The organism is Nocardiopsis sp. JB363 (assembly GCF_900143625.1).
Classification (GTDB): domain Bacteria; phylum Actinomycetota; class Actinomycetes; order Streptosporangiales; family Streptosporangiaceae; genus Nocardiopsis.
In genome coordinates this window covers 1-52,664 of record NZ_FRFF01000100.1, presented here as the reverse complement: position 1 = coordinate 52,664, position 52,664 = coordinate 1, and the positions used below count along the sequence as shown (strand labels likewise).

The 52,664-nt window shown below is 68.1% G+C and carries 32 protein-coding genes; 17 read left to right on the top strand and 15 right to left on the bottom strand.

Annotated features, from left to right (window positions below):
• The first annotated feature begins 20 nt into the window (after positions 1-20).
• Complete coding sequence (locus BQ8420_RS14740; RefSeq protein WP_087099452.1) at positions 21-1,286, top strand: ABC transporter permease subunit; 1,266 nt, start codon at positions 21-23, stop codon at positions 1,284-1,286.
• Positions 1,283-2,191, top strand: coding sequence for a carbohydrate ABC transporter permease (locus tag BQ8420_RS14735; protein WP_087099439.1), 909 nt, complete (start codon positions 1,283-1,285; stop codon positions 2,189-2,191). The genes BQ8420_RS14740 and BQ8420_RS14735 overlap by 4 nt, the downstream gene beginning before the upstream one ends.
• Positions 2,192-2,204: 13 nt before the next feature.
• Here the strand turns inward: BQ8420_RS14735 and BQ8420_RS14730 are convergent, their stop codons facing one another.
• A complete protein-coding gene (locus tag BQ8420_RS14730) occupies positions 2,205-2,753 on the bottom strand; it encodes a restriction endonuclease (RefSeq protein ID WP_087099450.1) in 549 nt (182 codons plus the stop codon).
• A 258-nt stretch (positions 2,754-3,011) separates the two neighbouring features.
• Here BQ8420_RS14730 and BQ8420_RS14725 point away from each other — a divergent pair, with 258 nt between their 5' ends.
• From BQ8420_RS14725 to BQ8420_RS14705, 6 genes are all read left to right on the top strand, one after another.
• Positions 3,012-4,532, top strand: a complete 1,521-nt coding sequence (locus BQ8420_RS14725) for a TIGR02677 family protein (protein WP_087099448.1) — start codon at positions 3,012-3,014, stop codon at positions 4,530-4,532.
• Positions 4,532-5,947, top strand: coding sequence for a DUF2398 family protein (locus BQ8420_RS14720; protein ID WP_087099437.1), 1,416 nt, complete (start codon positions 4,532-4,534; stop codon positions 5,945-5,947). The genes BQ8420_RS14725 and BQ8420_RS14720 overlap by 1 nt, the downstream gene beginning before the upstream one ends.
• A complete protein-coding gene (locus BQ8420_RS14715) occupies positions 5,944-10,206 on the top strand; it encodes a TIGR02680 family protein (RefSeq protein WP_087099435.1) in 4,263 nt (1,420 codons plus the stop codon). Before BQ8420_RS14720 ends, BQ8420_RS14715 begins: the two co-directional genes overlap by 4 nt.
• Positions 10,207-10,317: 111 nt before the next feature.
• Positions 10,318-11,307 (top strand): bile acid:sodium symporter family protein, encoded by a 990-nt coding sequence (locus BQ8420_RS14710; protein WP_087099433.1) that lies wholly within the window; start codon positions 10,318-10,320, stop codon positions 11,305-11,307.
• A gap of 80 nt (positions 11,308-11,387) precedes the next feature.
• Positions 11,388-11,552 carry a hypothetical protein gene (locus BQ8420_RS32315; RefSeq protein WP_200815942.1) on the top strand — a complete coding sequence of 55 codons (165 nt, stop codon included), beginning with the start codon at positions 11,388-11,390 and terminating at the stop codon, positions 11,550-11,552.
• 118 nt (positions 11,553-11,670) lie between these two features.
• Entirely contained in the window at positions 11,671-11,874 is a 204-nt protein-coding gene (locus BQ8420_RS14705) for a hypothetical protein (protein ID WP_087099431.1), read from the top strand.
• A 379-nt stretch (positions 11,875-12,253) separates the two neighbouring features.
• Here the strand turns inward: BQ8420_RS14705 and BQ8420_RS14700 are convergent, their stop codons facing one another.
• Positions 12,254-12,889, bottom strand: a complete 636-nt coding sequence (locus BQ8420_RS14700; protein WP_087099429.1) for a restriction endonuclease — start codon at positions 12,887-12,889, stop codon at positions 12,254-12,256.
• A 148-nt stretch (positions 12,890-13,037) separates the two neighbouring features.
• Here BQ8420_RS14700 and BQ8420_RS14695 point away from each other — a divergent pair, with 148 nt between their 5' ends.
• Entirely contained in the window at positions 13,038-13,667 is a 630-nt protein-coding gene (locus BQ8420_RS14695) for a class I SAM-dependent methyltransferase (RefSeq protein ID WP_087099427.1), read from the top strand.
• Between the two features lie 74 nt (positions 13,668-13,741).
• Positions 13,742-14,371: a hypothetical protein gene (locus tag BQ8420_RS14690; protein ID WP_235006216.1), complete on the top strand. Its 630-nt coding sequence runs from the start codon at positions 13,742-13,744 to the stop codon at positions 14,369-14,371.
• Here the strand turns inward: BQ8420_RS14690 and BQ8420_RS14685 are convergent.
• The 4 genes from BQ8420_RS14685 to BQ8420_RS14670 all read right to left on the bottom strand — a co-directional run bounded on the left by BQ8420_RS14685 (position 14,339) and on the right by BQ8420_RS14670 (position 22,196).
• Positions 14,339-15,283 (bottom strand): hypothetical protein, encoded by a 945-nt coding sequence (locus tag BQ8420_RS14685; RefSeq protein ID WP_087099422.1) that lies wholly within the window; start codon positions 15,281-15,283, stop codon positions 14,339-14,341. The genes BQ8420_RS14690 and BQ8420_RS14685 overlap by 33 nt on opposite strands.
• Before the next feature lie 447 nt (positions 15,284-15,730).
• Complete coding sequence (locus BQ8420_RS14680; protein ID WP_087099446.1) at positions 15,731-16,975, bottom strand: DNA sulfur modification protein DndB; 1,245 nt, start codon at positions 16,973-16,975, stop codon at positions 15,731-15,733.
• 800 nt (positions 16,976-17,775) lie between these two features.
• Positions 17,776-20,037, bottom strand: a complete 2,262-nt coding sequence (locus tag BQ8420_RS14675; protein WP_087099420.1) for a DUF262 domain-containing protein — start codon at positions 20,035-20,037, stop codon at positions 17,776-17,778.
• A gap of 47 nt (positions 20,038-20,084) precedes the next feature.
• Positions 20,085-22,196 carry a UvrD-helicase domain-containing protein gene (locus BQ8420_RS14670; protein ID WP_087099418.1) on the bottom strand — a complete coding sequence of 704 codons (2,112 nt, stop codon included), beginning with the start codon at positions 22,194-22,196 and terminating at the stop codon, positions 20,085-20,087.
• Between the two features lie 189 nt (positions 22,197-22,385).
• Here BQ8420_RS14670 and BQ8420_RS14665 point away from each other — a divergent pair, with 189 nt between their 5' ends.
• Positions 22,386-23,771: a hypothetical protein gene (locus BQ8420_RS14665; RefSeq protein WP_087099416.1), complete on the top strand. Its 1,386-nt coding sequence runs from the start codon at positions 22,386-22,388 to the stop codon at positions 23,769-23,771.
• Positions 23,768-29,608 (top strand): hypothetical protein, encoded by a 5,841-nt coding sequence (locus BQ8420_RS14660; protein WP_087099414.1) that lies wholly within the window; start codon positions 23,768-23,770, stop codon positions 29,606-29,608. Before BQ8420_RS14665 ends, BQ8420_RS14660 begins: the two co-directional genes overlap by 4 nt.
• 58 nt (positions 29,609-29,666) lie before the next feature.
• Here the strand turns inward: BQ8420_RS14660 and BQ8420_RS14655 are convergent, their stop codons facing one another.
• Genes BQ8420_RS14655 through drmD form a run of 7 tightly spaced genes read right to left on the bottom strand, consistent with a single transcriptional unit; the run spans position 29,667 to position 46,976 of the window.
• Positions 29,667-31,256: a serine/threonine-protein kinase gene (locus BQ8420_RS14655; protein WP_087099412.1), complete on the bottom strand. Its 1,590-nt coding sequence runs from the start codon at positions 31,254-31,256 to the stop codon at positions 29,667-29,669.
• A complete protein-coding gene (locus BQ8420_RS14650; protein WP_200815940.1) occupies positions 31,253-33,118 on the bottom strand; it encodes a class I SAM-dependent DNA methyltransferase in 1,866 nt (621 codons plus the stop codon). Before BQ8420_RS14650 ends, BQ8420_RS14655 begins: the two co-directional genes overlap by 4 nt.
• Positions 33,118-33,894: a DISARM system phospholipase D-like protein DrmC gene (gene drmC, locus BQ8420_RS14645; RefSeq protein WP_087099411.1), complete on the bottom strand. Its 777-nt coding sequence runs from the start codon at positions 33,892-33,894 to the stop codon at positions 33,118-33,120. Before drmC ends, BQ8420_RS14650 begins: the two co-directional genes overlap by 1 nt.
• Positions 33,891-35,810, bottom strand: a complete 1,920-nt coding sequence (gene drmB / locus BQ8420_RS14640; protein ID WP_087099409.1) for a DUF1998 domain-containing protein — start codon at positions 35,808-35,810, stop codon at positions 33,891-33,893. The genes drmC and drmB overlap by 4 nt, the downstream gene beginning before the upstream one ends.
• On the bottom strand, positions 35,810-39,724 hold the full coding sequence (gene drmA / locus BQ8420_RS14635) for a DISARM system helicase DrmA (RefSeq protein WP_087099407.1): 3,915 nt from the start codon (positions 39,722-39,724) through the stop codon (positions 35,810-35,812). The genes drmB and drmA overlap by 1 nt, the downstream gene beginning before the upstream one ends.
• Complete coding sequence (locus BQ8420_RS14630; RefSeq protein ID WP_200815939.1) at positions 39,724-43,782, bottom strand: Eco57I restriction-modification methylase domain-containing protein; 4,059 nt, start codon at positions 43,780-43,782, stop codon at positions 39,724-39,726. The genes drmA and BQ8420_RS14630 overlap by 1 nt, the downstream gene beginning before the upstream one ends.
• A gap of 35 nt (positions 43,783-43,817) precedes the next feature.
• Positions 43,818-46,976, bottom strand: a complete 3,159-nt coding sequence (drmD, locus tag BQ8420_RS14625; protein ID WP_087099403.1) for a DISARM system SNF2-like helicase DrmD — start codon at positions 46,974-46,976, stop codon at positions 43,818-43,820.
• An 817-nt stretch (positions 46,977-47,793) separates the two neighbouring features.
• Between drmD and BQ8420_RS14620 the strand changes: the two genes are divergently transcribed.
• Both BQ8420_RS14620 and BQ8420_RS31420 read left to right on the top strand, forming a co-directional pair.
• Positions 47,794-48,309 (top strand): TIR domain-containing protein, encoded by a 516-nt coding sequence (locus BQ8420_RS14620; protein WP_087099401.1) that lies wholly within the window; start codon positions 47,794-47,796, stop codon positions 48,307-48,309.
• A gap of 65 nt (positions 48,310-48,374) precedes the next feature.
• The gene (locus tag BQ8420_RS31420) at positions 48,375-49,169 is read left to right on the top strand and encodes a macro domain-containing protein (RefSeq protein ID WP_143847293.1); all 795 of its coding nucleotides are present in this window, start codon (positions 48,375-48,377) and stop codon (positions 49,167-49,169) included.
• Between the two features lie 339 nt (positions 49,170-49,508).
• On the opposite strand, the gene BQ8420_RS14615 is transcribed toward BQ8420_RS31420, so the two are convergent.
• Positions 49,509-49,721 carry a DUF397 domain-containing protein gene (locus BQ8420_RS14615; RefSeq protein WP_087099399.1) on the bottom strand — a complete coding sequence of 71 codons (213 nt, stop codon included), beginning with the start codon at positions 49,719-49,721 and terminating at the stop codon, positions 49,509-49,511.
• Entirely contained in the window at positions 49,721-50,620 is a 900-nt protein-coding gene (locus BQ8420_RS14610; RefSeq protein WP_087099397.1) for a helix-turn-helix transcriptional regulator, read from the bottom strand. The genes BQ8420_RS14615 and BQ8420_RS14610 overlap by 1 nt, the downstream gene beginning before the upstream one ends.
• A 210-nt stretch (positions 50,621-50,830) precedes the next feature.
• On the opposite strand from BQ8420_RS14610, the gene BQ8420_RS14605 reads away from it, so the two are divergent.
• The 3 genes from BQ8420_RS14605 to BQ8420_RS14595 form a co-directional block, all read left to right on the top strand.
• Positions 50,831-51,658, top strand: coding sequence for a Scr1 family TA system antitoxin-like transcriptional regulator (locus BQ8420_RS14605; protein WP_235006214.1), 828 nt, complete (start codon positions 50,831-50,833; stop codon positions 51,656-51,658).
• Positions 51,659-51,781: 123 nt separating this feature from the next.
• A complete protein-coding gene (locus tag BQ8420_RS14600; protein ID WP_087099395.1) occupies positions 51,782-52,354 on the top strand; it encodes an ATP-binding protein in 573 nt (190 codons plus the stop codon).
• Positions 52,351-52,664 (top strand): hypothetical protein (locus BQ8420_RS14595; protein WP_143847291.1); only part of this gene is annotated, 314 nt, incomplete at its 3' end. The genes BQ8420_RS14600 and BQ8420_RS14595, both read left to right, overlap by 4 nt.

The following is a 52,664-nucleotide window of genomic DNA, read 5'->3' as shown; positions in this document are numbered from 1 at the left end:
GTCCCTCCCGGTTACGCCGCCTGTGCGGCCCGGCCACCCTGTTCCTGCTGCCCGCGCTGCTGTTCCTCGCCGCGTTCCTGGTCTACCCGGCCGCCTACTCGGTGGTGCGCAGCCTCTTCGACGCCTCGGGAACGGGCTTCGTCGGACTCGACAACTACGCCCACATGTTCACCGACGACCGCACGCTCACCGCGCTCCGCAACACCGGGATCTGGGTGCTGGTCGCCCCCGCCCTGGTCACCGGTCTGGGGCTGGTCCTCGCCGTCCTCACCGAACGCGTGCGCTGGGCGACCGCCTTCCGCATCCTGCTGTTCATGCCCATGGCGATCTCCCTGTTCGCCTCCGGCGTCATCTTCCGACTCGTCTACGACGAGAACCCCGACCGGGGCGCGGTGAACGCGGCGATGGTGACCGTGCACGACGCCTTCACCTCCCCCTCGGAGTACCCCGGCGCCGAACCTCGCGACGCCGCCCTGGAACCCGACGCGGCGCTCGGCGGTTTCACCGGCGCCGACACCCACGAACCCGGTCAGGTCGTGGAACTGCCCATGGTGGGGGTGCGCCCCGGCGACCTGCCCGAACCGGCCTCCCCGGCCTCGACCCCCGAACCCACCGACACCGGTCTCCAAGGCGTGGTCTGGCTGGACGTGGCCCTGGACGGCGCATCGGGCGTCCTCGACGACGGCGAGAAAGGCATGCCCCGCATGAGGGTGGAAGCCCTCCAGGGCGGACGGGTCGTCGCCTCCACCACCACCGGCGACGACGGCCGCTTCATCCTGACCGAACTGCGTCCCGGCGAGTACACGATCCACCTGGCCGCCGACAACTTCACCGAGCCCTTCCGCGGTCTGACCTGGCTCGGTCCCACCCTGGTCACACCGGTGATCATCTCCTCCTGGGTGTGGATCATGTCCGGGTTCGCGATCACCTTCATCGCCGCCGGGCTCGCCGCGCTCCCACGCGACGCCCTCGAAGCGGCCCGGGTCGACGGGGCCACCGAATGGCAGGTGTTCCGCAAGGTCACCATGCCCCTCCTCGGGCCCCTGCTGCTCGTGGTGTTCGTGACACTGGTGATCAACGTGCTCAAGATCTTCGACCTGGTGTTCGTCATCGCGCCCGGGTCGGTGCAGTCCGACGCCGGCGTCATCGCCCTGCGCATGTGGCAGGTCTCCTTCGGCGCGGGCGGTGACCGGGGACTGGGCAGCGCCCTCGTGGTCCTGCTCCTGCTCCTGGTACTGCCGATCATGTACTTCAACATCCGACGGTTCCGACGGGAGCGCCCATGACCACCCCGGCCAAGAAGTCGCCCTCGGTCGTCGAGGTCTCCGTCACCGGTGCCCCACGCCGCGGCCCGGCCGCCCGTTTGGTGGCCCGGTCGGGATCGGGTGTCGCGCAGTTCCTCCTGGTCACCGTGGCCCTGTTCTGGATGGTCCCGCTCGTGGGCCTGCTCCTGGTGTCACTGCGCTCGGGGGCCGACAACACCAACAGCGGCTGGTGGACGGCCCTGCTCAAACCCACCGAGCTGACCCTGGCCAACTATCGGAGCCTGGTCGAGGACGACGTCGTCCTCCGCTCGTTCCTCAACACCGTCTACATCTCGGTGCCGTCCACGCTCCTGGTCGTGGGGATCGGGGCGCTGGCCGCCTACGCCCTGGTCTGGATGGACTTCCCCGGACGCGACTGGATCATGGTCGCCGTGGTCGGCCTGCTGGTCCTGCCCGTCCAGGCCGCCCTCATCCCCATCTCCCAGCTGTACGGGGCCCTGGGCGTCTTCGGTTCCATCACCGGCGCCGTCCTGTTCCACGTGGCCTTCGGACTGCCCTTCGCGGTGTTCCTCCTGCGCAACTTCTTCGTGGGCATCCCACGGGACCTGCTCGAAGCGGCCCGCATGGATGGGGCCCGCGAGTGGCGGATCTTCCGCAAGGTGGTCCTGCCGGTGGCCCGGCCCGCCCTGGCCTCCCTCGCGGTCTTCCAGTTCCTGTGGGTGTGGAACGACATGCTCGTCGCCCTGGTCCTGACCAGCCCGGACTCGGCGCCGTTGACCGTGGCGCTGCGCTCCCATCTGCGCCAGTTCGGCACCAATGTCGACGTGCTGGCCTCCGGCGCGTTCCTGTCCATGCTGGTGCCGCTGCTGGTGTTCTTCGCCTTCCAGCGCTACTTCGTCCAAGGGGCGTTCGCCGCCACCAAGTGACCCCGGGTCGGCCTCATCCCGGTGGCAGGTCCGGGGCGCGCTCACCGGCCATCCACAGACCCAGCCCGTGCCGGTCCACCAGGACCATCCCGTCACCGGCCTCGCGCACGGCCTCCCTGGTGAACCCGTTGGAGGCGACGAACATCCCCAGGTAGCCGCGGTGCCCTCCGGTCAGCGCGCCGAGGAAGGCTCGAACCTCGTTGGGTGGAACCGGCTTGCGCCAGCGCTTGCACTGCACGGCCAACGCTCTTCCGTCGGGGGTCTGCGCGCGCAGGTCCACCCCACCGTCGGAGGCCCCACCGACCACCGTCACCCGCGTGTACCCGTGGGTGCGCAGCAGCCGCGCCACGTACTGCTCGAACTCGATCCCGGACATCGTGTCGATCCCCGCGATGCCGGTACGCGAGACGATCCACCGCTCCCGGGCCCGCCGCAGCCGCGTCCATGCCCACCAGCCCGCCGCGGCCACCACGAGCACCGTCACCAGGGCGATGAGCAGCCACACGAGTGGGCGATCGGCGTTGTCGCGCAGCCACCCCAGGCCCAGCAGGAGCAGCACCAGGGTCAGGGGAAGCGCACCCCGGAGCCATCGGACCCACCGTCGCCCTCGCCGCCCGCGCCGACTTCGCCGTACAGTCACGTTCTTCCCAGGGGGTGGGGGACATAGCGGGCCACATCATCGCATGAGGCACCGACATTCCCCCGGCGCTCCCCGAGGGAGCGGGAACGGACCGTCCCCGCTCACTGCCACAATGGCCCAGGCGTGGTGTTCGCACACGGGGGTGCGGACAAGAGCCACGAGAACACGGGGGTGGAAGCTGTGGTCGAACGCGCGGCGCTGGATCTGGACGCGCTCGCCGTCAGCGACCGCTTCCGCCTGTTCAACTTCACCCGGCGCGACGACCACGTCACCTACCTGTGGATCCTGCGCGCCGTGGACCGGCGCCGCGAGGTCCACCAAGTCCAGGTCGGCGCGCACGAGGTCGAGTCGACCCTGCGCGAACTCGCCGCGCACCACCCCGACGCACCGGTCGTGGCCGCCCCCGAACTGCGCAGGCGGCTCGACGAACTCGCCACCGACGGCGTCGTGCACCGCTTCGACGACGCCTCCCGCGCCGGCACCCTGGCCAGCTACCGCAACCGCCAGTCCGTCTACCAGTTCAGCGAGCTCGGCTACCGCGCCTACCGGGCCGTCGAAGGGGTCCTGGGCGCCCGGGTGGAGGACGTCAACCTGTCCCGCCTGGTCTTCTCCGACGTGCTGGAGGACCTCGGCGCCCTCGCCGAGGCCAACCGCACCGGCCGGGTCGAGGACGTCTACCGCCGCCTGGCCCGTCTGGACTCGGTCATGGAGGACATGGGACGCCGCTCCGCCCAGTTCCACGTCACCCTGGGAGAGATCCTGCGCTCCACGGAGGCCTCACCCGAGGTCTTCCTGCGCCACAAGAACGCCCTGCTCGTCCACATGTCCGACTTCATGGCCGAACTGGACCGCTACCTGCCCCGCCTGGACCAGGCCGTCCACGAGGTCGAGGCCACCGGCCTGACCACCCTGCTCTCCCGCGCGGTCGACGCCGACGAACGCCTCTTCATGGACCGCTCCGAACGCCTGGAGGACTGGGGTCGGCGCTGGCGGGCCCTGCGCGCCTGGTTCGCCACCGAGGACGGGGCGCCCACCCGGTCCGCCGAACTCGGGCAGGCCACCCGCTCGGCCGTCTCCGGCGTGGTCGCGCTCCTGCGCCAGATCACCGAGGCCCAACGCGGCGGCGTCAACCGTTCCACCCAGCTGCGCCACCTGGCCGCCTGGGTGTTCGACACCCCCGACGACGGCGCCGCCCACGCGCTCATGGGCGCCGCGTTCAACACCCGCTCCGCCCGCCACCTGGGCGTGGCCCACGAGGACGGCGACGAGTTCTCGCCCTCCGACTCCTGGCACGACGCCGCCGGGGTGGAGGTCTCGGTGACCCTGTTCCGCAACGACCGCTCGCCCACCCCGGGAGTGCCCAAACCGGTCCGCCGGGACCGGGGCGCCCGCACCGAACTGCGCCGCCGCCAACGCGAGGACCGCGAGACCGAACGCGCCTCCGCCCAACGCTTGGTCGACGACGGCGCGCACGACCGCGTCCTGGACGACAGTGACACCCGGGTCCTGCTGCGCCTGGTCACCAAGGCCCTGGAATCCAGGTCGGTGGTCGCCGGACGCATGAGCTCGGCCACCGGGGACGACGCGGGAACACTGGTGCGGCTCGTGCCCAGCGACCGGGGCGCCACCGTGCGCACCGTCCAAGGCGACCTGCACCTGCCCGGGTTCCGCCTCGAACTCGCCGCCAGGAAGGGGAAGTGATGGCCAAGGCCACCCGCCCGCGCGTTCCGGATGTGGACCTGGGCACCTACCAACAGGCCGTGCGACGCGTCCTGACCTGCGACGTCATCACCGCCGCCCGACCACGTCCCGGCGTGCTCGACCAGGTCCTCTTCTGGGCCGACCAGATGGCCGAGGACCTGCGCGTACTGTTCGGCTACCGGCTCATCGCCACCACCGACCACGTGCGGCTGGTGCGTGAACTCGACCTGCTCGACCCCACCCAGCGCCAGGTCTTCGCGCGCAAGGGGCGCCCCTTCGACCGGCGACGTCTGGCCTACCTGTGCCTGGTCCTGGCCTCCTTCCAACGCTCCCAGGTCGAGATCAGCCTCGGTGACCTGGTCCGCCGCTTCACCCCCTCGGCCAACGACATCCAGGGCCTGGGCTACGACCCCACCGACTCCACCCACAAGGCCGCGCTGGTCGACGTGGCCCACTGGCTACTGGAACGCGGCGCCCTGCACCTGTCCGACGGTTCGGTCGAGGCCTGGGCGCGCGGTGGCGAACACGCCGACGCCCTGTTCGACATCGACCACGAGACCTGCGAGATCCTCTTCCGCCCCAGTCGGCCGGTCCAACACCTGCACAGCGCCGCCGGTCTCCTCAACGACCCCCTCGGACCGGACGCCGCCCCCGAACGCGTGGCCCAACGCGCCCGCCGCCTGCTGGTGGAGTACCCGGTGGTCTACTACACCGACGTCGAACCCGAGGTCGCCGCCGTCCTGCGCGCCAAGGGTCCGGTCGAGGAGGTGGCGCGCCTGACCGGCCTCAAACCGGAACGGCGGGCCGAGGGCGTGCTGCTGGCCGACTCCGCCGGGACCTTCACCGACCGTGCCTTTCCCGGCAGGGGAGGGGCGGTGACCCGCGCGGCCGGGCTGCTCCTGGCCCAGGTCGCCAACCACTTCGAGGAGTCCTGGGCCGCCCTGACCCACCTGCCGGCCCACGGCCCCGTGCACGAGCAGACCGACCTGGTCGGTCGGGTCGACGCCGGGCTGCCCCGGGACGCGGTCGTGGCCGAACTCGCCTGGGACCGCTCCGAGGACCCGCCACGACCGAACGAACCGGCCCCCGCGCCCCTGGTGGAACGCGAACGCCTGGAGGAGATGGTCGCCGACCTGTTCGAGGAGTTCGGCGCCGCCTCCTTCACCGTCGCCTGGCAGCGCGACCCCCACGGTCTGCTGGACGCCGCGCTGGACCTGCTGTCCGACCTGTCACTGGTGCGGCCGGTCCCGGGCGGGGTCCTGGTCACCCCCGCCGCGCTGCGCTACCGCAACATCCGAGGGGCGCTGCCCGAACGCCCCGACACCGGCCTGCTCCCCTTCGGCCCCCTCGACCCGGCTACCGATACCGACACCGACACCACGTCCGATCCAGGAACCGAGGACACCGCACCATGATCCGCAGGAGCGACCGTTTCCGACCCAACCGGGCGGGGATCGTCAACATCTGGGACTACCTCGATGAGGAGTTCGCCTTCGCCGACGGGCGTCTGGTGCTGCGCGGACACAACGGTTCGGGCAAGACCAAGGCGCTGGAGGTCCTATTCCCCTTCATCCTGGACGGCTACACCGACGCCCGCCGGCTCGACCCCTTCAGCGGCCAGAACCGCACCATGAAGTCCAACCTGCTCTACCGGGGCGACGAGTCCGCCTACGGCTACGTGTGGATGGAGTTCGCCCGCGAACGCGACGAGACCGAACGGGACGAGGAGGGCGGGGACCCCGAGACCGTCACCCTCATCATCGGTCTGCGCGCCCACCGCCATCGCGACGGCGTCACCCCCTCCTTCTTCGTCACCGACCTGCGCCTGGGGGTGGACTTCGGGCTGCTGTCCACCGACGACCGACCCCTCACCGAACGCCAGCTCAAGACCGCTCTGGGCGAGGACGCCCACCACAACAGCGCCGCCGACTACCGCCGGGCCGTGGACGCCCGCCTGTTCGGGCTGGGCGATCGCTACGTCCAACTCCTGGACCTGTTGCTGGCCCTGCGCCGCCCCCTGTTGGCCAAGGACCTGGACCCCGAGAAGGTCTCGCACACCCTCACCGGTGGCCTGAGCCCTCTCGATGAGACCCTCGTCGACCAGGCGGCCCGCGACTTCGCCAACCTCTCCGCCGTCCAGAGCCGCTTCGCCGCCGCCAACGCCTCCCACGAGGCCGCCAGTACCTTCAGCGAGGTCTACTCCGACTACCTGGCCCTCAACGCACGCCACCGCCTGCTGCGGGTCGAGGCCGCCACCGAACAGGCCGACGCCCACGCCCGCACCGTCGCCGACGCCGCCGAGGAACTCCGGCGGGCCTCCACCGACCGGGACCGGGCCCGCGCCCGAACCGAGGAACTGGGCAAGCGCGCCGCCGAGTTGACCGCCGAACGCGACACCCTGCGACAGCACGACACCCTCCGCGACCAGCAGGCCCTCCAGGTCAGGAGGTCCGGCCAAGAGGAACGCGCCCGCCGGATCAGCACTCAGGAGAGCCGGGTGCGCGGCCAAGAGGAGGAGATCACCCGCCTGGGCGGTGAGGCGACCCGCGTCGCCGACCGGGTCGACCGCGAGCTCGCCCGCGCCGAGGAACTGCGCGCCGAACTCGTCGGGGCCGCCGAACGCTCCGGCCTCGTCCACGACGCCGAAGGCGAGGTCGACACCGGCGACGACCTGCCCGAGACCGCCAAGGCCCGGGCGAGCGCCCGTCTCGACGACGTCCGCGCCGTCCGTGAACGCCTCCGCGACCAGGAACGCGCCGAGGAGGGTCGACGCCGCGCCGAGACCGCCGCCTCCCGTTCCGAGCAGACCCTCGGCGAACACGAGAGCGCCTGCGAGGCCGCCGAACGCGACCTCGCCGAGCGACGCCGAGCGGTCGCCGTCGACCTGGACGCCTGGTCCCGGCGCTGGGACGTCACCGGGACGGAGGACTCCGAGGTCCCCGAGGCCCTGCGCGCCGCCCTGGACACCTACGGCGAACCCGGCACCCCCACTCTCGCCCAGGTCTTCGACGAACAGGTGCACGAACACCGGTTGGAGGCGGCCGCCCGGGTGCACACCCTGGAGGCCGAACGCGAGCGCCTGGGTCGCGAACTCTTCGAGGCCCGGCGCGAACGCGACCACGTCGCCGCCGAACGCGACGACGCCCCACCCGCGGACCCGCTGCGTCCCGCGCCCCGTACCGACCGGCCCGGCGCAGCGCTGTGGCGGCTGGTCCGCTTCCGCGATGACCTGCCCGCCGAACAGGGCGCCGCCATCGAGGGCGCCCTGCACGCCGCCGGACTGCTCACCGCCTGGGTCCACCCCGACCTCGCGCTCACCCGGCAGGCGTTGGACACGGCCGAGGCCGACGCCCACCTGCTGCCCACCGACGCCGGGGCCAAGGGTCGCGCACCATCCGGCCCGACCCTGGCCGACGTCCTGGTCCCCGAGACCCAGGAACACGTGCCCACCGACGTCATCGCCGCCGTCCTGGCCGACATCCCCCTCACCACCGGCGACGACGCCCCGGGCGCACCGGACGCCCCGGCCCCGGACGTGATGGTCGGCGTGGACATCCGCGCCCGCTTCCGCCTGGGCCCACTGGTCGGCGCCCACCCCAAGCCCGTCGCCGAGTTCATCGGGGCCACCAACCGCGCCCAGCGACGCGGTGAACGCCTCGCCGTCTGCGACACCCGCATCGGCGAACTCACCCGCGAATGCGCCGAACTCGACGACCGGCTCCTCCGGGCCGGCGAACGACTCCAGGACTTCGCCCACGCCCGCGTCGACCTGCCCGAGGCCACCGCCGTCGCCAAGGCCGTGCGCGCCCTCGAACACCACTCCACCCTCCTGGCCTCGGCCCGTGGCGCCCGCTCCGAGGCCCGCCGCGAACTCGACGCCGCCATCGCCCAGGTGGAGGCCGAACGCCGCAAGGTCCGGGCCCTGGCCTCCGAACGCGCCATGCCCACCCGCGCCGAGGACGTCGCCGCCGTCGCCGCCGCACTCGACGCCTTCGCCGAGACCGCCCGAGCCCTGCACGACGCACGCGCCGACATCGCCGAGTACACCCGCGACCTCGACGAACGCCGCGACACCGTCGCCCGGCTCACCGAAGCCCTGAGCGGTGACCGCGCCGAACTCGACCGAGGCCGGGCCGACCACGAACGCGAGACGGCCGAGCTGGCCACGCTGGAGGCCGCCATCGACGCCCCGGCCCGCGAACTCCTCGACCGCCTCGAACACACCGAGTCCGAACTGCGCGAGGTCGGCGAACGACACCGTGACGCCGAGAAGGAGGCCTCGGACGCGCACGACCTGGCCGTGCGCTCCGAAACACTGCGCGACAGCGGCGGCCGGTCGCTGACCGAAGCCCTGGGCACACTCTTCGAACACACCGCCGCCCTCTCCGCGCTCACCCGCCCCGCCGTGCGCGCGGTCCTGGACGTGGACACCTCCGGCACCTGGCCCGCCCCCGACCAGTGGCCCACACCCGAGCAGGCTGCAGAACGCCTGCTCACCGGCGAGGTCGACTCGGTTCGCGACACCCTGCCCGGCGACGCCGCCGCGCTGATGGAAGCCTTCACCGAACGCGTCGGCGCCGCCAAGGTCACCGACGGCGAGCTCAAGAGCGCCGGAACCCGCATGTCCCAGGCCCTGCGCACCTTCCAGGAGGCGCTCGGCGGCGACGCCGAGGGCTACCGGGTCGACCACGAGGTCGGGGCCAGCGGCCTGGTCACCGTCCACGTCAACGACGAGAACGGACGCACCCCCGTCTCCGCCTTCACCCGGGCCGTGGCCGCCCGAGTCCAGGAACAGGGCGCGCTCCTGCGCGAGGAGGAGCAGGGGGTCCTGGAGGACGAACTGCTCGGCGGCATCGCCCAACAGATCCACGAACGCGTCCGCACCGCCAAACAGCTGGTGCGCGCCATGGACCGCGACACCCGCGCCCGCCCCATGTCCTCCGGCACCCGGGTGGGCATCCGTTGGTCCCGCTCCGACGGGCTCGGCGACCACCAGCGCAAGGCCGCCGACCTGGTCGGCCGCGATGGTGACGGCCTCGGCCCCCGTGGCCTGGGGGAGTTGCGCGGGGTCCTGCGCCAGATGATCCGCGACTACCACGCCGCCCACCCCCGGGCCGGCCACAAACAGGTGCTGTCCGCGGTGCTGGACTACCGCACCTGGTACCGGTTCGAGCTGCGCCTGGCCGTGCCCGGCAAGGACGAGGTCACCCTCACCAAGAACAAGCACGAACAGATGTCCGGCGGCGAGAAGTCCGCCGCCATCCACCTGCCCCTGTTCGCCGCCGCCAACGCCCTGTACACCTCGGCCGCCCCCACCTGCCCGCGCGTGGTCGCCCTGGACGAGGCCTTCGCCGGCATCGACGACCGGTACAAGCCCGAACTCATGGGCCTGACCGTCACCTTCGACCTGGACATGTTCATGACCGGCCACGACCTGTGGGTGCACTACGACAGCGTCCCCATGGCCGCGCACTACGACATGCACCACGACAAGGCGAGCGGCACCGTCTCGGCTCTGTTCATGCTCTGGGACGGCGATCAGACCCTGGACGCCGACGCGGGGTTCACCGGCAACGAGGAACTCGCCGCCGAACTGCTCGGCATCACCCCGACCCGATACGTTCCCCGGTCCACCGCCGGGACCCTCCTGGCCGAGGTGGAGGCCGCCACATGAGGCCGGGCACGCTCCGACCGACCCTGGTGCCCCCACACCCATCACCAGGGGAGTAACCTGCTGCCGGTCGGAAGGAAGCCCTGCCGGACACCACCTGGGAAGAAGTACACGATGAAGGTCATCAAGCAGGTCGCCGACTTCGTCGGCAAGTGGTTCGCGGTCCTGGTCCTCCTGGGAGCCGTGGTGGGTCTGGCCGCCCCGGCCCAGGCCTCCCTCATCGCGCCGCACGTGTCCCTGCTGCTCGGCGTCATCATGTTCGGCATGGGCCTGACGATGCGCCCGGCCGACTTCGCCATCGTCGCCAAACACCCCCGGGCCGTCGTGCTCGGCGTGGCCGCCCAGTTCACGGTCATGCCGCTGCTGGGATGGGGCATCGCCCACCTGCTGAACCTTCCGCCACTGCTGGTGGTCGGCATGATCCTGGTCGGAGCGTCCCCCGGCGGGACCGCCTCCAACGTCATCGTCTACCTGGCCCGGGGCAACGTCGCCCTGTCGGTGGCGATGACGTCGATCTCCACCATGCTCGCGCCGTTCGTCACCCCGCTCCTGGTCCTGGGCCTGGCCGGATCCACCCTGGACGTGTCGATCGCCGACATGTTCGTCTCGATCCTCCAGGTCGTCCTGCTCCCGGTGGTGGGCGGACTGCTACTGCGCACCTTCGCCGACCGCGCCGTGTCCAAGGTCCTGCCCCTCATGCCGCTGGTGTCGGTCACCGGCATCGTGCTGGTCGTCGCGGGCATCGTGGCCGCCAACGCCGACGCCGTCCTGAGCACCGGACTCCTCCTGGGCCTGGCGGTCATCCTGCACAACACCCTGGGTCTGGGACTGGGCTACCTCGTGGGCGTGGTCGGTAAGCTGCCCGACACCTCCCGCCGCGCCCTGAGCATCGAGGTCGGCATGCAGAACTCCGGGCTCGCCGCGACCCTGGGCACCACCCACTTCGAGCCGCTCGCCGCCCTGCCGGGCGCCCTGTTCTCGGTCTGGCACAACCTGTCCGGCGCGCTGGTGGCCACCTACTGGGCGCGCAAGGCCCCCAAGGACGCGGAGACCCCCGAGAACGCAGAGAACGCCGAGGACCGGGCCGACCCCGAACACACCTGACCTCGGGGCTTGCCCGATCTCGGGTACCCATGCCAGGCTCTGGCTCCGACATCCCCCGACCCGGAACGGAAAAACCACAGGTGGGCAAGAAGAAGAGCAAGCGCAGGCCCGGCAAGGGCCGCACCGACATCCACCGCGGACCCACCCGTGACCCGGGCGCCACGGGAAACGTGGGCTGCTACTTCATCTTCGCCGCGATGCTGGTCATCGGCCTGATCGTGGTGGTCATGGAGATCTTCGCCTGAAGCAGGGGCCCTACCCCCGCGCCTCCCACGACACACGCCCGACCCCTGACCTCAACCGGACACGGGGCGATCACCCGAAGCAGCCGTGCGCTCACCTTCGCCCTGCCAGTCTGGGCGCATGTTCGAGCGATTCCGTCTGGTCGCCCCGTGCTCCGGGCTCCTGCTGTTCACGTTGCTGTCCACCCCCGTCGCGTTGGTCGAACGCACGGTCACCTGGGCGACCCTCCCGGCCCCGCCACAGCTCACCGTCCCGGTGACCTGCCCGGGCGTCCACCCTCGTATCCCTCGCCCACGCAAGCCCCCGTACTGCCGCCACCACTGAACCCGGGAGCCGTCATGAAACCCAGAAGACCCATGCCCACCTGACCTCGGAGCCAGGAGTCAGGTGGGCCCGGACAGCCCGCTGACCCCCGTCAGTGACTGACGGGGGTGCCAACTCGGGAGTCTGCCGGAGACACTCGGGGCTCTACGGACCGGATCGGCCCCGCCGCGATCGGGGCCAGTGGGGCCCCCGAACCCCGGGAGCCCCACACGTCCCGTCCCCCATTGGCTCACCAGGAAGGGGCGGGAACTCCCCCGAGAATCGCAAGCAACCCACGAGACCGGTATCCCAAGGGTTTAGGACAGGAAACTTCCAAAAACCCAGAACCCACGCCTGAACTGCGAAAACATGTCCCGGGCCCGCGTCTCGACGCGGGCCCTCACCCGCCCGACAACGGCTCCGGTACCTCCACGCCGCTCATCCACCGCGCCAGGGCGTCCCGATCCACCAAGACCATGTGGCCCTCGCCCTGCGCCGCGGCGGCCCGGGTGAACCCGGACGAGGACACGAAGATCCCCGCATAGCCCTCGTAGCCGCTGTGCAGCACGCCGATGAACGCGCGCACGTCGTTGGGCGGCACCGGATGGTTCCACCGCTTGCACTGCACCACGACCTCCCGCCCGTCCGGAGCACGTCCCAGGACGTCCGCACCGCCGTCGTCGGCGCCGCCCACCACGGTCACCGCCGTGTAGTCGTTCACCCGCATCAGCATGGCGACGTGTTCCTCGAACTCCACGCCCGTCATCAGGTCGACCTCGGACAGGTCGACCTTTGCGAGCGCCCCCTGTTCCCGGGCTCGGAGCCACCGCCGGCGTGCCCACCACACCAGGAACGCGCCCACCAACGCGCCCGCCGGCCACAACACCGGTTGCTCCGCGCTCTGGACCACCCACGTGCCCACCATCAGCGCCACGATCAGGGCCAGGATCACCGCGTACCGGTGGCGCCAGACCAGTCGCCACTCCCGGGTACCGCGGTGCGCCTTCGTCTCGTCGTCTGGGGAGATGTCCGTCATGGAGGGCACCTTCCCGCTGTTCGGTGAACGTCACGGTCCACCCACGACCGTCGCTGTGGCCCTCACCACCCCTCACCCCGAAAACCCTTGCCCTATATGGTCGCAATAAGGCTTGATGTCCTTTTCATTAGACGAGGGAGGCCGATCCATGAGCGACCACCGCCGGATCCTGGACCGTGTGTACGCCCTGAAGAGCCCCGAAGAGGCCGAGAGCGCCTACGACGAGTGGGCCGCCACCTACGAGCACGACACCACCGAGGGCATGGGTTACGCCGCGCCCACCCACGCCGCCCAGCGCCTGAGCGCCCTGCTCGCCGACCGACCCGAGGCCGAGATCCTCGACGCCGGCTGCGGCACCGGCCTGGTCGGCGCCGCCCTGTCCGGTCACGGATTCGAGGTCATCGACGGCTTCGACCTGTCCACCGCCATGCTCGACGAGGCCCGTGCCAAGGGCCTCTACCGCGACCTCGCCAAGGCCGACCTGACCCGGCGCCTGCCCGCCGAGGACGAGGCCTACGACGCGGTCATCTGCGTGGGCACCCTCACCGAAGGACACGTGGGCCCCGAGGCCTTCGACGAACTCGTGCGCGTGGCCCGCCCGGGCGCGCCCATCGTCGTCACCGTCCTGGACCGCATCTGGGAACCCTCCGGCTACAAGGCCAAGGTCCAGGCCCTCGAAAAGGCCGGCCTGGTGCACCTGGAGGAGTCCACCCCGAAGAGCGTCTACCACGTCAAGGAGAACATCACCTGCAACCTGGTGGTCCTCCGCACCCGCTGACCCCCACGCCCCGCCACTCACAGATGGAGGGGTTCCACTCCCGTGTTCGGCGACTCTCTGCCAACATGCGTGGAGTGGAACCCCGACTCCGAACCATGCGGGCTCTCGTCGACGCCAAGGACGCGCGAGCCGTGGACACCCTGGTACGAGGTAGAGCGGTCACCGCGGTGTACCGCCCCGTGCAAGCGCAGCGTCGCCTCCGCGAGGGTGGCCGAACGCTCGGCTCACGCCTGGGCGTCTATCAGCTGCTCCAGACACTGCCCTTGGGCGAGTGGGTCCCACTGGAAGGGCTGACCGAGCGGGAGCGGTGCATCCTTCCGGCGCTACCCACGTGGACCAGGAGACGCCGAAGCGGACGAGTGCTGCGATTGGCGGACGCGCCGGTGCGCTTGGAAGCGCTTCTCACCCGGGCGGACACCTGGGTCGAAGCACTCGATGGGGCCTGCGCTCTCAGCCGTGTCGCACCACGCATGGCGGTGTGCCCACCTTTGCTCAAGGACCGGGACCGGGCGTGTTGGGAGGCGGACTTCTACGGAGTGGGGCTCGCCGAATGCCACGGCGAGGACGTGCGGGTCTTGGTGAACGCCCCCACCGACGTCCCCGAAACCGTGGCGGCGCTCCACTGGCGCCTGGCCGAACACGTCCATCGGGTCGTGGTCGAACACGAAACCTCATCCGACCCCGTCACCCCAGTACCGCAGTGACGGAGGGGCCTTGAACACGTTCTCCCTGGGCGAGATCGCTCGGTTGTGCCACTCGTATTCGTTGTAGGCCCGCTTGCACATGCCCCGCCACCGTGCCTTCATACGGTCGGAAGAGGCTTCCGAACGTAACTCACGCCACCAACGCGACCAGATCGCCATGTTGTGCGCGTGGGCGTCCCGAGTGTCGGCCGAGTCCTGGAAGTGGGTGGGAAACCTTCCCTCCTCGCCACGGCCACGGGTCTCTCCCCATTCGGCGCAGGGATCACAGAGGCAATATCGGGAATCCCGCAGATGCTCCGCGAGGGTGGAACCACGGAAGTAATCCATCAGCTCGGGCAGGATGAGGTTGGGACTGGGGTCCGAGCCCGGTGGCCCGCCCCGCCGTCCCGGCGGGGTCGTGTGGCGCACCGAGGCGGTGTCACCGATGGAGGCGAACGCGGCACCGTGCACCATCGCGTCCAACGCGGCCAGGTCGGTCCTGAGCAGCGCCGTCCCAGGACAGGCATCGATGACCCCTCGCAACGCCTGAGCCCGGCACCTGGACTTCACCGGGTTCCCTTCCGCCCCGAGGATCAGCGCCGTGGGAACGCGGCGCACTCGTCGAAGACAGGAGACGAGGTGCTCTCTCCGGTCGGTGAGCCACCCGGCGTCTACCGGCACCGCGAAGACCACGTTCGACAGGTCCACCGTGTTCACCTGCCGGACGGCCTCCTGCAGGGCTCGGGTGCCTTCTGCGTCACACCTCAGATAGCGAGTGGGCGTCAGAACCAGATCGCCGGGTCCGGACACCAGGGTCTCCAAGGTCGCCCCGAGGCCCGTCCGCCACGTGTCCAGGTACTGCTGTGATTCGAGGGCGAACGGTTCTTTGGCGGTGGCGTAGGAACTCTCATAGGCCGAGGGATCCAGAACCACGGGAGGCCTATCGCCGCTGGCCGAAACGAATTCCTGTGCGTTTTCGCGTGCGCGCTTTCCGGAGAACACGACGCCACCGCCATCGGCTCGAATTCTCGCCCATGGAGCACGTTTGACGTCCCTGACATGAAGCAGGATTCTGCCGCGCACCGAAGCGAGCGGATCGTAGGGGGCGTGTTCGGCGGACGGGGACGGCCCTGGGGATAGGGACACCGCTGCACCTCGTGGGTTCGCGCCAGCGTTCGCGTGCCTTTTTCCCTTCCGGTGCTCGGAGAAAACACCTCATGTCCGCTAACGGTCACGATCCCTCTTGTGTGTCGTGGTTCTTGTGACTGTTGCGGCCCATGAACGACAAGGGGAGAAAGGGAACATCGACTTCCCGAAAGTCGAGGGTCGTCGAAGTCGGTCCACCGACTCCGACGACCCTCCCCCATGAGTTGGTCTGCGTTACGCCTGACCCCGGATCTTCTTGCCGGGGATGGTGTGGGGGTAGAGGATCGCGTCGGCGACCCGGCCACCGGAGTCCTTCACCCCACCGGCGAAACTGATGCCGTCGTCAACGCCTACCGCCCTGCCTGAGATGCCGCCCCAGTAGGAAGCCCTCCGCTCCCACTTGATCCCGACGAGGAGATCGCGGAAGGTCTCGGGAGTGACCTTGTCGCCGTCGGCCCATGGCATGGCCTGATGGCCGGCGATGCCCAGACCCGCGAGTACGGCCGGGGTGGAGACCGCGGATCGAGAGGCGAAGTGCGGGAACAGGTCGTTGATCGTCGATCCCACCAGTTCGACGACGGTGTCACGAGCCTCGTCCGGCTTCACGCCTTCGGGGAGATCACTCTCGTCTACACTGCTGGACGTCAACTGGATACCGCCGCGTCCGAAGAGCACGGTGACCACCAAGGCACGAAGCCCGGACAGGGTGATGACCTCGGGATCGTTCTTGCCGAGCTGACGCTTACGGGCCTGCACCAGCTTGGAGAACTCCACGAGTTCTCCCTGGTGCTCGACGATGAGTTCCTTGGCCACGCTGTGGGCGAGCTGGGTGCCGAAGTCCCGCTGATCCATGCTCATGGCGAGGTTCTTGGCGACGGGAACGCCCTGCACGTTGCGGTCGTAGAAGATCTGACGTGCGTCCTCCACCGACAGGCCCCAGTACAGCTCGAAGGGTACGAGGAACCCGCGGAGCTTCGCGTACGTGAGCCCGTAGGCCTCGGGGTCGTCGTAGAGCTCGTGCAGCGCGGTCACCTGGGTCTCCCCATCGATCGCGATGACGGGGGTGCCGCTGATGATGGTGATGTTCTGGATGCCGGTACCTTCGACGAGCTCACGCCCCTCGGGAATGACGGCGTCACCCTCGTCGTCGGACGGGATCCACAGGGTGACCGGGGGTGTGGACCAGCCGTTGCCGTACTCGCCCTTGATCCCGGCGGCGATGTACTCCGCGTATTCGGGAACGTTCTTGCCCTTGTTGGTGGACTTGATCATGCGCTGGACGAGGGCACGGACCTCCGCGTGCCGGCGAGTGGCCCCGCTCTGATACTTCAGGGCTCGGGGGTCTTCGCCGAGCTTGGGTGAGTGGGCCATCTGAAGCAGCGTGGCCAGACCGATGGTGCCCACCACCGCTGTCTGGCGAAAGGGCATGACGGGCAGAGTGATTCCCTCGGCCCTGGCGGTCGGCATGAACATGGACATGGGGGTCCCCTTTCTGGGGGTCGAGTCTGAGGACGAGTCGCCCTCGGTGATCGTCATCGACCGCACTCGACACCGGTTCCCGCAGCCTCGATGAAAGTGGGTTCGGCAAGGGCTCTTCGGTGTCGTTTCGTGCCGTGGTCGAAAAGGGAGAAAGCTCAGGGCTCGGGCCGAGGCCTTCCCAAGGTTCCGCTCGGCTGCGCCCCGTCGCCTCTACCGATACCGACTCCGGAATTCAAGGGTGTCGGGGGGTGGGTTCGCCCTGAGAGGAGCGGAAACGGTGTCGATCCGGGCCCGGAGATGAGACTGGGGCACGCCGGGCGTGGATATGGCCTGGACTCCATGGATGCGTCGTCGGATGGAGCGAAGATACCGATGTCATCAACATAGGCGCCAGGTGAAAACATTGTCAACCTGAAAAAATTTGTGTGTACTGTTCACGGCTAGGGGAGGTTTCGATGGCGGAGAATACGAGTATCACCGCAGCCGACATCATGTATCGCGCAGGTTGGTCGGACCACGGTCAGGAACCGTCACAGACACCAAGGGAACTTTCCGGACCCTGCGGGGGCAGCGGAAACCGGGCACTGTTCGACCTGGCCCAGGGCGAACGGTGGCTCGCGGACAGTGACCGCATGCTCGCACGTGTGCCTCGCGAATAATTTCGGGAGCGGATCCGGGTGATACCCGCCTATGTGGCTTGGTCACCGGATACCCCGGTACGGAGCGATGTTCATGGAGCCGGCTGACCGGATCGCCACGCCCCGGGGGGACCTCAGCGGGTAGGTGACCCTCCCGTTGTCTCAGGCGTCCAGGAAGGGGTGCCCGAACTGCTCCAGGCGGGTCCGGGCCCGCCCCAGCTCCTCCTCGGTGAACAACGGCGCGAACTCCGGACGCAACACCACCGCCTCCACCGTCAGGTCCAACCGGCCCCGCTCCCACAGGTTCGCGAACCCGTCCGAGACCGCGGGGGCGTTGAGCAGCTTGCGTGCCGTGCCCAGTGGTCCCAGCTCGGAGATCATGCCCAGGAAGAACGAGGCGGTGTAGTCGGCCTCCGCCTTGGCCCGCTCGTACACGCTCAGCATCGCCCGACCGAAGTCGGCAGTCTCGGGTGCCTCACTCGACACCTCCTCCGGTTCCTCGTGTTCCGGCGCCCCCGCGGCCACCTGTCCCAACCGGTCGACGAACCCCAGCAGCGAGTCCACCGACGTGAACACCTCATAGCCCAACTCCTGAAGCCGAGGCAGGTCGGCCTGGTCGGGGTCCAGCTCCAGGACCACGGGCTTGCCCAGGCCGTGTTGGAGCCCGTCCGGCCAGAACGCCTCCGCCTCCGCGATCACCCGACCCCGTTCCGGGTCGTTGATCTCGGCGTCCAGTTCAGGTTTGGCGTATCCCAGACGCAGCAGCTCGTCCACCATCTCCTGGACCTGCACCGAACGCGCGTCGTCGGGTTCACCGGACAGGACCGTCACCGGACGGAGCGTCTCCTCCACGGCGCTCTCGGCGCCCGAGGCCAGCCCGTTGAGGAAGTTCTCGGCGGCCTCGGCGAGCAGCTCCCGACGGGCGGCGAGGAAGTCCGGGTAGTTCTCCACCTTCCACAGGTCCGGGTCGGTGGGGATCCACTGGGAGGCGAGCGTCCCCGGGTGGCGTTCCTCCACCTCGGGGAAGTACTCCTGCGGGGTGCGGTCGGAGACCTCCAGGTTGCTCTGCTGGGTCAGGAAGCAGAAGTTCGCGATCGCGTTCACCCGCCGGCTCTCGTACCTGTTGCGCAGCGCCTTCTTGGGGAAGATGTGGTGCACCTGGAGGGAGGACAGGCGCCCCAGGGACTCGGCCTTCAGTTCCAGTCCGCTGCCGAAGTCCCGGGCTCCGTGCACTCGGGTGAGCATGTACAGCAGGGGGTAGAACCGGGCCCCCTTGGTGGCGCCCTCGAAGTCGTGGGGCCGGATCTCCAGACTGCCGCCCCGCCAACGGGTCAGGCGCTGGATCGCGCCCTCCACACCGGATTCGGTGACGGCGTCGTAGTCCAGCTGTAGGAACGTCTCGGTGGACCCGGCGTAGCGGCCCCACAGGGCGCTGTGCACGTACCAGTACAGGACGCGGTCCCGGTGTCGGGCGTCGTCGAAACGGCCCCCGTTCAGGTCCAACAACCGGGAGACCACCGGAAGCGCGTACCGTCCCATCAACACCCGGTCGTGGTCCAGACCCAGGCGTCCCGAGACGGCGTCCAGGAACGTGCCCACGTGGTCCACCGACGCTTCCAGGGATCGCTGGAAGGCGGGAGCGTCGACCTTGTCCAACGCGGTGAACAGGGCCCGGCCGGTGGCGACGGCGGTGGCGTTGCGCAGCAGCCAGTCCAGGCTGAAGGAGAAACCGGAGCCCTCCCAACGCTCCAACGCCGTCCGCATGGACGAACGCGCCTGCGGCCACTGGGCGCACAGCTTGGCCAGTGCCAGGTCGCCCTTGGACAGCTTCGTGCCGCCGGAGTTGACCCGGTTGAAGATGTCCACGACCTCGTCGACGGTGCGGTCCGCCCCGGTGATCTCCTCTTGGGGGAAGTTCTTGTCGACGATCTGGTGGAGCCGGTTGAGCCGGGTCAGGTACAGGTTGGCCCGGGCCGGGTCGTCGGCGAACCGGGTCAGGTAGGGGACCGGGCCCTGGCGGAACAGTTCGGTGACGTCCACCCAGTGCGGGTTGTCGCTCATCTTCAACGGGCGGTGGAACTCGAACACCTCGGTGTCCACGTTGAACTGCAACCCGGTGAACGCCTTCTCGTCCCCCTCGAAGAACGCCGGCGCCCGGCCGCGGATCACCCCGTACAGGGAGGAGATGCGTTGCTGGCCGTCCAGAAGCAGCAGGTGGGTGCCGCTGCCCGCGTTGCCGCCGCGCACCGCCATCTCCTCGGCGGTGGTCTCCCACAGCAGCAGACTGCCCACCGGGTGGCCCAGGTACATCGACCGCATCAGGCCGCGCACCTGGTCTCGGTTCCACACGTATCCGCGCTGGAACTCCGGCAACAGGACCGTTCCGGCGTCGATCTGGTCGAGGATCATGGACAGTTTCGCCATGGGTCCGTCCTTCTGCTCGGGGGATCTTCGTCGGGGGAGAGGAGGGGTCAGCGGCCTTGGAGCGCTTCGATGAACGGACTGGGCCGGCCGTGCCAGCTCACGCTGAGTTGTTCACGTGCACGTGTACAGGCCACGAAGAGCAGACTGCGTTCACGGAGCAGGTCGCGAGCGTGCGCGCCGGGGTCCTCCTCCTCGGGGGTCACGCTCCGCGGGGCCGGTAGCTGAGCCTCTCCGGCGGCGACCACGGCCAGGCAACGGAACTCCAGCCCCTTCATCCGGTGCATGGTGCCCACCAGGACCGCCCCGCCCGGCCCCTCACCTTCCTCCAACAGGTGGGATCGCAGCCCGGACTCCTCGATGGCCAGGGCCGCCTCACGGGCCAGACGCCGGGAGCGGGCCGCCACCCCGATCTCCTCGGGAAGGACCCCGGAATCGGTCCAGCCACGCACGGTCGAGGCCATATGGGCGAGTTCGGCGCCCCAGGTGGCCAGCCCCTTCATCTCGGGCGGCAGTCCGTGCATCTCCGAACGGCAGCCGGTGACGTGGTCGGAGCCGCCCTCCAGGTCGTCGAAGCTTTGACCATGGACCAGCCCCAGACTCCAGCCGAGGATCTCGGCGGTGGTCCGGTAGTTGATCCGCAGTTTCGAGGACCGGCCGCGCACGTCCACGCCCACGTCGGAGAGCACCACCTGCGGGCCGTAGACGCGTTGGTGGGCGTCGGCGGTCACGAACAGGTCGTCGGATCCCTCGGCCACCGCGGCGCGCAGCAGCCGCCACTGTCCCGGGTACAGGTCCTGGGCCTCGTCCACCACCACGTGGCGATAGGGCTTGTCGGCGTCCGGCAGTCGCGCCAGCAGGCGTGCGGCCTCCTCGCACACCGTCTCGTGGGTCCACAGACCACGCTCGGTGATTTCGCGCTGGAACGCCCACATCACCTGCCAGACCACCGCCTTGCGCGCGGGGGACAGACCGCGACCCCGCCCCGTGCGCTTGGCCGCCAGGTAGGCGTCGGCCGACTCCACCCGACGCGCCAGCACCACCTGCCGCCACTCCTGGGACAGGAACGTGGGGGACAGATCCGAAGCTCCGAGTTCCTTGGCCAGACGCTCCCACAGTTCCTGTTCCCGGTTGCCCGTCAGCAGGTTCGGCCGGCCGTGGGGCTCACGGAACACACGGTGGGCGAATCGGTCGATGTTCTCGACCCGGACCCGGCCGGCGGACAGCGGGTCGCCCGCGTGTTCGGCGAGCAGGGTCAGGTTCTGTTCCAGGGACTGCGCCAGCGTCGAGGTGAACGTGGTCAGTAGCACCGCCCCCCGACCACGTCCGGCCAGCCGGTGGGCGCGGTGCAGGGCGACCACGGTCTTTCCGGTGCCGGGGCCGCCGCTGACCCGGGCGGAACCGCGGTATACGGCTTCCACCACCTGTCGCTGGGCCGGATGCAGGTAGATGCGCCACAGGTCGAAGGGGTGGGCGAGCACCGCCATGAGCTCGTCGGGCCCCTCCACGAGCAGGACCCGGTCGGAGCTGCGACGCACCGCGCTGTCCAGGTCCTCGGGGTCGATCTCCTCGGTGATCTGGGAACCCAGTTCGTCCCATACCTCCTCGGGGCTCATCCCGGAGGCCAGTCCGCACAGCACGGTCCACTGCACCGGGGGCATCAGCCCTTGGGCGGCGTCGAGCTGTTCGGTGTCGGTGAGCGCCCGCGCGAAGGTCCGGGTCTGCTCGTCCACGCCCAGGCGTGTGAGGTCGGCGTCGCCCACGTGTTCGAACAGTCGGGCGGGTGCCTTCTGCGCCATCTGTTCGAGGAACGGGAGGCTGGTGCTCATCGCCTCCACGTCGCGGATCTCGATACCGCCGGTGGCCAGGTTGACCGACGCGGTGCGGCGCTTGGCCCATGCGTAGGCCTCGTCGTGGGGCAGCACCCGCAGCAGTGTGTAGGTGTCACCTCGGGTGGGGGCGAGCACGATGCCGCGCCAGAACTGGTCGATGCGGATGCTCCGGAACCGGTCGTCCCGCGCCTTGGCGATCTTCTCCAGGTGCACGCCGGTGTGGGTGGCCTGTTCGAACTTGGCGAAGACCTCGGTGACGCGGTTCTGCACGGGCTTGTGGAGCTTGGCGAATTCCTGCAGGAAGTCCCTGTGGACGGCGAGCTGGGCCACGGCGCTCGATTTTCGTTCTCGGGGGAAGACCGGTCGGTCGTGTGCGGCCAACCTACCCGGGCGGCCGGTTCTTCGCATGCCCTCGACGAAAATCAGGTCACCAGTCACATGAGCCACTCTGTGAACTTTGTGGGTTGACTATGTTCACAGGCATTGAGACAGTGTTTTAACCGGAACAGGGTTCTCTAGATGGGGAGTGAGATGGACTCCACGGACGCGCCGGCGCCCTGGCGCCCCTACGAGGACGACCCCCTCTTCACCCCACAGCTGCTCCAAGGACCGGAGGCGATGCCGGACGAGAACCGGCTCCTGGGCTACCTCGACGCGCTCGTCGCCCGTCGGGGCACCGTGCACACCACCGTCGCCTTCAACGCCGTGTACTTCGGTTACGACCTCGACTTCGGTGGATACGCGGGAGGACCGGTCGACTTCGACGCCTTCCCCCACCTGTCGACGCAGGAGACCGCGGACCCCCTCCCCGTGGGCGCGATGGTCTCGATCGAGACGGGGAACGATCCCCTGTACGCGGAGATCGTCCACCGGGAGAGCCGCATCGACCCCCGACCTGCCCAGGACATCGACTCCGGATACGCCGAACGCCTGGTGTTCGACGTGGACGCCTTCAGCCCCGGAACCGTCGTCAGTGACGCCCGATTCGACCGACTGCGGGCGCACCGCCGCTGGATCGACCCCCTGGGCCATCTGCACCACCGGGTCCGCGGCACCGCACACGCGCACCGACGCATCGGTGAACACGAGCGTTTCGTCCGCTACCTCCTCGGCCCCGGACGTTCCCAACTCATGGCCGGACCGTTGCCGCTCCTGCTTCGAGACGAGGCCGGACCGCCACAGATGGCCGCGGCGTTGCGCGCGGCACTGAACACCATCGACCGGGCCCTGTCCCTCCTTCCCTCGCTTGGCCGCCGGAATGGCTACGCCTTCCACCGCCGAGGGCTCGCCCACCGCATGGAACGTGACGGTCCCCTCGGCGGACCCGACCTGGACTGGTTGGTGCGCAGCGTGGTCCGCCCCGCGCCCGACCGCGCCGGCCGCCCACGCGAACGCGTCACCGAGGTGGGGGCCTTCCTGCGAGCCCTGTCCGGAAGCGAACACGAACTCACCGGCACGGGCTACCTCGACGCCATCGTCCACGCCAACACCCTCGTCGATGACCACGTGAACGAACACGGCGATGGGGGAGCGCTGCCCAACGGCATGCGGATCCACCTGGCCGACCCCCACCACGAGGGCGGTCGGTGGATCGCCTGCCCCCACGCGGACCGCTCCGACACACCCGCCACCACCGAACCCGAGGAGCGACGCCCCGAACCCCTGACCCCCTGGGAGTACCTCGTCGAATACGAGGTCGCCCCCTTCCTGCGTCGATTGCCCCGAGGTCAACGCGCCGGCGTCGGCGCCCGCGTCGAGTACCACCGACTCCTGTCCCGGTTCGGGATCAGGGGCGACCTACCCGACGGCTTCACCCTCGTCCGTGGTCACAGCAGGACCCGAGGAGGGGCCACCGGCCGTGACCGGCGCCCCCTCGTCACCGAAGAGAAGCGGAGCACCCCGTGACCAAGCCCCACCCTCCCCAACGTCCGCACTGCTTCAACGAGCGTTTCCGACCCGTTCGCAAGGAACTCGGCCACACCGCGCCCGAGAGCGCGTTCCCCGCCCTGGACCGGTTCGCCGACGCGCTCAACGCGCTGCCCGGAGCACGGACCGGGGCCCTGGCCCACCTGACCGAACAGGACGTCTGGAACCTGCTCACCCCCGCCCCCACCCGGGTGCGCGGCCAGGCCCTGCGCTTCCTCGGACTACGTCTGACCCCGCGCACCATCTCCCGGGCCCTGTGCCGTGATGTCCTCAACCGCCTGGGCAACGCCGGCTCGGGCGATGCCGGTCATTTCACCGGGATGCTCGCACTACCGGTGGTCGACGCCCTCCTGCACGCGATCGCCGATCCGCAGAGCCCTCCGCCCCACTGGTCGCCCACCCTGCTCGCCGCGATCATGTGGAACTCCCTGTCCGCCGGAGCGGAGGGCGCGCGGGTCCTCACCTGGGCCGCCGAACAGCACTGGTGGCCCGGCATCGAGGCCGAGGAGGAGACCCTGACCGAGGTGCTCGTCGCGGCCGGCGCCGTCACCGAGGCAACGCCCGAATTCGTTCACCGGACCCACCGGGTTCCGGAACCACCGAACACCGAGCCAGCGGAGGACCCCACCGCCATGACAACCGAACCCTGGGCCGTCGAATCCGAACCCACGCTCCCGGAGAAACCAGGCGTCACGTCCGAGGAGATCCGACGGGGCAGGGCCGAACTGGACCTGCGCCGCACCCGGGCCCAACGGGCGATCACCGCCCTGAACGAGTCCCTCACCGAGGGCGCCCGGTTGGACGAGACCGAACTCGCGGCCCTGCCGGCCTACGACACCGATCTCCGTACCTGGGCCCATCGCCTGGCACTGGACCCCGCTGCCACTCGGCTCGCGGACCTCGACGCCGCCCTGGAACGGAGCGAGGAACACGAGCGGGCCGACGCTCGGATCCTCTTGTTGCTGGACCTGGCCGACCTGCCCCGCACTTCCGAGGAACAGCTCGCCACGCTGCGGGAGCTGGTCGAGCACGCACGCCAGGAACAAGGTACCCCGCTTCGCGCGGCCCTCATGGACCTGGTGGAACTGGTCGAACTCTCCACGGCCGAACCGGACCTGCTTCGCATGCAGGCCTTGCAGACTGCCATCGTGCCGGCCCTGCCCGAGGAGCTCGGCGGTCTACCCCTGGCCGTCATCATGCGCTCCCAAATGGCCGGCCGGCCCCCCGAGAGCCCCATCGAAACCGCGCCCGCCGAAGACACGGTCCCTCCGCGAGCCTCCTCGGACCGGGCCGCCGCCCAGGAACCCGGAACCGAATCACCCAAGGCGCCCACGGCGCCGGAACCGGAAACCACCGTCCCCGAGCCCGAACACCACGAGGCTCCCGAGGCCGACGACTCCATCCACGACCCGGCCGAGGCCGCCCTCCAGCGGCTCGTGGCCGAACGTCGCTTCACGCTGGCCACCGCCTTGGCCCAAGCCTCCGACGCACCGAAGCAACGCGTCGGAGCACTGCGTCTCGCCGCCCTCACCGAACACGTGCGCGGCCCCAACGGCCCCTGCGCCGCCCGTCTGCGCAACGAGCTGGTCGACCTCGACCCCCAGCGGCTCACCGAGGACACCCCCTCCCTGCTCCTGGCCACCCCGGCCCTGCTGCGCACCGCACTGATCACCGGGGAGTCCACCGCCGGAGCCCTCCTGGACCGTGTCGCCCCACACCTGGAGAGTCACCTGGCCGCCATCGCGCAGGCCATCGGCCAGCGCGCACTCAAAGGGCTGCTGGTGGGAAACCCGCTGGGCACCACCCTGGCCGACCCCGGGCAGCTGAAGGCACGACTCGACCGTGCCCGTACCGAAGCGGCGCAACGCCTGGAGACCCCGCGCAACCTCCGCTCCCACCGGGCCACCAAGCTTGCGCAGACCTGGTTCGCCGAACAGGGCCCGGTCGGCTCGCTCCTCAAGGCCATCGCCGCCGACGACCGTGCCCGCCGCGCCGAGGTCGCCGAACGGCTGGCCACCCTCACCCGCAGGGAGAACCTCGACAAGGAGATCGACCGGGCCGACACCGCCATGCGCGGCTCCTCCAACCGGGCACTGCAAGGCGCCGCGCGCAACAACCTGGTCTCACTCGTGGAGTCCACGTTGGCGGTCGTCTCCGAATGGCTCGACGCCGTATCCGCCCTCGAAGAGGGGGACGGCCGAGGTCGGGTGTGGGCCGCCGAGGATCTGACCGACATGCGCCAGACCGTGCTGCGCCACCTGCCCCAGGCCCGTACCGCCCTGGCCGCGAATTCCTCGCCCGTGACCCTGGTCGGGGCCGCCCACACCGCGGCCGCCCGTGCCCTGGACGAGATCGGCCGCCTGTTCGAGGAAGGCGTGCCCACCGGCCAGGCCGAACCCCTGCCCGACCACGCCCTCACCGTCGAACTCCTCAAGGTCGCCCACGCCACCGTCGATCCGATCACCGGCCGGGTGAGCCCACCGGCGAAGACCGGCCCGGACGACCTCGCCGCGGCCGCCGAACTCGACTGGCCCCGGGCACTCGACGTCCAGATCCGCGCCGAGCGTTACCCCACCGCCCGGCACCTGGTCGACCTCGCCGAGACCGGAGTCCTGGTCCCCGCCGGCGACCCGTTGCCGGAGAACACTCGGAGCCGCATCGACGCCGCCGAACGCCGCAGCCGCGACGAACTCACCCACGCACGCGACGAACTCCTCACCACCCTTCGCCGAGCCCGCCTGCAACAGGAGATCAGCGAGGAGCAGGACGGCGATCTCAGTGCTCTCCTCGATGTGGGACCCCTACCGGAGAACGCCGACCTGGCGCAGACCCGGGCGAGGATCGACGCAGTGGAGCGGAGCCTGCCCGAGTACCGGCAAGAAGCGGCGTCCCGACTCATCGAGCGACTCGACGCACTGGGTGATCCCTCGGTGCACACCGGCGTGGAAGAGGGACGTATCCGTTCCCTGATCGAGGACGGTCAGTTGCTCACCGCAGAGGAACTCATCTACTCGCGTGAGATCGGCGAACCCGTCCCCGAACCCACGGACGACCACCGCCTCCTCGACTTCTTTCCTCGTGTCCCCGATGGTCTGCCCCGTGGCATCACTCCCGCGCTCGTGAAGACGGCCCGCTCCGGTGGTGCCGTACGGGGTGGCTCGGGTCTGGACTTCGGAGGGCTCCCCAGCGACTCCCGGGACCTCGTCGCCGACGCTCTGGACATCTGGCGTGAGGCCCGGGAGGCCTCGCCCAAGCAGCGAAACCAGATCAGCCGCCGTACTCTGCTCGTACAGTCTCTGCGCTTGGTCGGTTTCGACGTTCTGCCCACGGCCTCCTTCCATGAACTGCGATTGGACAAGGGGCTCGACCGGAGCTACTTCGAGTTCACCAAGGTCGCGTGCACCGGCGCCTCCACCGTTCCCGAGTTCGGCAGCAAGCTGCACGGACGGCTACGCGTGATGGTGTGCTGGGGCCGGCCCCACGCCGACCTCCTGCGCAGTTGGGTGGACAAGGACACCTCTGGCGAATCGCTGGTGGTCGCCTATCTGGGCACCATGCCTGCCGAGGTCCGACGTCGATTCGCCGTGGAAGCGGTACGCAGCAGAACCCCCGTCATTGTGGTCGACGATGCCGCCTTGGCCTACCTGGCCGCCTACGGCAACCGTCAGATCGCCAACGCCCTCGCGGTCCTGCTGCCCTTCGCCGCAGTTCAGCCCTACGTGCGCAAGAAGCGTTCCCTGGTACCTCCAGAGATGTTCTACGGCAGGGAGGCCGAACGGAGTGCCGTGATCGATCCCGAGGACACACAGGTGGTCTTCGGTGGACGTGGGCTGGGTAAATCGGCTCTGCTGCGTTCCGCCAAGAGCCACTTCGAGCGTGTCCCCGATCGGGTGGCCGTACATATCGAGTTGAGCACGGTGGCCATCGGCCAAGGGGCGCAAGGGGCGGACGCGGTCTGGGACGTCCTGCTGCGTGAGCTCCGTGGGGTCGGTGTGGCCCCGCAACCACAGCGCAGGGACAGCGGTAAGGCCTACGACCGGGTCCGGGCGGGCGTGCTGGACTGGCTGACCGTGGACTCTCGGCGCAGGCTCCTGGTCATGCTGGACGAGTCCGATGGATTTTTCGAGGCCGATGCTCCACGGTTCCTGGAGACCAACCGGCTCAAAGAACTCGGTCAGCTCGCCGGAGCTGAGGGCCGGGCCAAGGTCGTCTTCGCCGGCCTGCACTCAGTGCAGCGTTTCGCGAAGCTGTCCAATAACACCTTCAAACACCTGGCCCAGAGCCCGACCATGATCGGTCATCTCCGACCTGGCCACGCCTATGACCTGGTTACCGGTCCGATGGGAGCTCTCGGGTTCCGCTTCGCCGACGAAGAGCTGATTCACCGGATCCTCGGGCACTGTTCCTACCAGCCCTTCTTGTTGCAGATGTTCTGTGATCGGCTGCTCCGCCACATGTATGACCGGCGTCGAACCGGTGTAGGGGAACAGGAACCGCCCTACACCATCACCCGCGCCGATGTGGAGACGGTCGAAGGCGACCCGGAACTGCGGGAGGACATCATCGAGACCTTCCGTGACACCCTCCACTTGGACCCGCGATACAACATCATCGCCTGTGTGCTCGCCCACCACGCCTACGAACAGGGCTTGGACGTGCGTATGAGCGAGATGGAGTTGCGTGAGGAGTGCCTTGCCTACTGGCCCAGGGGTTTTGAGGGGCTCGACTCGGAGGCCTTCCGTGCCTACCTCAAGGAGATGGTGGGACTCGGGTTGCTGGCCGACAACCGTGACCTGCGAGGATGGCGGCTGCGTTCGGCCAACGCGCTGAGAATGATGGGCACCAAGGACGCGGTGATGACGGCCCTCGTGGATGCCGACTCCGAGACGGTTCCCGCGGAATCCATCGCGCTGGCCCTACGACGTCCTCTCGACGACGGACGTCGCGCGCCGCTCACCGCCGCCCAGCTCGACGACCTTCTCGGTGGGCACACCAATCAGGTGCGCTTGGTGCTCGGTTCGGCCGCGATGGGTATCGCCGACGTCACCGAGACGATCAGGGCGGTCCGTGATGAGTTCGGCGGACGTTTCGACCTTCAGGAACCGCAGGACCGTCGCCGCTATGAGGAAGCCCTGCAACAGGGGCGTAAGGGGCAGCGTCGCATCGTCCTGTCCGATCTGTCCCGCGTTACTTCCCGTTCCGATACCTGCCAGGCGAGTCTGGGTGCGGCACTGGAACGCAACCCGCTCGGCCGTGGTGTGACCCGGTCGGTGGTCCTGGTCTCAGACCCCGGCCAGACGAAGTTCTGGGAGACGCTGCTCGCCGACCCCGAACACCGTGGAGTGGGTGTGGTCCGACTTCGCCGTTACGACCGGCTGTCTCTACAGGTCTGGTCCCGGGACACCGGTCTGTTCGGGGTGACCGAACGCCAGGAACTCCTGCTGGAGACCACCGGGGGTTGGCCGATCCTGGTGGACCGCGCCCAGGAACTGGCCGGTCGGTACCAGGAGAAGAAGGCGCTGGAACGACTCACCAAGGAGCTGTCCCAGCCCGGCCGCGCCGCCGAGTTGGTCGACCAGGTCGGCCTGACCGCTCACCGGCCCCTCGCCGCCGCCTTCGACGCCATCGTGGAACTGCTCGACGGGTCGGTCACCCACGGCGACCTGGTCGAGGCGGTCGCGCTCAAGGACGCCCACCCCGACCCCCACACCGCGGTGGAGTGCCTGGACGCGCTGGGCGTGTTCGACCGGGCCGAGGGCGACACCTACCGGGTCGAACCACTCCTGGCCCGCTGCTGGCACCACCGGGACCTGTGACCGGAGCAATCGAACGGCCCGGGGCGGACACGACGTCCACCCCGGGCCGGTCCCGGCCTCAAGCGGCCTTGAGCAGGTCGTCGATCTGGGTGATGGCCGGGTGCTTCGCACCGCGCAACCGCACCAGGTCCTCGCGCAGGGAACGCAGGGTGCGACCCGCCTCCTCGCGCCGTCCCGCCCCCAACTCCAGCAGCCCGATCTGGCGGCGCAACTCCAAGGGACGGTGGTCATCGGAGCCGAACGCCTCGACCTCGTCCGCCAACAGCGCGGTCAACGACTCCAGCGCGGCGGCGGTGTCCCCGGCCAGGGCCCGGCACGTGGCGTCCTGCAACCGGCAGCGGAACACCAGGCTCCGGTCGCTGCCCGGGGCCCGCCCCAGGTCCTCGGCGAGCCGTCCGTACAGCGGTCCGGCCTGCCGGAAGTCACCACCCTCGAACAGGACGTTGGCCCACTCCACCCGCAGGTTCACCACCTCCGGATCGGTACGGCCGAACGCCTCCGAGGCCTCGACCACGGCCTCGCGCAGGGTGTCGGAGGCCTGCCGGTACCGGGAGGAGGACACCAGCTCGGCGGCCTCGTCCCGGGCCCGCTTCATCATCGACCGCTCCGACGGGGAAGCCGGATCTCCCTCACCGGACAGGGGTCCTTCCTCGGGAGCCGGTTGCGGCACGGGGGAGGGTTCACGAGTCGGGGCGGGGGAGCCGCCCGAGCCGAACACCCGGGACAGCACCGCCCCGTACATCCGGTGCGGGTTGGGCAGCGACGGCGGATCGAGCACCCCCGGGATCGGTTCGAGGTCGTCGGTGAACCCCACCAGGTGCCCGTACACCTCCACGGCGTCCTCGGGCCGGTCCTCCGGGCGCTTCTCCAACAGCGCCCCCACCAGCTCCGACAGCTCCCCGGGCACGTCCGACCGCACCGCGTGCACCCGGCCCGGCACCTCGTTGGCCTGCTTGGTGGCCACCGCGAACGGGGTCGTGGCGCTGAACAGCCGCTGCCCGGTCAGCATCTCGTACAGGATGCAGCCCAGCGCGTACAGGTCGCTGCGGGCCGTGGCCATGCCCGCCATCAACTGCTCCGGAGCCATGTACTCGGGGGTGCCCGGGGTGTGCCCGGTCCGGGTGATCTGCGAGAAGTCGGTGCGGTCCAACGCCACCGCCAACCCGAAGTCCAACACCTTCACCGTGCCGTTGGGCTCCAGCATCAGGTTGGCGGGCTTGAGGTCCCGGTGCACCAACGAGGCCCGGTGCGCGGCGGCCAACACCGAACACACCTGCGCGCCGATCCCCGCGCTCCACCCCACCGACAGGCGTTCCTGTTCGGAGATCAGGTCACTGCCGCTCACCCCGTGGATCCGCTGCATCACCAGGTAGGGGCGACCGTCGTGGCTCCCGGCGTCGAACACCGCGGGCACCCCGGGGTGTTGCAGCTCCGCGGTGATCCGCGACTCGCGCACGAACCGACGCACCATGGTCTTGCGTTCGTCCTCGTCGGTGTCGGCGGGGAAGCGGATGAACTTGACCGCCACCTCCCGCTCCAGCCGTCTGTCGCGACCCTCGTAGACCTCGCCCATGCCGCCGCGCCCCATGGGTACGGCGACCAGCTCGTAACGCCCTTCCAGGACCATCTTGTCCCGCGTCCCGGTCATGGTTCCGCCTTCCCCGGCTTCAACTCACCCTCCCGCAGTCCTCGATTTCCCAACTCTGCCAGGCGATCACCCAGTTCCGCGATCCGTTCGGAGAGCTCCCGCTGACGCCGGAGCCCGTCCCACATCCGTACGTGTTCGCGTTGTTGTTCCACCGGCAACGCCGGAACCGCCAGTCCGCGCAGGTCGGCCCGGCCGGAGGCGGTACGGCCGGCGGCCACCACCTCGGGTCGCACCGCCCCGGCGAGGAAATCGGGATCGAGCCGATCGGGCACCGCCCGCAGCAACACCAGACGCGGTCCCAGCACTTCACCGCCCTCGCACACCACCCGTACCGGGGTATCGCGCACGGTCTCGGCCACCACCACGTCACCGGGCTCCGTGGTCACCAGGCCGGGTGCCGGCCCGCATCGCTCACCGGCGGGCCGACCCGCGCGCAGGTCCGCCACGGTCAGGACCGGAAGGTCTCCCTCCCCGGTGCTCATGACCATCGGTGGCCGGTGCGACTCCACCGCGCCCTGGTCGATCAGGGCACCCAACGTCGTCATGGGCACCCCGCCACCATCGAAGTCCAGCCCTCGGATCAGTGCGCGGGCCTCGGAGAGGGTGGCGTCCAACTCCTCCAACAACGGGGTGTAGTGCACGTCCGCGCGGCCACGGGAGGCCAACGCCAGGTGCCGGGAGGGGCGCAGGTCCACCTCGTCGTCGATCAGCTCGCCGGCGTCCACGGCGATGGCCCGCGGCTCATCCGAGGGAAGGTCGCCCGCGAGGAAGTCCCGGTACAGGCGCAGGGACTCCTCCCGCTCCACCGCCCCGACCAGAAGGACCCGGGATTCGACGCCCTTTTCGGGTCCGATCACTACCCAGACCTGCCGCCCGGACTCGCCACCGTCCCCGGGCACCTCCAGGATCGCGCGCAACGCCCCGGCCCGCACCAGCGCGGCGCGGATCCTTCGACCACCGGGACGGTAGGACACCGAAGCCGGCACCATCACCACCGCCCGGCCGCCCGGCCGCACCAGGGACAGACAGTGCTGCACCCACGCCAGCTCGCTCTCGCCCCGAGGCGGCACCCCGTACACCCACCGTGGGTCCTCGGCCAGCTCCTCGTGCCCCCAGTCCCGGTCCCGGAACGGCGGGTCGCACAGCACCACGTCGGCCGGCTCGGTCGCCAACACCGGACGCGGGGCACGCAGGGTGTCGCCGACCGCCGTCACGCACAGCTTCGCCAACGGACGCAGACGCGCATGGGCGATGGCCACCGCGTCGGCGTCGCGTTCTTGACCCACCACGGTGGTCGCCCCGAGCCGGGCCGCGGCCACCAATGAGCCACCGCCACCGCACGAGGGATCCACCACCTGCTGCCCCGGCGCGACCCCGGCCAACTCGGCCATCCAATCGCCCAGATCGGGGTCGGTCTCGGCCCGGCCGAGCCCCGAACCCCAACGCAGGGCGAGCCTTTCGAACAACCTGTTCGGATCCTCGGCCGTGAGCACCTGCTCGGCCAGGACCTCCCACCCCTGGACCGGAGCGGGGTCCCCGCCTACCCGAGGGATCTCCCCGGTCAGCAACCGCCCCACATAGGCCAAGAACGAGGTCCGGCGGAGGTCCGGTACCTCGGTGCGCACCCGCTGCCACAACAGATCGGCGTCGTCGGTCTCGAAGTCCTTGCCGTGCTCAAGACACCAGTTCCGAACCTCCTCCAAAGCGAACAGGGGACGGTCGGCCGCCCCGTCCACCGGCGCCGGGAAGTCATCGAACCGACGCCGCCAGTTGCTCACCGCCGGCCGCCGCACCCCGGCCAGCCGGGCGATGTCGGCCGAACCCACCAGGGCCCGCGTGGAAGGAGATCTCTCCGCACCCATCAGTGGTCACCCACCCGGATCCGCTCCAAGACTCCTCGGGAGCGGAGCTCGGCGACGTGCTCGGCCACCCGTCGAGGGGCGGCCCCGCCACGGACCAACAGACCGGCCTCCATGTTGGTGGAGACCCCGGACTGGGTGAGGTTGGCGCTGGACACCAACAGCGCCCGACGGTCGGCCACCGCGAGCTTGGCGTGCGCCTTGGCGCCCTTGCCCTCTCGCCGGCCCATCGGCCAGTGCCACAGGTCGACCCCGCCGATCCCGGTGAAGGCCTGCCCGGGTTCGGTGCCGCTGATCGCCCCGCCCGCCCCGGCCAGGGTCTCCACCACCACCGAAACCGAGACCCCGCGTGCCACCGCGTCGGCCAAGGCCTGTCGAATGTCCGGACGACGCTTGGCGGAGTAGGTCATCAGCACCAGCTCGGTGCGGGCTTCGGCGATCACGTCCAAGAGGGCCTGGGCGGTGGAGCGCACCGGCACCGAGTGGCTCGACGGGCCGGTCCACACCGTCTCCACCGAGACCTCGCCGGTGGCGGCGGCGTGCCCGGCGGCCAGTCCGCGCAGGAACGCCGCGGCCTCGATGGCCGGTACGGCGTCGGCGGTCAGGGCGGCCAGTACCGGGGCGACCGCGCGCCGGTCCCGGACCGAACCCAGGATCGCCTGTTCCGGCCAACCCTCGGCGACACGAGTGGCGAGTTCACGCAGACCGGCGCCGCCGAGGGCGGAGGAGGCCGCGGACGCGGCCTCCTCGAAAGCGGGGATGTTCATGCTGTGGTTCACGGAACCTCAGGGTAGAGGGCCAGCCCCTGCTCCTGCCCCGCGCCTCCGACCGGCACCACGAACCGCCGGTCCAGGAACCGGTTGCCGTTCTCACAGGTGGTCTCGGAGACGAACAGGCACACGTGGCAGGCCGCGCCGTGCAGGAAGTCCGCCTGCGGCTGCGGTAGCCGCTCCGCGCACAGCGGGTCGGAGGAACAGCGCATCGCACCGCGCAGCGCCTGACGCACCAGATGGGGCAAGCGGCCGGATTCGGCCTGGGAGACCAGCCCACCCAAGGTGCCCTCGGCGTCGGGGACGGCGGTGTAGATGAGGATGCCGCCACGCGGGTCCTCCTCGCTCCCGGCGTAGATCCGCTCGGACAGGCTGGCCGCGTCGTACCCGCAGTCCAGCGCGATCGCCCGGATCAGCAGGTGCGACAGGGTGTGCAGAGCGATGTAGCGCTCACCGGGCCAGTGCCGCATCCGCTCGAACCCCGAGCCGACCCGGTCCGAGTACCGCTTCTCCCGGAAGGTCCCGTAGGCCTCCCTGTGCAGGTGCATCGCCGTGCTCTCGGTGACCCGCTTCTCCCACGCCGAAAGCAGGTCGTCCGAGACCCGAAGGAAGATGCCCTCACCGCGCACCTCACTGGCCGGCAGCCAGGTCGGGTCCTCACGGGACAACCGGACGCTCTCCACCATGGTCGGGTCATCCTTGTCCGGGGAGTCCAGCCGGGTGAACGCGGTCAGGGCCCGCACCTCCCGGAGCCGCTCCACCTGGACCACGTCGGTGAAGATTCCCCGCAGCTCCTCGGGGACCCCGTCATTAAGGCGGCGCAGCGCGAAGTCGGGTGTGGGTTCGTGGAGGTCGGGGGAGGAGAACGCCTCCCACTCCGCGGTACGCAGGTCCGGGTAACCTTCGGCCTTTTGCGCGGTCGATGCCCCTTCGAGTACCGCACGGTGGCGTTCGGTGGCCTCATGAACGGTGTCGTCGTCCCACTTGCCGAAGTGGTCGCGCATGGGTGGAGCGAACTGGCGCAGGACCGCGTACCCCTCCTTCGCGGTGTCCTTGAGCATGTCCCAGTACTGCTCGACGAGGTTGTCCAGTTCGGTGGTACCACCCCCGGAGGGGACGGCCAGGGCGGACAGCATCTGGGAGAACCACTGGTTCGAGGCGCCCAGCACCAGCACCTTCGGGGCCTTCCCACACCCGTCCTGGTCGAACTGCTGCTGAAGGTGCGGATGACGTCCCCGACATCGGGGCAGACTCTGCGACCCACGATCACCGCTCGCGTCGCGCATGTTGCGGTGCTCGCCACAGTTGACGCAGGTCAGCTCCACGTTCGCGCCGATGTTGCCGCCCCGGTCCTCCATCTTCAGTTGGGGGCGCTGGGCCTTGGGGCAGGACCCGCCCCGATGCACGAAGAGGTCGTAGGGGAAGTCGTCCAGGTGACCGGAGGTACAGGCCAGAACGAACCTGGCGGCGACCGCCAGCGGCTTCTTCCCCCTGTGCCTGCCGATGGCGTGCGTGAACTTCGCTTCGTGGGGTCGATGCGGGTTGGCGTTCTCGAACGCCAGCATGCCCGAGTCCAAGGGGACCAGGTAGTCACAGGAGGTACAGCGGAAGTTCGAGGGGAACGGCGTGGTGGGCACACCCACCCGGGCGGCGGGCCCACCCGGCTCCTGCTCCGTGCCCTCGGTCCACGGGGCCGGCCGCAACTCCTCCACCTTGCGGTTTCCGGGGAGCTTGCGCAGCTCCTCCAACAGGCGCGGCTCGCTGATCTTCTCCCACCCGTAGGCGTGGGTGTAGTTCCAGTCGTCCAACCCGCGCACCAACACCGCGAAGTTGGGCAGGTCCACCAAGGACCCCACCCCGCTGGTGAACATCAGGTGGCTGGGCCGAACCGCGCCGACCCTGCGCCGGTGTCCTTCGTCGCGCATCAACCCTGCTCCTTCCCCGCCCCGGCCGGGGCCGAGATCTCTTCCGACCGGTCGTCGCCTTGTTCCCCGTCGCCCGGTTCATCGTCGTCTGGGCGCGGCGGGCCGAACGACCACGTCGGGGCGTTCAACAACGGCTGGAAGAAGTCACCGCCGCCCGACACCAACAGGTTGATCTCGTTCTCGGTCTCACGCATGGACATACCGACGGTGGTCTCACTCCAGGAACCCTCTCCCGGCTTGGTCAGCAGTCCGCGCAGCTGGTTCTTGGTCTCGGTCGAACGCTCGTAGCCCAACGCGGTGGACCCGTTCCGGCCCTGCTTCCAGTGGTCGCGCAGGCTGTTGATCCGCTCCGACAGGTAGTCACGGCCGCGCTCACCGGCCACGTTTTCGGCCCGGGCGAGCATCCGGCCGATGACCTCCTCCACCACGGGCCCGTCCAGGTCCACGTCATGGGCGTCCTTGTTGTGGGAGTGCTCGTCCACCGCGTTGCGCACCGCCGCCACGAACATCGCCGCCGTGCCCCGGTCCAGGGAACGCCGGGTGAACGGGGTGACGCTCAGCGCCTCCACCTGCCGGTAGAAGGTGGAATGGTAGTAACCGAAGTCCTCGTAGTGGGCGAGGTCGCGCGGCCGCGTCCAGTTGTACAAGGTCACCACCAGACCCGGCCGGGCCGCCTCACGGCCCACTCGGGAGGACGCCTGGATGTACTCGGCGGTGTTCTTGGGCTGACCGGTCACCACCATCAGCCCGAATCGGGACACGTCCACGCCCACCTGGAGCATGGAGGTGGCCAGCACCGCGTCCACCGGGACACGGCTGTCCCGGTTGCGCTCCTCGCGGCGCTGGGACAGCGCGTGGGGTCGCACGTTGGCCGCCGAGGACGACCGTGACTTCTGCGCCTCGTTGGTGGCGCGCAGGTCGGCGAAGATCCCCTGACGCCGGTCGGAGGTGTCCAGTTCGGGGTCGAACCCCACCTCCAGGCGCTTGAGCACGTCGCTGATGTCGGCCGAGGAGATCCGCGAGGTCAACTCCTGGAGGTTGAACATCCCGGACCTGGTCAACCGGTTGCGCATACCCCGCTCGTTCCCGTGCCTGCGCACCCGCACGGTCACGTCGTCGTCCATGTACCGGCGCATCCCCGCCAGCTCACGGGTGGCGTTGAAGTAGCCGACCATCGTCATGTACGGGTCGGCCGGGGCCCCATGGGTGTCGAACAGGTGTTGACCGGCCAACGCGAGGATCTCGGCCAACCGGATCTCCGCCTGCTTGAGCCGAACCCCGTGCGCGCACACGCCCAGGTAGCGGCGGCCCGGGCTCTCCTCGGTGATCGGCACCTGGCTGGAGAAGAAGTTGTCGGTCACCTCCGTCACCTGCGGCGGGAAGATCTGCAAGGACCGGCCGAACACCCCGCGCACCTGGTCCACGGCGCGCTTGGTGGTGGCGGTGGAGGCCACGATCTTCGGCGAGGTCCGGTTCCCCGACGGCGTGGTCCACGAGGTCAGCTCGTCCACGGCCGCCTCGAACAGACCCACCGTGGTACCCAGCGCGCCCGAGATCAGGTGCAGCTCGTCCTGGATGATCAGGTCCGGCGGCCGCAGCCTCGGCACCGGACGGCTCTCCGTCTTCGGAAGCTGCCCCTTGGCGTTGTGCCGACCCCGGCAACCGGTCTTGGCGTCCAGATCGCTGTGCCGGAAACCATGGCGTGGACAGTAGGACGCCACCCGACCGAACAGCATGCCCGCGAACCCGCGCCAGGGCAGCTGGGCCAACTTGTCCACGGTGGCGATCAGCAGGCTGGGGGTGTACCGGTAGATCTCCTCGTCCACGGTGAGGATCGGCAGGCCCTCGGTGGACCGGGTCCTGGAGAACGGACAGGCGTGGTCGCCCTCACCATTGGCGCAGAACAATAGGACCCGGCGGGTGTCCAGGCGCGGGTCCAGGTCCCGGTGGGCCTGGAGCTTGGTACCGCACCACGGGCAGGACAACGTCTGGAGCACGTTGACGTAGTCGCCGCGGCCGCGCTCCCGGGCCGAGGCGATCTGCTTCTCCGCGTCGTCGTACCAGTTGGGAGAGACCCCGCGGCCGACCCACAGACCGATCCGGAAGGGCTCCTCACCCCAGGTGCCTGGGTCCTCGACCCGCTGCACCTCGGCGGCGCACACCAATGCGGCGGCCCGCTGGAACTGCTGGGCGGTGAGCAACCGCAGGGTGTAGCGCATCAGCACCGCCACCCCGGCCAGGCCGCTGCGGGCGTCCGTGCCGGAGCCCACGATCCCCTGGAGACGGCGGATCGCGAACGTGAACGCGGTCAGCCCCAGGTAGGCCTCGGTCTTTCCGCCACCGGTGGGGAAGAACAGCAGGTCCACGGTGGCCTGCGGGGATGCGGCGCGTTCCTCGTGGTCGGGGTCGGTGATCGAGGGCAGGTTGAGCAGCACGAACGCCAACTGGAACGGGCGCCAGGAGGCGGCGGAGGCCCCACGATCCTGGACCTGCTGCTCGGCCTCGGGGAAGGAAACCTCGGGATCCTCGCGCAGGCGCGAGATCTCACTGTGGCGGCGCTGGTCGGCCATGGCCCGGTTGGCGAACCGGAACGCCTTGAGTGCTTCCTCGTGCCGGGGGAGCGCGGGGTCGGTCAGCAGCTCGATCCCGGCCCGGATGCGCTTTTCGGCCTCACGGGCCTTGAAGACCGCTGCGTTGGCGGTTTCCCGTAGGGCTTCGGGAAGGTCGGGGATGACCGCCTCCCGCCCGCCCAACCAGGCGGAGTAACCGTCGGCGAGCGGGGACAGCCCGGCGCGCAGGGCGTCGGTGGTGGTGTCGGCGGAGGCCAGCACGTCCATGGACAGCTCAGCGGAGGCCAACGCCGAATCCGTGTCCACGGCGGCCGTGGTGGCGGGCACGTCGTGGTGGGGGAGCCAGGTGGTGACGAGCCGGTGCGCGCGCCGGGCCTGCTCGGCGACCTCGGCATGCACGGCCACGTTGCGGCCGTCCGCGTACTTGAGCTGATCCCGGTAGAGGAGCCGCAGGTGCAGGTCCTCGGTGTCGGTGGTGACCGGCTCGGTGTCCGTGAGCGGGTCGTCCACCGGAAGGAACACGGGGGAGACCCCGTCCAGGGCGGTCACGGAAAGCTCGGCCTGGAACAGCCACATGGTGTCCCCGTTGGGCTGCACGGGGATGCGGTTGTTGACCAGGTTCAGCTCGACCGTGCGCTGGTCGCCGTTCGCGCGGACGGTGACGTTGAGGTAGACGCAGGAGGCGTCGGGGTCCGGATCGGTCAGTCCGATCCGGTGGTCCGGCTTCTCGTCCAGCCGGACCTCCTTCTCGAACTCCTTGGGCTCACGGGTCCACGCGCGACGGGTCTTGCCCTCGTCCTCCAGGACGGCGGGCTTGTCGTACTGACCCCAGGTCGCGCGGACGTTGACGGCGCCGGTATCGGCGGGCACGGAGAAGGACAGGCCCATGGTGGAGGCCCACATGTGCCCGAGATTCTGCGGGGTGACCACATCGGGGGCCTCCCCGGAACCTTCGCCACCGGTGGTGCCCTCGACCCCGTTCTCGGTGTTCATGACCTGATCGGCCGCGTCCCGGACGGAGGTGGGGGTTTGGTGGCGGGGACCGAGCATCCCGACCAGGTAGCGCTCACGCGGGCCGGAGTAGCGGCGGGGAAGTTCCTCGGTGGGCCCATCCCAGGGGCCGAGGAGATCGCGGGAGACCAGGTTCTGGAGCTCGCCGCGCACCGCAAAGGAGGAGGCGTCGATGAACTCCTGGGGCTGGTCAAGGGAGGCGATCGCGGCGGCGTCCCGGGCGGCGTCGGCGGCGGCGCGGAGTTCGGCCTTGGTGGGCTTCTTCGCTGTGGGGGCGGTGTCGAGGGAGGTCTGTTCGCCGTTGGGGTTGGGGAAGAGGGTATCGTCAGCCATCAGAACAGGGTCCCTTCGTTGCTGGAAGCCCTGCTCTTGGACTTCTTCTTGTCGTGCAGGCCCTGAGCGACCTCTTCGGCGTAGCGCTCCTGGTTCAGTTCGAGCAGACTGTCGAGGACTTCCCGCTGAGCGGCTGGGCCGATGGTGTAGCGGGTCTCGCGGCCGACCTTGTGGAAGCCGTGGTCGAGCCCGCCGACGGCCTCGATACGCTCTTCCCAGGCATAGGCACGGATGGTGGCCTCATCGATGGCACGGTGGATGGCGCGGAGCTCCTGGATGTCAGGATCGCTGCACTCGGGATCAAAAACCAGGTTGTAGGTCTTGGTGAGCCCAGAGTCGCGAGAGAGCATGACGTCCCGACGGTAGGTGTCGAGCCGGTCACCGAGGTCCCGGAGTTCCTGAGTGAGATCAGGCATCGCGAATGTCTCGAATGCATCTGAAGGAGTATATTGTAGGTCAGTTTTGAGTGTTGCGCATCTTGCTACCGCCCACTGATGGTGAATGCTGCCGGAAATCAGGGATAGCATTTCTCGACTGTCACTTAGGATGACGACGATCTTGTCATTGATTACCTGATTTGTCGGAACCAGCAAAGGCATTGCAGTTCGGCTGACTCGTGTGATTGCAATAACCTCGCTGAGGTTTTTGGTTGCCCGTGCTAGCTCGGGCCGCTGCTCAGCGAACTGCCACCAGACCTCGCGTACGCTTTTTCTGGTCTGGACTCGATCCCTGTCGGGTTTTACTTGGGTGGCCACCTTTTCGAAGCAATCGGGGTATTCCCTTGCTGTTGATTCGCTCCAGTTGTGAAAGTTTATAACCCAGGTTTCTGGGGTCAGGCTGGGTTGGGAGTTGAGTTCTTGTCCGCTCAGGTATGGGTAGAGGATTTCAGAGTTTTTTGGGTCCGATTCCATGAGACTCTTTGCCTCGGCAGAGCTAAGTGTGAAGCCTTTGCCCCAGATTTTCACTCCGTGCAAGGACATCCCTGAGTTTGCCTGAAGCTTTTTTGGGGGGTTGGTGAATCGCGATATTTCAGCTAGGGAGGAGTTGATTCCGTTTGTTGTTTTTCCGTTCAGTATGCTCTGTGAGTTATCGTGCAGTAGGGATTTGCTGATCCATACTGCGCAGTACTCCAAAGCTGCGCTTTTTGACGGCCAGGGGGAGCTGGACACTGCCCTGCGGATGGTTGATCCACTCTTGAGAATTTGGTCTAGGCCAACTTTCCGACTGTCTCCCTGGGCTAGGGTATTCGTTGCAATTATCCCAATTTGGCCATATTTGTTGAGGATGTTGTGGATTCTTAGTGTGAAGTAAGATGAAAGGTCTGCGTTTCCGCGTGTTCCTCTGATTCCATTTCCGAGGTGATCGACTAGGTGGTCGCGATAGCTTTGTCCGACTGCGGGGAGTAGTTTGCTTCCTCCGAAAAATGGAGGATTTCCGATGATGGCATCAAATCCACCGTTCTCGAACGCCTCCGGGAATGTCAGTGGCCAGTGCAAAGGATGGCGTTCGAAGGCTTCGGTGGGCCGGTCGTAATCCAGCCACTCTTTTGCCGCCAATCGGGCTTTAGCCTCGCCAGCGCCCAGGTTGCTAGCCAGTTCGACGGCTTCAGACGAACCTTGATTCAGGCCTCGTTCACCACGGCTCGCTTTCGTAAGCGCCGCACCTACGGTCAGGTCGGCAAGCAACTTTACTCGGCCTGTTTCCAGTTCGGCTTCACCCAGCATTGAACGCTTTCGGTTCAAGCCCTCCAGCGTTGTTCCATCGATGCTTGCCAACTTGCGACGAGACTCGGCGACTCGGCTGAGCAATTCCCTGATTCCGGAGGTGAAGTCAATGAGTGTGTTGTCATCGCCATGTAGTTTGCGGCCCTTCTTGGGGTCCATGTGCATGTACTCAAGCTGCTCAAGGGACGTGATCCCGAGTAGTGAGTCGCCAGCAGCCAAGCGGTCGTCCAAGAACGTGAAGGGTCGTTCCGGATCCATCGAGACCAGCCATAGCGACAGTTTCGCCATCTCCACGGCCATCGGGTTGATGTCCACCCCATACAGGCTGTGCTCGATGACCTGCCTGCGCGCCTCGATGACGACCTTGTCATCATCGGCACGCAGACCGTCCTCCGGCGGCGTGTACCCCTCGACCCGTTGATCGCCTTCCCGCACCCAGGCCTCGATCAGTCGGGCACCCAGATAACGCGCTGCCGCCACCAGGAACGCCGCCGAACCCACGGCGATGTCGGCGACCTTCAGCGACAGGATCTCCTGGCTGCTCTTGAGCTTCCACTCACTCGTGTCGGCGGTCTGCAACGGCCCCGGCTCGTAGACCAGCGGCTCCAGTGCGCCCTCCACGACTTCCTCGGCGAGGAACCTCGGCGTGTAGTGCGTCCCCGTGTTCTTGCGCAGCGAGGAGTCGGTGACGTACAGCTCGCCGGAACGGATCACCAGCGGCAGGCCACGCAGGTCCAGGCGGATGATCCCGAAGAACGGCAGCAGCCGTTCCACCAACTCATCCTCGCGGGGAAGCACCCCGCGCAGCTTCTTACGGGCCTCTTCCTCTTCGGACCGGTCCATCGGGGCCAGGCGCTTGGCCAGCTGCCCCTTCGTCCCGATCTTGGAGTCCTTGTACTTGACGGCCAGCTCGGCCGCCAGTGACTCCACGTCGGTGTGCCGCGCCGCCAACCCCTCCAGCCCGCGCAGCTCCACCTCCTCCTCGGAACCCTCCTTGCCGATGAGCCCCACCACGAGGTCCCCGGCACGGAAGCCGTCGAAGGACAGCAGACCCTCGTACACGTAACCGATCTGCTCCACGTCCAGCGCGCGGAAGGACAGCTTGCGCAGTTCGGCCGACTTCCCACGTCCCACCCGCACGTACTGCACGGCCTTGAGCATGTGCAGGACAGTGCGGTCGTCGATGTCCAGCGGCATCCACGGAAAGGTCTCGGGGTTGAACAGCGACCCGTCGAGCGGGTGCATCTTCAGCCGGGGGTGGTCCACCCCGCCGTAGACCGCGTTGAACAGTGCCAGCAGCCGGTGCCAGGCAGCCGTGGTCCGCTCCAGGTCGTCCTCAGTGCCCTCACGTGCCTGCTCGTGCAGCTCCTGGTACAGACCACCCGCCGAGTAGGCCCGTGCGTACAGGTCGTTGTCGGAGGGCAGCAGGCCGCGCTCCTCGGCGAAGAGCAGGAACACCACCCGCATCATCACCGAGACCGAACCCCGGTACACGTCGTGCGCGGACACCCCGCTCAGGTCCCGGCCCCCGTGCTCACGGGCGCGGGTGTCGGCCCGACCGATCGCGGCGACCAACAGCTCCACCGCCTGGCGGACCTGCACGCCCAACGCCTCGGTGACCTCCTCCTGGGAGTCCATGCTCTGGGCCAGCAGCTTGACCAGCCGCTCCTCGTCGGGCACCCCGAAGAACCGGCGTCGGTTGAGCAACGAGTAGAAGGCCCGCAGCACGTCGCGCTCGGCGGAGTCCGTCCACAGTGAGGCGTCGAAGACCGCCGTGGTGGTGACCCCACCCTTGGGTGCCCACACCAGAACCCACCAGCGACCATCGGTGGCCAGCCCGAGCTCCACACCGTGGTGGCGGCACAGCTGCGCCAGCCGGTCCACGGGGGTGGCCGACCAGGACTCGTCCTTGATCCGCTGCTGCGGGGACTGCCCGGCGGGGCAGACCAGCCCGAGCAGCCGGACGCGGTCCGCCTGGACCTCGTCACCGCTCTCGCCCCCGGGCTCGGTGAGCACGAACGACGGCTCCACCCGGGTGTCGTGTTCGGCGACCTCCATGGCCAGCGACTCCAGGCCGTCGGTGCGCAGGTTCTCGCCCCAGCCGAGCAGCCCGCCCAGCACGTACCGGATCCACGCGTCCCGTCCGGCAGCGAGATCCTCCTGCCAGAGGGTGTGCTCGCGGCGCAGCTCTCGCCGCTGCTCCTTGTCCAACGGGTCCAACCCGGCCGACCACACCTGGCGCAGCACCGGCAGGGTCAGGAACGGGCCGCTGACCTCCAGCAACCCCAGCCAGTTCAGGTGCTGGTCGCGGACCAGATCGCTGCTGCTCTGCATGTTTCGGCTGTGCTTGCTACTGAGGGGCGGGGTGCTCATCGGACTGCTTCCTTACGGGGAATGACGAAGACGACGGCGACGGGGAAGGTGTGCGGCTCCTGCCGCGAATAGCGCTGCTCGATGGCCGCCAGCTCGCGCTCGCGCTCCCCGCCCAGGGACGCCAGCCGTTTCTCCCAGTTCTCTCGGTCCTTGCGGTACTGCTCGCGCTCTTCCTTGGTCTGGGTGACGGAACGCTCGCTGAACAGGGCGTCCTCGTCCTCCTCACTGGACAGAGCCTTCTTCAGGTTCTCGGCGAACTGGCCCAGCACCGTGGTCACCCGGCTGCGCTCGTTCTCCTCGCGTTGCTGGAGCTGGCGTTGCAGCTGCTCCAGCCTGGTGTCCGCGCGCCACTCGATCGCGCGTTCCAGCCCCAGCCTGCCGCCGGCCCGCTCCCACCGGTCGCGGATCCGGCTCCACACCGCGTCCGACAGCGGTCGGCCGTCGGTCAGGGCCTTGTTGAGGATGCCGCCCAGGGTGGTGAGGTTCTCCAGGCGGCGGAAACGACCGGCCTCGGGCAGCCAGCCACCCGAGTGCAGCACCTCCTCGTGCAGACGCAGCCCGTCCGCGCCCACCAGCACGAAACGTGAGTAGGCGCCGACCAGTACGTCTTCGAGCGCGGGATCGTCGCTGACCACGGCGGTCACTCGGTTGAGTCCCACCCGGTCGTTGGACACCGCGGTGCGCAGCAGACCGATGGAGCGGGCCACCAGCGGGTGGTTCAGGTGGGCCAGCACCACGTCGTCGCGGCCCTGGACGTCGTTGGCGTCGAAGGTCACCGGGAGCTGGCGGGGGACGACGTTCTTGGGGGCGTCACCCGCCAGCTTCTCGGTCAGTCCCGTGGTGGTGTGCACCCACGAACCCGTGAGGGCGGGCACCTGGAACAGGCCCTGGGTGAAGCGCTCCTCGTCCTCGTCCACGTGCGGGACCAGTGCGGGCTGGCGGGCCAGGTTCAGGGCGGTGTCCACCACCCGCTTGACCCGGGCCGGGGTGATGGCCAGTGACTCGACCGTCTCGTCCAGGTTGCGGCGCAGCCGGCGCACCTGCTCACGGATGTTGGAGTTGGAGGGCACTCGGCCCTTGCCGTCCGCCTTCGAGGTCTCGGCGTCCAGGTCGGCCTTCTGCCCGAGCATCCGGCGTTGCACGGCGTCGGAGATGACCGCGTTGACCGAACCCAGGTCCTCCTCCATGCGGGCGACCTTGGTGGCCACCCGGGACAGGAATTCCAGGTCGGCCTCGAAGGAGTCGGTGGACTTCTCCCAACCGGTGCCGACGAAGTGCCGGATCTCGGGGTTCTCGGTCTGCCCGTAGCGGTCGATCCGGCCGATCCGCTGTTCCAGTTTGTTCGGGTTGAAGGGGATGTCGTAGTTGACCAGTCGGTGACAGTGCCGCTGGAGGTCGATGCCCTCGCTGGCGGCGTCGGTGGCCAGCAGGATGCGCAGTGGGTGCTCGCTCGGGTCCTTCTGAAAGGCCAATCGCAGCGACTCGCGGTCGTCGGTGTTCATGCCACCGTGCAGTTCGGCGACGTGCTGTCCGCCCAATCCCTGCTGGGCCAGGAGTTCGCGGAGCCAGGACTGGGTGTCGCGGTACTCGGTGAAGATCACCACGCGCTCGTTGGTCCAGTGCTCGCCGTCCGGCTTGCACACGGCTTCCAGGTAGGTGATGAGTTCACGGGCCTTGGCGTCGGGTTGGGCCTCGTGCGTCTGCGCCCACGTGCGCATCCGCTCCAGCAGCGATTGCTCGTCCTCGTCGGCGTCGGGTTGGAGGGGGCGACTGCGGTCCAGGGCGGCGTCCTCGGCCTCGGCCAGCTCCTCGTCGTCGTAGGTGGCCGTCTCGTCCCAGAAGTCGTCCATCCACTCGGGGACCTCGTCGAAGTCGGAGCCGATCGCCTCGTGGCCGGCCGAACGCGAGCGCAGGGTTTCGGCGTAGACCTCGACGGTGTGCCCGAAGGCGGCCGGGCTGGAGAAGAGCCGCTTCTTCAGCAGCAGGGTGACCAGGTCGGTGGCGCGCTTGCCCTTCCGGGTGGTGAGCTTGGTCCGGCGCAGCTGCGCGAAGCGGGTGAGCAGGGTGTGGATCTCCCGCTCGTCCTCGGGGTAGGTGACCGGGATTTCGCGGGTGACGCGCTCCCGAAAGCGCGGGGTGCCGTCGGGGTTCTCGACCTCCCGCTTGAGGCGGCGCACCACCGTGTCCTCGATCGCCGACCGGTCGGGCTCCACCCCTCGGGCGAACCGTTGGTCGTCCAGGATCTCCAACAGTGCGGTGAAGGACTGCTGGTACCCGTTGTGCGGGGTGGCGGACAGGAACAGTCGGTGGGTGAAGTGCGGGGCCAGCCAGCGGATCAGCTTGGTCTGCTGGGAGTCCACCGCGTAGACCTGCTTGGGGGCGGCCGGGGCCACGTGGTGGGCCTCGTCCAGGATGAGCAGGTCGAAGGTGCGCGGGTAGCTGGGACCGTCCGAGGGGAGGACCTCGCGCAGCAGGCGCTGGGCCTTGGCCCCGCGCAGCCACGGCAGGCTGACGATGGCCAGCGGGTGCACGTTGAACGGGTTCGCGGTGCTGCCGTAGTCCCGGCGTACTTGGGCGGCCTGCTCGGAGTTGATGATGGTGAAGTCGAGGCCGAACTTCTCGGCCATCTCGTCCTGCCACTTCAACGTCAGCCCGGCCGGGCACACGATCATGATGCGCTGAGTGCGGTTGCGCAGCAGGAGTTCCTGGGTGACCAGCCCGGCCTCGATGGTCTTGCCCAGACCCACGTCATCGGCCAGCAGCAGGTTCACGCGCGGGGCGCCGATCGCTCGCGAGACCGGTTCGAGCTGGTAGTCCTCGATCGCCACCCCGGACCGGAACGGCGACTGGAGGTTGCGCACGTCCGCGGAGGTGACCGCCGACCACCGGACCGCGTCCAGGAAGGCGGCCAGTTGCTCGGGCTGGTCGGGCACGATCCCGGACACGTCGGGAAGGGAACCGCTGGGCAGGAGTCTGCGGCCGGGTTCGAGCTCCCAGAGGACGTCGAGGGTCTCGCCGTACTTGCCCTCCTGGATGCTCTGGAGGGTGACCACGGTGAAGGTGTCGCCGGGTTCGATCCCGCTCACGACCCACTTCTGGCCGCGTACCTCGACGAGCGCACTCGGTTGGGGGAGCTCGTCGGTCGTTGTGGACATCGTTGGACTACCTCGCGCCTGTCAGGGGGCTGTCGCCTGGATTCACGGATAACGCTAGAGCCGATCGGGGGATCCGTCGATCACTGAGACTCTATTGTTAACCCGGTTCACACGCAACGAGAGTAGTTTGTCCTCAACGCCCGACACCGTCGGGCCTGTGAACCAAAGACGGTCCCGGAGGCCTCGTGGTTTACCCGGAGTAACAACTAGCGGAGATGAAGAGGCGTAGGTCCCGAAGGGGACCGACCTCTCCGCTCCGCGGATTCGGAGGATGCAGTGACACACGGTGTCGACGATCCGAACCCCCCCAGCGGCGTCCCTGCTCGTCGGCACGGGCCACACCGGAAACCCCTGCAAGTACCCAGGGCGCACGGGCAGGAACACGATCCTCTGGGGCCGGTCTGACCAGGCCCCCGATTTCGGCGGCAGCAATCGTGCACTGCGCTACCGAGAACACTGGGGCATGGACGTCCCTCCAGATCACGCCTCCTCACGAGGTCCTGCTGGAGGTGCCGGGTTGGAAACCGGGCAATTCAAGGAAGAAGTGCCATAAGAACAAGGCCTCCATGTCGTCCTGTTCCGGCTACGCATCGGCCGGGAGAGTCAAGGGCGTAAATAATAATCGAAGTGAAGAAGCTTTGGTAAAGCCCACCTTAGGTAAGGTCACCCCAATTCCATCAAAGGCTTCCGATGAAATTAGGGAGCTCCCTTCGTGACTGCGAGGAGCGGCTTTACGGAAGCACGTCCTGAGGGGTAGATAGTATATTTCAAGTTGACTAGTTTTAAGTCCAGGCTTAACGATACAATTGGGGAGTTCATGGTATACCGCAATAAAACATATGTTGCCTTCGCTGGCGAGGACCTGCACTGCTACCGACTGATGGAAGCATGGCGCGACAACAAAAACATCGACTTCAATTTTTTCGATGCACACGATATTTGCACTGCACGAGACTCTAGTAGGCCCGAGACGATTCGCCGCAGACTTCGTGATCGTATTGTTAATGCGAAGCAGGTCGTGATGCTTATTAGCGACACAACCAAGCCCAAGGCGGGGCGATCAACTTCTTTCCTTTTTTACGAGGTAGAACAGATCGTAAAATTGGATCTTCCGGTAGTTTTTGTGAATCTGAACGGGAATCGAGGATCTCAGACCGGGAAACTCCCGACAATGCTCCGAGAGCGTTATACTATGAGCGTCTCCTTTCAGCCAAAAATCATTAAGTATGCCCTCGATGACTATGTGGCGAAGTTCCAGGGAAACTCTCGCGTGGATGGGAAGTCTGGACCTTACTTCTACAAGGGGACGGTCTATGACGAGCTCGGCCTCTAGTGATGCACAGCCTTTCGACACTGCTCAGGACGAAGCGCGGGCTTGTTTCTCTAACAATTAACTCCTTGGCTGCCTTTGGCGTTCTTGGTGGTGTGGTTCAGCTTTATACTGCTGTTCTTTCTCCTCCGCCAATTCCGGGGGCCTGGATTGTCAGTGCGGTTGTAGCTATCTCCGCGGGTTGGGGTGTCTACCGTGCTTACCCTCGCTCGTCATTGACCCGCGAGTTTCAGGTTCCAGATATCAAAATTCGTGTCAATGTTGGTGACCTGTTTGATCAGAAAACTCATCTTGCCATTGGATTTTCTGACACCTTTGATACGGATACCTCTGACGGCATTATCTATCCGAAAAGTTTGCAAGGTCAGCTTTTGGGGCGCGTGTTCCACGGTGACCTGGCGGGCCTAAACAGGCTCCTGGACGCTGCGCTCAAGAGCGTGAAGCACGTCCAGAAAGAGTCTCGTCGTAGAAAGCCGAAGGGAAAGCGGGTTCGTTATCCTCTCGCTACCGTCGCCACTATCCGGCGTGACAAATTTCTGTATTTTTGCATTGCATATACAAAAATGGGGAATGATCTAGTTGCCCAATCCAGCATCGATGATCTATGGCGAAGTTTGAGTGAGCTGTGGCAAGAGGTTCACAGGCGAGCACACCGGGAGCCGATCAGTATTGGTTTGGTGGGATCTGAGTTGGCGCGGATTGGCTGCGTCAACAGGGAAAGCCTTTTAAAAATTATTCTGCTTTCCTTTGTGGCGCAGTCCCGTGAGGAGGTGGTCAGTAGGGAGCTGACTGTGGTGATACATCCAAGCGATGTACATCATTTGAATATGCTAGAAATTGACGCGTTCATTAGGTCTCTCTAGTTGTATGCCCTATTTCGATAAGGGCCAGGAAAGGTGTAGGCGGCGGCACGGGCGGCCGAAGCGCAGAAAGGCGTTTGCTGTTCCAGGGTGGTGTTGCTCTTCATGGCCACCGGGGTAGTCGAGGTCCACTACCGTCACTCAGTTCTGGTCTTTCTAGAGGAATGGGGCACTGCTTGGCCTCTACTGCGCCTTTGTCAGGGGAGTGGGTAGCGCTGGGGTAGGGGAAGGCGTTTGGGCGGGTGAATTCACTGAATTGAACAGAGCCCTCGCATCCCCGAAGGGAGCGAGGGCCGTTCGGCTCTAGGAGCTTGTCTTCGTAGGCAGGCACGCCTGGGTGGTTTAGCGGAGATCTTCCCTAGCGGTTTCGAGGAAGGTCTGCCACTCGTGGGCTTCGAAGAACAGCGCTCCGAGTTCGCGGTTCTGGGTGTCCCGAACTCCGGTGAACGGACCTTCTGAAACCTCTACACACTCGCCGCGCTCGGCGCTATAGCTGGCGGTGTGCCAGGGGGAGGCGGGCACCAACGTTGCCTTGGTGGCGTCGTGCTCAGTCATCAGGGCTTCTCCAGTTCGTCCGCGAGGAGGCGGATGAAGTCTTGCGTATCGTCCAGTGGCAAGGCAGCTGCCTGCATGTACTCGAACCTGTGCTCGTGATCGGCTAGTTCGTTGCTGCCCTCGAAGAAGTGCCCGCTCGGAAGTACGTCGATATAGCCCACGCGGTCGGCATCGCCGAGATGCAGCAGGGTATAGCCGCAGGGCTGTGCCATGCCTTTGGACAGTAGCAGGACCTGAATGTCGATGTTCGGGCGCTTGTTCAGCTCCATGAGGTGCTGGAACTGAGTGCGCATCACCTCAGGGCCGCCAACCAGGCAGCGAAGCGCGGACTCGTCGATGATTGCCCAGATGCGAGGCGGGACTTCGCGGTCCAGGACGCTCTTGCCGCGCTCGATCCGAGCTGCGACGCGCTTCTGCCGTTCTTCTGGGTCAGGTAGAAGTCCTCGTGACATCAGCGCTTCGATGTAGTCCGGGTGCTGGAGCAGGCCCGGGATGACACCCATGGCATACGCCTGGATTCTGGTGGCCTCGTTCTCCAGGCTGTAGAAGGCGTTGCCCGCCACGTCCTCGTGCTGGAACCACCAGGGCTTCTGCTTTCTCGCGGCCTTGGCGATCTCTACCAGCTCTTCTCGGAGCGCGTCGCTCGACCCGTACAGGCGGCAGAGAGCTGCCACGGCCTCGGTCGTCAGTCTGACAAACCGACCGTTCTCGATTCTGTAGAGCTTGCTGGTGTCCCACCCCAACTCCTTCGCGACCTGCTCCTGGGACATCTTGGCCTGAGCTCTGAGGCGCTTGAGCTGACTCACCAGGTAGTGCCTGCGGACGGGGGAGCCCTGGGCCACGACGGCCTCCTTCGTTTCATCGACGTCGCGCCGGTTGGCGGGGGTCGCAGTCATCATCTCACCAACCAGAAAAAGGACATGTGTTCATAATGCGGACCACTTTAAATACAGGCCTTGTAAGTTCGAAGGCCTCTCTCTAGCTTAGATGGTGAGACGAACCCCAGGCCGCACTAATGGCGGTTGGTGAGGTTGGGGGTCGCGGAGCTACGGAGGAGAGGTCACGTGGTGGGCAAACGAGCGATACGGGCAGTAGATGGCGGGGGAGGGGTGGGACCTCTGGATCGCTGGGAGGGTTTCGGGGCGCGGGTGTGGACGGCCCGGCGTCAGCACAGCGTCCCTCTCGACTATCTGGCTGCGCAGGTATACGTCACCAGCGAGATGCTCCAGGAAATCGAGTCCGGTGCCCTGGACCCTGGGCGTCGGGTCGCTCAGGACCTGGATCGTGTCCTGAACTGTGGCGGCCAGCTCTGGGACGTCTGGGCCAGCGCTCACCTGGCCACTCTCCTCCAGGGCCGCGTCACCATCACCGACGTCCTGCCCGAAGCCCTCCAGGTCCGCGCCTACGCACCCCTCGTCCTGCCGGACCCCTACCTCACCGACTCCTACGCCGCCGCGCTGCACCGGCTCGAAGCGCCGATGAACCTTCCGCTCTCCACCGATGCTCTTGTTGAGACTTCCGGCCGGCTCCACCCCACCGGCTCCACCACGTCCCACTGCCTGGTGGTCGACGAAACCGCCCTGATCCGGCACCTTGCACCCGCCGAAACCCTGCGGGCCCAGCTCCTGCACCTGCACCATCTGGCGCAGCACGACCACGTCACCGTGCACCTCATCCCCGCCACCACCGGCCCCCACCCCGGCCTGAGGGGCGCCTTCTGGACGCTGTGCTACTCCCCGGCCCGCACCCTCGTCTACACCCCGCACCCCTGCGGCACCGGCCACTTCCACCGCGAATCGGCCACGGTCAAGGCCTACACCGACCTCTACTCCACCCTCCAAGGGGTCGCCCTACCTGCTGAGGACTCCCTGCACCGCATCGCTGAACTCGCCGCGCGGCTGACCCCCAGTCCCCGCCAGGCCCTCACCGGCCACTGACCGAGTATCGAACGACCCACATCCCGGCATGAAAAAGCTCTGGCGGGTGCGCCAACACCCCCAGAGCAGGCCGATCGAAGTTCCACCAGTCCCTCTTCAAAGAACCAAAGGAGTCTGACCGACATGTCCATTGTGCCTCAGTCACGCCCGTCCGTGCACGTGCACCCCGCCCCCAAGCCCGTACCCACCCTGGGGTTCGCGGGGCGGCGCTGGCCCTGCCTGCTCTACCCGGGCGACCTGGCCCACCTGGCCACCATGCGCCATGACCTGCACCGCGACCTGGACCGACTGGTCGGCCTGCACTCCGATACGGCCGCCGACATCGTCCTGTGCGGCAGCGAACTCTTTGCCAACGCCATCGACCATAGTCGCTCGGGTGAACCCGACGGCTACGTCGTCCGCACCCTGACCATGCCCACCGCCACCATCCTGCGCGTCGGCATTATCGACGACGGGCACCGCACCACTCCCGCCCCCGGCAGCCGGCCCACCGAACCGGTCATCCCTACCGACCGCACCCTCACCGAGTGGGAGGAGGCCGAACGTGGCCGGGGCCTGCTCCTGGTCGAAAACCTCTCCCAACGTTGGGGCAGCCGCAAGGTCCTGGACTTCCCCTTCTGTGAGGGGCTGGGCACCTTCCTGTGGGCCGAGTTCGCCTTCACCGGCTCCCTCGCCCCCTTCGGAGCCCTGGTATGAGCGCCGCACCGGTCACGGGTGAACTGCGCGCGGTGCTGGACGCGCCCCGGGGACAGCGCTTCTCCCGCCCCGGGGCCTCGGCCCGGCCCATGGCGACCTCGCGCGCCCGCCAGCACGTCCGGGAACAGCACCTCCTGACCCAGATGGCGGCCCACCCCAACCTGGTCCTTCCGCTCTGGACGCCCCGGCCTCCCACCCGCACCGGCGAACCCGCCGCCCGCCTGGCCGAACGCGATGATCGGCGACCCTTGCCCAAGCGGCCCAACGGTGTTCCACCGGTCCCGCGCCCCCGACCCGCCCCCGACGACGG

Excerpts from the sequence above, each read along its gene's own strand:
- BQ8420_RS14675 (WP_087099420.1), bottom strand. The coding sequence starts at position 20,037 with ATGGCGAAACTGTCCATGATCCTCGACCAGATCGACGCCGGAACGGTC.
- BQ8420_RS14735 (WP_087099439.1), top strand. The coding sequence starts at position 1,283 with ATGACCACCCCGGCCAAGAAGTCGCCCTCGGTCGTCGAGGTCTCCGTC.
- BQ8420_RS14600 (WP_087099395.1), top strand. The coding sequence starts at position 51,782 with ATGTCCATTGTGCCTCAGTCACGCCCGTCCGTGCACGTGCACCCCGCC.
- BQ8420_RS14655 (WP_087099412.1), bottom strand. The coding sequence starts at position 31,256 with ATGACCGGGACGCGGGACAAGATGGTCCTGGAAGGGCGTTACGAGCTG.
- drmD (WP_087099403.1), bottom strand. The coding sequence starts at position 46,976 with ATGTCCACAACGACCGACGAGCTCCCCCAACCGAGTGCGCTCGTCGAG.
- BQ8420_RS14665 (WP_087099416.1), top strand. The coding sequence starts at position 22,386 with ATGGGGAGTGAGATGGACTCCACGGACGCGCCGGCGCCCTGGCGCCCC.
- BQ8420_RS14720 (WP_087099437.1), top strand. The coding sequence starts at position 4,532 with ATGGCCAAGGCCACCCGCCCGCGCGTTCCGGATGTGGACCTGGGCACC.
- BQ8420_RS14680 (WP_087099446.1), bottom strand. The coding sequence starts at position 16,975 with ATGTCCATGTTCATGCCGACCGCCAGGGCCGAGGGAATCACTCTGCCC.
- BQ8420_RS14715 (WP_087099435.1), top strand. The coding sequence starts at position 5,944 with ATGATCCGCAGGAGCGACCGTTTCCGACCCAACCGGGCGGGGATCGTC.
- BQ8420_RS14700 (WP_087099429.1), bottom strand. The coding sequence starts at position 12,889 with ATGACGGACATCTCCCCAGACGACGAGACGAAGGCGCACCGCGGTACC.
- BQ8420_RS14610 (WP_087099397.1), bottom strand. The coding sequence starts at position 50,620 with ATGATGACTGCGACCCCCGCCAACCGGCGCGACGTCGATGAAACGAAG.
- BQ8420_RS14710 (WP_087099433.1), top strand. The coding sequence starts at position 10,318 with ATGAAGGTCATCAAGCAGGTCGCCGACTTCGTCGGCAAGTGGTTCGCG.
- BQ8420_RS14630 (WP_200815939.1), bottom strand. The coding sequence starts at position 43,782 with ATGCAGAGCAGCAGCGATCTGGTCCGCGACCAGCACCTGAACTGGCTG.
- BQ8420_RS14620 (WP_087099401.1), top strand. The coding sequence starts at position 47,794 with ATGGTATACCGCAATAAAACATATGTTGCCTTCGCTGGCGAGGACCTG.
- BQ8420_RS14705 (WP_087099431.1), top strand. The coding sequence starts at position 11,671 with ATGTTCGAGCGATTCCGTCTGGTCGCCCCGTGCTCCGGGCTCCTGCTG.
- drmA (WP_087099407.1), bottom strand. The coding sequence starts at position 39,724 with ATGGCTGACGATACCCTCTTCCCCAACCCCAACGGCGAACAGACCTCC.
- BQ8420_RS14650 (WP_200815940.1), bottom strand. The coding sequence starts at position 33,118 with ATGGGTGCGGAGAGATCTCCTTCCACGCGGGCCCTGGTGGGTTCGGCC.
- BQ8420_RS14615 (WP_087099399.1), bottom strand. The coding sequence starts at position 49,721 with ATGACTGAGCACGACGCCACCAAGGCAACGTTGGTGCCCGCCTCCCCC.
- BQ8420_RS14695 (WP_087099427.1), top strand. The coding sequence starts at position 13,038 with ATGAGCGACCACCGCCGGATCCTGGACCGTGTGTACGCCCTGAAGAGC.
- drmB (WP_087099409.1), bottom strand. The coding sequence starts at position 35,810 with ATGCGCGACGAAGGACACCGGCGCAGGGTCGGCGCGGTTCGGCCCAGC.